Origin of the sequence: Dactylosporangium darangshiense (assembly GCF_039537565.1) — a bacterium.
In the GTDB taxonomy this organism is placed as follows: Bacteria; Actinomycetota; Actinomycetes; order Mycobacteriales; family Micromonosporaceae; genus Dactylosporangium; species Dactylosporangium darangshiense.
In genome coordinates, this window is the sequence record NZ_BAABAT010000001.1 from 682,158 (window position 1) to 736,406 (window position 54,249).

Sequence of the window (54,249 nt, forward strand, 5' to 3'; positions counted from 1 at the left end):
GAGCACACCCTCGAGGCCTACCTGCTCGCCATCGAGGAGGGCGCCGACGGGCTCGAGTGCGACGTGCGGCTCACCCGCGACGGCCACCTGGTGTGCCTGCACGACTCGCGCATCGACCGCACCAGCGACGGGCGCGGGCGGGTCAGCACGCAGACGCTGGCCGAGCTCGACCGCTTCGACTTCGCCTCCTGGCGCGCCGACCTGCCCGACGAGCTCATCGTGGACCGCTACCAGGCCGACGGCCACTGGCGGGGCCGGCTGCTGACGCTGGACCGCCTGCTCGGCGTGGCCACCGACGCCGGTCGCCCGATGCGCCTGCTCATCGAGACCAAGCATCCGGTGCGCTACGGCAGCGCCGTGGAGTCCGCGCTGCTGGGGCTGCTGCGGCGGTACAACCTGGACCAGCCCGACCCGGACCGCCCCCTGCAGGTCACCGTCATGTCGTTCTCGTCGACGGCGGTCCGCCGGGTGCGCCAGCAGGCGCCGCACCTGCCAACGGTGATGCTGATCGATGTGTGGTCGGTGCCGAGCCGCATCGGGTGGCTGCCGCCGGGCAGCACGATCGGCGGTCCCGGTGTACAACTGCTGCGGGCTGCTCCGGAGCTCGTGGAGCGCCTGCACCGGCGTGGGCATCCGGTGTACGTATGGACGGTGAACGATCCGGACGAGGTCGACCTCGTCGTCAAGCTGCGCGTCGACGGCATCATCTCCGACCGCCCGGCCTACGTGATGGACCGCCTCCGCGAGATGGGCCTGCGCGACTAGCAGTGCGGGAATCCGTCGCCGCGGACCCGTTGTGCGACTGAATCAAATGCTCAACAAGTTTCGTCGACGACCTTTCAAAGCGCCGCGCGGCGAGGCAGACTCGCACCATGGTCGATGCTGGTCCGCTGGTCTTCGGCGGCCTCGCCGAGGTCGCGGAGGAGCTCAACTCGGGCGGCGGCGGCCTGACCGGTCTGCAGCGCTCCGTCGAGGTGGCCGCGGCGGCCACCGGGGCGACGGGCGCGGCCTTCGTCGAGTACGCGCAGGAGAACGGCCGGGTCGTCGCGGTCGCCGGGGACCTGGGCTGGTCGCTGGGGCGGCCGATCGACCTCATCCATCCCGCCATTCGCGGGCTGCTGCAGCACTCCCGGGTCCGCGAGTTTCCCAGCAGCCTCATCGGCACGTCGGGCGGGCAGCAGTTGGACAGCCGCGGCCTGCACCGCATCATGGCCGCGGAGGTCACCGCCAACGGCACCGGCGTCGGCGTGCTCGCGGTCAGCTACGAGGACGCCGACGGCGCGGCCTCCGAGGACCAGCGGGCGGCGCTGGGGTTCCTGGCGTCGTTCGTGGCGCTGCAGTACGGCCTGGGGCGGGGCCTGCCCGTGTACAGCGACGCCGCCGCGGTCGAGCCCGCGTCCGAGCCGTTCGCACTGCTGGACGCCGAGCACCGGGTGCGCTCGTGGAACCCGGCGGCCGCGCTGCTCACCGCCCGCCCCGCCGACGCCGCGATCGGCGAGCCGTGGCCCTTCCCGCTGCCGGCCGGTGACGAGACGATCGAGCACCAGATGGCCTGCGGCACGTGGATCGAGATCCGCGCGACGCGGGTGCCGGGCTCGACCGATCTCGCCGTGTCCTTCCGCGCGCAGCCGGAGCAGCCGCCGGACGGCCGCGACCTGTTCATCGCGCTCACCGGCCACGAGCTGCGCACGCCGATCACGGTCATCCGGGGGTACGTCGACACGCTGGTCGACCACTGGGAGTCCCTGGCCGAGGAGGCCCGCCGCGAGGCGATCAACGTCGTCGGCCAGCGCGCCCGCGAGCTCAGCCGGCTCGTCGACCGCCTGCTCAACGCGGTCGGCGACGACGGGCCGGCGGTCGAGTCCAACACCCTGCTGCCGTTCGACCTGGTCGATTCCCTGCACGCCGCCGTCGACGAGCTCAACGGCGAGCAGCGCCGCTCGCTGAGCGTCGCCCTGCCCGACAGCCTGCCGAAGACGCGGGGTGACCGGGCCAGCCTCGCGACGGTACTGGCGGAATTAGTGACCAATGCGGGTAAATACTCCCCGAACTGGGTACAGATCGAGCTGACGGCCGGCGCCGACCCGCAGACCGTCTGGTTCCGCGTCTCGGACCGCGGCATCGGCATCCGCCCGGAACACGTCGAGCGCGCGTTCGACCGGTTCTGGCAGCTCGAGACGGGCGACCAGCGCACGAGCGGCGGCGTGGGCCTTGGCCTGTACCTCGTACGCAGAATCGTCGAGCGTCAACATGGATGGGTATCATTGCGACCACGTCGAGGGGGAGGGACCGTCGCCGAAGTGCGACTGCCCCGAGCTGACGCCGATGGCCCCGGGGAGGCTTGAGAGCGTGTCCACAACCGTCGCGGAACCGCGCGCCTGGTGCGTCGTGGTCCCCCACCACGCCCGGGGTGCCCACGTGGCCCGCCACCGTCTGGCCGGCGAGCTCGACTCCCTGGTCGCTCCCGACCGCCTGGACGACGCCGTCGCCATCGCCGCGGAGCTGGTCGGCAACGCGGTCCGCCATGCCGCGCCGCTGCCGGGAGGCGTCATCCGGGTGGCCTGGCGCCTCCTGTCGGACGACACGCTGGAGATCCGCGTGACGGACGGCGGCTCCCCGGCCGGACCGCAACTGCGCGTGGCCGCGCCCGACGCCGTCGACGGCCGCGGCCTGACGATCGTCGCGGCGCTGTCGAAGGGCTGGGGCGTCGAGCGCGACGGCCTGGGCCAGTGCGTCTGGGCGACGCTTTAGTCCGGAAATGTCCGGTACGTCCGACCACTGCGGGTGACTGACGCGCCGGTGGGGCCGGTGTCCGCGCATCACGCACCGTGAACGCCTAGGCTGGATCGCCGTGAGCAAGCGTGCGAAGACCCCCCGTGGCCGCGCCAGCAGCGGCGAGAAGCGCGAGAAGATCCGGGACGTGTACGTCGGCCGGCCGTTCCAGGGCCTTGCCGACGAGCCCGAGTGGGTCGCCCTGCGGGAGTTGGTGCCGGCCGCCTCGGCACCCCTGAAGCTGGCGCCGGCATTCGCCGAGAAGTACGGCGACCGGCCCGTCACCCTCGCGACCGTGCTGCCGATGGCCTGGCCCGCCATGACCAAGCCCGACGGCCGGGCGTTCATCGGACTGCAGCGCCACGTCCAGTCCGGCGACGTGTCGCGGGACCTCGCCGTCGCGCTGCAGTGCGCGCTGGAGACCCCGGCCGGCAAGACCGTCGACATCCCGGCGCTGCCGGGCCTCGGCGACCGCCTCCAGGATGTCATCGAGAACGAGCCCCTCGACATCACGGTGCACACCGGGTTCGAGTTCTGGCTCGACGAGGACGCCACCGACGACCCCAACGTGCGGGCCTCGCTGGAGCGCGCCAACGCCAGCATCTTCCCGACCGTGAAGCTGGCCGCCGCGCCGGCCACGTACTGGTGCCGGGTGACCGACCGCTCCCACGTCCGCCTCGTGCTCGGCGACGACGAGGACATGGCGCTCAACGCGCTGTCGCGGCTGTCGGCCGGCGGCGGGCTGCTGCTGGGCGAGCACACCAAGTTTGCCGGGATGTTCCGCGCGCACGGGCTGCTGGCGCCGGTCTGGGACCTGCCGCTGGAGATCGAGGCCGAGCACTGGGAGGCGCCGGTGGCGGAGTTCGCCAAGCGCTACCACGAGGCCCTCGCCGTGACCGAGCCGCTCGACGCGGCCGAGCGGCGCAGCAAGCAGGGCCTCATCGGCCGCCTGCAGCCGCTGCGCTAGTTCACGGCCCGCGCGATCGGGGCGGACATGCACCGCGGTCCGCCCCGGCCCGATCCCAGCTCCGAGCCGGGGATCCGGATGACCTCGATGCCGTTGCGCTCGAGCTGGGCGTTGGTATGGACGTTGCGCTCGTAGGCCACGCACAGCCGCGGCGCGATCGCGAGCGTGTTGTTGCCGTCGTCCCACTGCTCGCGCTCGGCGGTCACCGGGTCGAGGCCGGTGTCGATGACGCGCAAGGTGTCGATGCCCATCGCCGCCGCGGCCGCGGTGAGGAACGGCGCCGGGCCGGTGCACGACTCGGCCGTCAGCGTCCAGGCCATGAGCGAGCTGGCCAGGTTGGGGTACATCACGACGGCATCGACGTCCACCATCGTGCACACGGTGTCGAGGTGCATCGTGGCCCGCTCCTGCGCGATCGGCACGACGAGCACGGTGTGTGCCAGCCCGGCCGCGAAGCAGCGCAGCGCGAGCCGCTCGGCGCCCGAGGGGCGGGTCCGCTCGCCGACGCCGACCGCGATCACGCCCGGCGCGAGCAGGAGCACGTCGCCGCCCTCGAGGTGCTCCAGCGACGGGTCGTACAGCAGTGCAGTACCGCTGAATCCTGGATGGTGCCGGTAGATCGCGTGCGTCAGCGTCGTCTCCCGCCGGCGCGCGTGCATCGCCAGGCTCGTCACCGCCACGCGCGGGCCGATCCACACCGATGAGTCGCGCGTGAACAGCAGGTTGGGCAGCGGGTCGATCACGAAGTCGCCCGGTGCCATGAGCGCGTGCACCAGGCCGCCGCCGTGGCGCAGCTCGGCCCGGGACAGCCCGGCGACGAGGGTCGTGGCCAGCTCCGCCGGGGTCAGCGCGGCCAGGTGCTCGGCGACGTGGTCGCGCAGGGTGTCGCCGAGGCGGACGTCGGCGAGCGCGGCCGCGGTGACCTCCGCCCGGGCAGCCTCGATCGTGAGCGTCTCGGCGAGCAGCGAGGCGACGTAGAGCACCTCCACGCCGTGCGAGCGCAGCGCCGCCGCGAACGTGTCATGCTCTTCCTGGGCGCGGCCGACCCACGGGATGCCGTCGAACAGCAGCGAGTCGTTGTTGCGCGGCGTGAGCCGCGCCAGCTCCGCTCCGGGGCGGTGCAACAGCACCGTGACCAGGCGTCCGACCTCGGTGTCGACACTCATCGGACCAGCCTATGGCCGGGTGGTCCCGCCCGCTTGGCACCATGTGAAATTCATGGGGCGTCGTGAATGCGGCATTCATCCCAGTCATTCCATGTCATTCCGGCTTCTGGGTCATGTGCAGTGCGCACCCGCTCACGTAGGGTGTTGGGACACACACGCAACCGAAGCGGCGACATCGGAGGTGTGCGACATGACCGACGTCCTGTACCGCGGTCAAGATTCGCAGCCCGAAGGGTTCGAGGAGCGCGTCATCGTCGACGCGGGCCGGCCGACACCCATCGACTGGGTTCGCACCCGCAGGGCCGAGCGCGAGACGCGCCGGGAGGAAGCGGCGCACAGCCGCCTCTACCGCCGTATCGGCACCCTGATCGGGCACCTGGGCGACGAGTGGCACGTGCTGGACCTGCGCGAGCTCGCCGGCGCCGAGCGCACCGGCTTCCTCGCCGTCGGGCCGGGCGGAGTCTTCGCCGTGACGGTCAAGGACCACGGCCGCAGCCGTGTCTCCTTCGCCGGCGACGTCGTCCAGATCGACGGCAAGCGCCCGCGGTACGTCGAGGAGGCCCGCCGCGAGGCCAAGGCCGCCGCGGAGGCGCTGTCGCGCAGCGCGGGCGTGTCGATCCCGGTGATGCCCGTCCTGGCGTTCGCCGGCAGCGGCAAAATCAGCTTCTACGGCGTGCCCAAGGGCTGCCTGGTCACCGCGTACCACGAGCTGCCGAGGATCCTCAACGCCCGCGGCCACCGGCTCGCGGCGGAGACGGTCGACAAGGTGTTTGCCCTGGCCGCGCTGCCCGGCACCTGGTTTCGTCCGGACTACGGCGACCTCGCCGAGGACTACCGCTGGTATCGCGACGGCGAGCAGGTGGGAACTGACAAGCGGGGTCACTCGGAGTAGCCTCTTCGAGGTGGCCGGAAGCGATGCGACGATGATTCACGATCGGGCTGACTCGCCGGGTGTTCGCATTCGCACGACCGGTGCCTGAGGAGGCGCTGTGCCGCAGCACGTCGAGTTCTCCATCTCCGACCCGCACCAACCCCCCATGCACACCCGGACCGTGGATCCGGCCGAGTCCTCGCTGGAGCGCTGGGGCGCGACCGTCGACGGCGCCGCCGAGCCGTGCCTGGTGATCGACTCGGACGTGGTCGTGGTCGCGATGTCCGCGTCGTTCGAGCAGATGCTCGGCCTGGCCGAGTCGCCGGTCAACCGGCCGCTGCTGGACGGCGACGGTGTGCTGCGGCTGCTCGACTTCGGCGACGGCAACGCCCTCGAGCAGATCGAGGTCGCCCGGATGCCATCGCTGCTGGCGCTCTCCTCGGGGCGGCTGGCCCGCGGCCTGATCCGCATCCGCTGCGCCAACGGGCCCGGCACGTTCGACGCCATCGCCGCGCCGCTGACCGACGACGGCAAGGTCGTGGGCTCGCTGACGTTCTTCTCTGCGATCCAATAGTCACCGGGTGATTTTTGTAGTCACACCAAAGACCTAAAGGTTCGTCAATACGGAGTTACCGTTGTCACGCACGCCGCCACCGTGTGCGTTCGCACCGTACGCTCCTTGTCATGTTGGACCTCGCGCTGCTACCGGGCGACTACGCGATCTGCCGGCTGCCGGCCGGGTCGCCGATGCCCGCCGGGTTCACCGAGGCCGCCGCGACGGGCGCGGAGGTCATCTCGGTGACCTGGACGCCGGACGAGGTCTCGATCCTGTGCCCGGCCGCCCGCGCGCCCCAGGGCGCCACGGTCGAGACCCCGTGGCGATGCCTGCGGGTCGTCGGCCCGGTCCAGCTCGTATTGACGGGCATCCTTGCCTCGATCGTCTCGCCGCTCGCCGATGCGCGCGTGAACATCTTCGCCTTCTCCACGTTCGACACCGACTATCTGCTCGTGCCGGCCGTGCGGCTGAACGAGGCGCTGGCCGCCCTGGCCGCGGCGGGACATCGGGTCGCCGCCGCCTGACCTTTCGGTACGAACCCGGCCCTCCTACGATGGCCGCATGCGAACCGCGGCGACCGTGCTGGCGATCGTCGGACTTGGATGTCTGCTGAGCGCCTGCCGGCATCCGGGCGACTCGGCGGCGCCGGTGCCGGCGCCCAGCCGGCTGAGCCAGGAGCCGCTGTTCCCGGCGGCGACGCCGACGTTCGACACGCAGCCGACGCGGGAACCGTCACGGAGCGCCAGCGCCTCGCCGAGCCCGCCCGGGTTCTCCGACCAGTACGTGACCTACTGCAACGGCCGGCCCAGCGGCGAGCAGGTCATCGCGGCGGTCCGGCTCACCCGTAGCAACCTGCCGGCCGGCAGCGGGGTGAGCGTGCTGAAGGCGCCGGTGTGCGCGGGCGTGTGGCAGTACACCGTGCTCAGCGTGACCGGCAGCGAACCGCTGCGCGTGATCACGAAGGGCAGCCCCACCTCGCTGACCGTCGTCACCGCCGGCACCGACCCCTGCACGGCCGAGGTGCGCGTCACCGCACCCCCCGCGTTCCTGGCCACCGTCGACTGCTGACTACGCTGGGTGTCATGCCTGGTGTGCCGCCGACGCGGTTCGTGTACCTGGGTCCGGAGGGCACCTTCTCCGAGCAGGCGCTCAAGACCATCCCGGCCGCCGACCGCGGCGAGCTGACCCCTGCGCGCAGCGTGCCCGAGGCGCTCGACGCGCTGCGCAACGGCGAGGCCGACGCGGCGCTCGTGCCGCTGGAGAACTCGATCGGCGGCCAGGTCGGCGTGACGCTGGACGAGTTGGCGGGCGGCGAACCGCTGGTGATCACCCGCGAGGTGGTGCTCCCGGTGCAGTTCGTCCTCGCCGCCCGCGAGGACCGGCCCCTGGACTCGGTGCGCTCGGTCGCCGCGCACCCGCAGGCCGGCGCCCAGTGCCGCAAGTGGCTGCGCGAGCACGTGCCCGGCTCGACCGTGACCGACGTGCTGTCCAACGCGACGGCGGCGATCGGCGCCGCCGAGGGCGAGTTCGACGCGGCCGTGTGCGCGGAGACCAGCGCGGCGCGGTATCGCCTGCACGTGCTGGCCAAGGACATCGCCGACAACCCGGGCGCGATGACCCGCTTCGCGCTGGTGTCCCGCCCGGGCCCGCCGCCCCCGCCCACCGGCGACGACCTCACCACACTCGCCGTCTACATCTCGCACGACCGCGTCGGCGCGCTGCTGGCCGTGCTCACCGAGCTGTCGGTCCGCGGCGTCAACCTGACCCGTATCGAGTCGCGCCCGACCGGCGAGCGCCTGGGGCGGTACGTCTTCTTCCTGGACTGCGGCGGGCACGTGGCCGACCGGCAGATGGGCGAGGCGCTGCAGGGCCTGCGCCGGATCTGCGCGGATGTGCGGTTCCTCGGCTCCTACCCGCGGGCCGCGCAGGGTGACCCGCCGCCGCGGCCGGCTCCCGGCCTGGCGGACGCGGACTTCGCCGACGCGGCAGCCTGGCTGGCCAGGCTCCGCGCCGGAGAAACGTCGTAGCTTTCGGGGGTTTTCGGAGTGCGTCAGCTTTTCGGGGACGTCAGCCGCTCAGGACGCTGCCGAGCAGCCCGCCGCCGCTGCTCTGCTGTGCCGGTGCCGGCTTGCCCTCGCTCGGCTGGACGATGACGAAGCCCTGACCCTGCAGCGCCAGCTGGAACAGCTCGCCCGAGCCGCCGCGCAGCATCGACTTGAGGCTCTGGTTCTTCTGGATGGTGGTCTGCAGGCTGCTCGACCAGCCCACGACGGCGTCGGTGTCGACGCAGACCGGGGCCTGCGGGCTCACCGGGATCACGATGGGCGCGCCCTCGGAGACGATGGCGAGCCGGCCCTGGCCGGTGAAGACGCAGTTGAAGAGGCCGCCGCCGAACATGCCGGCGCCGCGGACCATCTGGATGTCGTACCGCAGCGACGGATCGAAGCAGAGCACGTTGCGCCCGTTGATGGACAGCGCGTCGTTCGGCTCGATGTCCAGGATGAAGCAGTCGGCCGCGCCGGAGGCGAACCACACCTCGCCCTGGCCGCGCACGCTCATGAGCGAGACACCCTCGCCGGTCACCGCGCGCTTGAGGAAGTTGCCGACACCCTGGCTCTTCACCTCGAAGCCGAGGTTGCCGCGAAACGCGATCATGGCGCCCTGGCGGGCCAGGACCTCGCCGTTGACGGCGTACTTGACGCACTTGGAGTGTTGCAGGCTCATGCCCGCCTGGGTCGGAGCCTGGGCCATATTCTCGGCCTTGAAAATGTCACCTCGCACGACCAGGAGCGTAGCGAACGGCAACGGGCCCTCCACCAGTGCGTGGAGGGCTCGTTACCTTGTCGCTATCAGCCGGTCGTGTCGGCCCATCCGCTTTCGCTCGTGGGCCTCTTCCGCTCGAAGGCCGTCTTCGCTCGAGGGCCTCTTTCGCTCGAAGTCGCTTTCGTTCGAAGGCCACCTTTGCTCGAGGCCGCTCTCGCTCGTCAGCCGCCGAGCAGGCCGCCGAGGACGCCGCCCTGCTGCTGCTGGCCACCGCCGCCGCCCGCGAGGCCGTGCGGGATCTCCTCCGAGGGCTGCACGACGACGAAGCCCTGCCCGGCGAAGCTCATCGTGAAAGCCTCACCGGTGGAGCGGCCCAGCAGCGTGCCGAGGCCGAGCTGGTCCGCGCGGTGGTACCCGGTCTGCAGGCTGGCCGACCAGCAGATCGCCGCCTGCGGGTCGACGTAGGTCGGCTGGTCGACGGTCAGCACCACCGGGGTGCCCTTCGTCGTGATCGCCAGCCGGCCGTGGCCGGTGAAGACGCAGTTGAACATGCCGGCCGAGGACAGCATGCCCATGCCCTGGACCATCTTGATGTCGTACTGCAGCGTCGAGTCGAAGGCGAGCACGTTCGACCCGTTGATCGAGATCGCGTCGCCCTGCTCGAGGTCGATGAGGTGTACGTCGGCGGCGCGATCGGCGAAGAAGACGTCGCCGCGGCCGGCCACCTTCATCAGCGGCACGCCCTCGCCGGTCAGCTTCGACTTGAGCCATTTGCCGACGCCGCCCGAGCCGAGCGCCTGGAACTGAACCTGGCCCTGGTAGGCGACCATCGTCCCGGTGCGGGCCATGATCTCGCCGTTCAGTTCGGCCTTGAGCATCTTGGAGTTCTGCAGGCGCAGCCCGGGCTGCTGCGACTCCTTCTCCATGTTTTCGGCGGCGAAGAGCGCACTGCGCATCGTGGTCGTCCCTTCAAAAGACGTACTGAAACCGCACAGTGAAGGTAGATGGTTGGCGCAAGCCTGGCGAGACCCGCCAGCTCAGAGCCGGTCAGTCCCACCCCAGCGCGTGCAACCGCTCGTCCGAGATGCCGAAATGATGGGCAATTTCGTGTACCACCGTGATCGCCACCTCCTCGACGACGTCGTCCTCGTCGTCACAGATAGCGAGGATCGGTTTACGGAAAATGGAGATCCGGTCCGGCAACACGCCCGCGTAGTCCCAGCCGCGCTCGGTCAGCGCGTGCCCCTCGTACAGCCCCAGCAGATCCGGGTCCCCCGGTGGCGCGTCGTCGACGACCAGGATGACCACGTTGTCCATGAGGTCGAGCAGCTCCTCGGGCACCTCGTCGAGGGCCTCGCCGACGAGTTCCTCGAAGCGCTCCTTGCTCATGCGAACCGGCATGCGAAAGAGGGTCCCCGAAAACGGGAACCCTCTCAACAAAGAATGCGCGAAGATCAGACGAGCTGAGCGTCGAGCGTGATCTCGACCGCGGCCAGCGCCTTCGAGATGGGGCAGCCGGCCTTGGCCTCCTGCGCGAACTTCTCGAACTCCGCCTGGTCGATGCCCGGCACCTCGCCGCGCGTGGTCAGGTCGATACGTGTGATGGCGAAGCCGCCCTCGACCTGGCCGAACTGCACGGCCGCGGACGTCTCGACCGACGTCGGCACGTGCCCGGCCTTCGCGAGGCCGTTGGACAGCGCCATCGAGTAGCAGGCGGCGTGCGCGGCCGCCACGAGCTCCTCGGGGTTGGTGCCTTCGCCGCTCTCGAAGCGGGACGGGAACGAGTAGTTGCCCTGGAACGTGCCCGAGCCGGTGGCGACCGTGCCGGAACCAGACCGGAGGTCACCCTCCCAGCGGGCGGATGAAACGCGAGTTGGCATGAACCAGACGCTAGTCCATTCCGTGTCTCGGTGGGACGAGCTCGGCATTCGGACGGGAGTATCGGCGATGCAGCGCAATCTGGTGCGAATCGGTGGGTGGTTGGCCCTGTTCGGCCTGCTCACCGGCTCTGCCTCGATCTTCGTGCCCTGGATGCGCCGGCAGGTCGCCACCGGCACCGGGCGGCGCGCGGAACGGCACCTCGAGGGCGTCGCCGTGCTCAATATCCCGCTGGGCCTGTGGTACGTGATGCTGCTGCTCACCCTGTTCGCCGTGCTCGGCGCCGCGGCGATGGGCGTGGGCCGCGGCCGTCGCCTGGCCGGGGTGGCCGGGCCGATCCTGTCGTTGGTGACCGCGTGCATTGCAGTGGCACTCATCACCACTTTCGAGAGCCGCTCCGGTGGCGCCAGGACCGCGGTCGCCTCGGGCAGTTGGCTCGGGTTGGCATCGTTGCCGCTCCTGGGCTTCGCGTGTGGGCTGATCGCCATCGGAAGGGCACGTCGCGGGACATCCCCCTGAGCAAATTCGGCTCTACCATGCGCCCTATGCCTGAGCTGCCCCCCGCCATGCCGGAGATCCTTGCGCCCATCCCGTTTGAGGGGCCGAAAGCCCAAACGCCGGATTTGGTACCACACCCGGATTCGGTACTACAGGACAAGGCCCGCCCGAAAATCATCGCGACCACGCTGGCGGTGATCGGGTTCGGCCTGGCGCTGGTGGCGCAGTACATGCCCTGGGCGTCGCTGGACCTTGTCGCGGCGCGCCGGCTGTACGGCGAGGACGGGGACACCGGCGGCCAGTCCGTCGACGTGCCGGTCGCCTACCTCAACGTCTCCCACATGACCATCTACCTGCTCACGCTGGGCTTCGCGCTGGCCGCGGTCGCCACCGTGCTCGCCACGACCGGCGCCGTGCGCCGGGTCGCCACCGGAATGTCGATCGGCCTGCTGGCCGGCAACCTGGTGGTGCTCGTCGGCCTCAAGGGCGTCATCGACCACCTTGGCAGCAGCAGCCTCGGCGCCCTGCAGATCGACTCGAACGTCGTCACGCACGGGCCGGGGTACTACCTGGCCTACGCGGCCGTCCTCGTGCTCGCCGCGGCCCTCGTGCTCGCCGCCTGGACGCCGGCGGCGGTTCCTGGCCTGCGGATTCGCCGCCGGGGCGAGGAGCCTGAGGGCGGCGAGCCCCTCGAGCTCACCGTGACGCCTGTACCGCCGACGTTCCAGTAAACGTTCGGTCGAGTTTTACTCGCAGCCTGTCACCGGTGCGGATCCGGGAGGTACGGTTGCTGCCCCGCTCATGCGGAAGGAGCAGCATATGCGCGGTTCAGGCCTACCGAAGCTGATCGCGACGGACCTCGACGGCACGCTCGTGCGCAGCGACGAGACCGTGTCCGACTACACCCGCGAGGTCCTCGAGCGCGTGCGATCGGCCGGCATTCACGTGGTCGGCGCGACCGGCCGCGGCCCTCGCCTCACCGAGCTCGTCCGCCGCGACATCCCGGCCGCCGACTTCCTGGTCATGGGCGGCGGCAGCCGGGTCCTCGACGTGCGCGACCCCGAGCACCCGCTCGTCCTGCGCGACGAGCGCCTCGACGGCGCCGTCCTGGCCGAGGTGCTGTCCCGCCTGGAGCGCGAGCTCGGCACCCTGTCGGTCCTCATCGAGGCGGGCGACCACCACGACGCCCCGCTGTGGGGCGACGCCGACCCGGCCTGGCGCTACGACGCCGTCGAGGCCCGCGTGCGCACCGAGTGCCTGACCGGCCCGGTCATCAAGGGCTTCGCCCGCCACCCCGAGCACGACGTCGACGCCCTGCTGGCCACCGCCCAGCGCCTGATCCCGCCCGACCTGGCCGCCGTGACGCAGGCCGGCCTCGGGTACATCGAGATCTGCCCGCCCGGCGTCGACAAGGCCACCGGCCTGATGGTCGTGGCGACCGCCCTCGGCATCGACCCCGGCGACGTGCTCGTCTTCGGCGACATGCCCAACGACGTCCCGATGTTCCGCTGGGCCGGCTTCTCGCGCGTGGCGGTGGCGAACGCACACCCGCAGCTGCGAGCCTTGGCCGACGAGACGACGCTCACCAACGACGAGGACGGCGTCGCCACATACCTGGAAGCTATGTTGAGGCTGTGAAACTGGTCGCGACGGATCTGGACGGCACCCTGGTCCGCAAGGACCGGACCTTGAGCCCCCGAACGATCTCCGTCTTCCGCCGCCTGGAGCACGCCGGCGTCTTCATCGTGCTGGTGACGGGCCGCCCGATCCGCTGGATCTCCCCCGTGTACGACCAGCTGGGCGTCCGCGCCCTGACCATCTGCGTCAACGGCGCCGCGACCTACGACCCGTCGACCGACACGATCGTGCACAGCGCCCCACTGGAGACGGATGTCCTGTCCGAGGCCGTCTCCCGCCTGCGCTCCGAGGTCCCCGGCGTGGTCTTCGCCGTCGAGCGCGACGGCGGCCGCCAGATGCGCCACGAGCCCGACTTCCCGGTCGGCCCGTGGGAGGTCGACCATCATTCGGTGGGCCCGGCGTCCTTGGCGGAGATCCTGACCCGCCCGGCGGCGAAACTCCTGATCCGCGCCGGCGCCCAGCCTCCGGACGAGTTCACGGCCCGCGTGGCCGCCTGCCTCTCCGGTCTCGCAGAGGCAACGAACTCGTCGTCGAGCGGCATGGTCGAGGTCTCGGCAGCGGGCGTGACGAAGGCGACCGCCTTGGCTCGCGTGGCTCGCACGCACGCGGTCGCCCAGGACGACGTGATCGCCTTCGGCGACATGCCGAACGACCTGGCGATGCTGACCTGGGCGGGCCGGGGCGTGGCAATGGCGAACGCACACCCGGCGGTCCTGGCAGCGGCGAAGGACATCACGGACTCAACAAACGAGGACGACGGCGTCGCCGCGTACCTGGAGCGCGTCTACAACTACTGACAGGTTGCTTTTGCCCGGATAAATCCAGACGCTGACGCGTCCGGATTTATCCGACTTATACCTTATTTCGTGTTCGGCGCCACTTTCGCGCTCTTCCACAGCGCACCTGCGGAGTTCGTCTGCGCCCACGGAGTGCGCTCCAGGCCGTCAACGACGTTTTGTTTCCACGATCATGCGTTTTCGCCCCTGCCACGGGCCGGTTCTTCATGATCGTGGAGAGAAAATGTAACCCTGTGTACGTTATGTCTCCACGTTGATGCAAAACCGGCCTCCAGTAGCCGGAAAAACGCATGATCGTGGAAGGAAGACGCCGGTCGCAGAGCCGTGCCCGCACGAAGCGCAGCCGACGACGCCGGTTGCAGGCGCCGCTTCGAGCGCATTTATCCGTCGCCAGGGTATAAATCCGACAAGTCGTGGCACGGAGTGCCCGACTTGTCGGAATCGCAACCCAGAACCTACAAGCGAGCACGCCCGCGCGGGCAGTTGACTGTGTGACGGATCTTGACCGTGTGGCGGGCAACCGACGGCGTGAGTGCTGGGCGGCGACGGCGTGGACGAAAGCGGGCCGCCGGGCTCGAAGATCCGAAGCGCGGCGGCCCGCGAAAAAGTGCGGCCGGGAACTACAAGTACTGGCCCGTCCCCGACGGTGAGTGGGCCGGCTGGCCCGGCAGGCCGCCCGGGCCGCCGGTCAGGGCCGGCCGCCCGCGCATCTGCTCAAGTTGCACCCGCGCCGCCATCTGCTGGGCCACGAGCGCGGCCTGGATGCCGTGGAACAGGCCCTCCAGCCAGCCGACGAGCTGGGCCTGCGCGATGCGCAGCTCCGCCTCGCTCGGGGTCGTGTCGTCGTCGAACGGCAGCGACAGCCGCTCCAGCTCCTCGCGCAGCTCCGGGGCCAGGCCGTCCTCGAGCTCGGTGATCGAGCGGCGGTGGATCTCCTTGAGCCGCTGCCGGCCGGCCTCGTCCAGCGGGGCGGCGCGGACCTCCTCGAGGAGCTGCTTGATCATGCTGCCGATGCGCATGACCTTCGCGGGCTGCTCGATCAGCTTGCTCGGATCTTCCGCGTTGTCGTCCTCGCCCGTGGACATCGTGCCCAGCGGCCGGCCGTCCGGGCCGACGACCAGCACGGTGCGCGACTCGTCCTGCGCCTCTTCTGCCATGGTTCCTAGTCTGGCGTACCCCGCTCCCGACCGACCACCAAGGGGTGCCGAACCGGCCCCTGTTGCCACCCTTCGTGACGCGATAACGTCTCCCGGTGACGATCGATCCCCGGGACGTGCTGACCCGCCCGGCGCCACCGCCGGACTTCACGCTGCGCTACGGCGAGCACGCGGACCATGTGGCCGATGTGCGGCTTCCCGGGGTACCGGATGCGCCCCTCGTGCTGTTCGTGCACGGTGGGTTCTGGCGGCACGAGTGGGATCGCGCCCACGCCGGTCCGCTCTCCGCCGATCTCGCGGCTCGCGGCTACGCCGTCGCGACGGTCGAGTTCCGGCGCACGGGGCAGGCCGGCGGCGGGTGGCCCGGGACGTTCTCGGACGTGGCCGCGGCGGCTGTGGCGGTACCAGATCTGCTGGAAAAGGAAGTTGCGCACCGGGGACTCCTGCCCGTGTCGGTCGACCGGCCGATCCTGTCCGGCCACTCGGCCGGCGGGCACCTCGCGCTCTGGTACGCCGCCGTCGCGCCCGACGCCGTCGGCGGGGTCGTGGCGCTGGCGCCGGTGGCCGACCTTGCCAAGGCGTACGAGCTCAACCTGGACGAAGGTGCCGTCGGCGACCTGCTCGGCGGTGCGCCCGATGCGGTGCCCGACGCGTACTCCGCGGCGGACCCAATGGCCAAGCTGCCGTCAGGGGTGCGCACCGTGATCCTGCACGGCACCGAGGACGACATTGTCCCCATTGCGTTGTCGCGCAACTACTGCCGGTTGGCCCGCCGGGCCGGCGACGACACCACGCTGGTCGAACTGGCCGGGGTGGACCACTTCGCCGTGATCGATCCGCTGTCGGGCGCATGGCCGGCCGTGCTCGCCGCGTTCGGCACGGTGACCAGGGGAGAGGGCGCCGACGGCGATTGACTCTCCGCCGCGATGGCGGTAGAACGCACCGTGGGTTGTAGGCTCGTGGCTCGCGAGAGCCAAGCCAACCGCGCCGAGCCATAATCACGCTGTGTGTCGACTCCCGCGCTATTCGGGGTCCCGGGGAGGAAAAGCACGTGTCCCACCTCAACCGCCGCCAGGCGCTCCGGCTGTTCGCGGCCGCGGGCGTGGCGGGCATGACCGCGCCGATCCTGTCCGCCTGCAGCAGCACCGACTCCACGACCGGCGCGCCGACGGCGCCGAGCGGGCCGCCCATCAAGATTGGCATGATCGTGCCGCAGACCGGCGCGTTCAAGGATCTCGGCAACGAGCTCGACAACGGTTTTTCGCTCTATCTGCAGCAGCACGCTAACAAGCTCGGCGGCCGCCAGGTGACGCTGGTGAAGGTCGACGAGGGTGAGACCGGCGACACGGGCAAGGCCGCCGCCGAGAAGCTCATCAAGGAGGAAAAGGTCCTCGCGCTGACCGGCGTGGTCAACCCGCAGTCGATGCTCGCGATGAAGGACACCGTCGAGACCGGGCAGATCCCGCTCGTCGGCTCCAACGCCTCGCCGAGCACGCTGCAGGGCGCGAAGTACATCTGGCGTACCTCGTTCGTCTCGACCGAGCCGGGCCAGGCGATCGCCCAGTGGATCGCGGCCAACTCCGGCGGCCCCGTGGCCGTGATGGGGCAGGCGGGCTCCGGCGGCGACGACGAGGACGTGCGGAGCTTCGTCGACTTCCTCAAGAGCGCCGGCGGCAACATCGCCGGCACGCCGCGCACCACGCCGTTCGGCAGCAAGGACTTCAGCTCGATCCTGGGCCAGATCAAGAACTCGGGCGCCACGTCGTTGTACGCGAGCTACGGCGGCGCCTCTGCGGTCGAGTTCGTCAAGCAGTTCCGCAACCAGAAGTTCCCGAGCGGCTTCAAGCTCTTCGCGCCGGGCAGCCTCACCGAGGGCTACGTGCTCAAGCAGCTCGGCGACTCCGCCTCGGGCATCTTCACGGCGCTGAACTACTCGCCCGACCTCGACAACGCCGCCAACCGCCGCTTCATCGCCGACTACCAGAAGGCGTTCGGCACGGTCCCGTCGACGTACGCGATGGCCTCCTACGACGCAGGAGCCGTGCTCGACAAGGCGATCACCGACGCGACGAAGAGCCTGGACTCGTTCTCGCTCAACGCCGCGATCGGTCGCCTCGGCCAGATCGACAGCCCGCGCGGCGGCTGGCAGTTCTCGCAGAACCGGGCGCCCCTGCAGCGGTGGTACCTGCGCCAGGTCCGCAACGACGGCGCCGTGCTCTCCAACGTGCTGACCGCGGAGCTGACGACGCTCGGCTAGGCCCTAGGCGGCGCCGCGCCGCTTCAGCGTCGCGACCGCCGAGCCGGCGAGTGTCAGCAGGCACTCCTCCAGCTTGCCGTCGACCAGCGCCACGGTGAACAACGCCGTGGCGCTCGGCTCGTCCTCGTTGGCGTAGGCGCTCACGAAGCGTGCCACCCATCGCTGGTCGTAGTTGGCGTCGTCGATGTCGGGAAACTCCAGGCGCCACGGGCCGCGTACCAGGTTGTCACCGACCATCTCGCCGGCGAGGCGCCACGCGACGTCGTACGCGGCGCTCATGCCGCGCCGGTCCACCACCGAGTCGAACGTGTTCGCCACGGCGTCCTCATCGCCCGCGAGTGCCGACTCCAGGACCTGGGCGGCGTCCTGATATGTCTCGTCTCCCGGGTCATCCACGACGCAACCGTATGTCGCGCGGTCAAGGCCCGCCCGTGTCTCGCGGCTTTTTATTCGGTACCGCGGGTGGGCACCCGACTACGACCGGCGCAGCGCACAGGTGAGTCGCGCGGTGCAGATGCGCTCGCCGCTCTCGTCGGTGATGGCGATCTCGTAGGTGGCGATCATGCCCCCGAGCCGCAGCGGCGTCGCCACGCCCGTCACCAGGCCGGCGCGCGCCGCCTTGTGGTGCGTCGCGTTCACCTCGATACCGACCGCGATCCCGTTGAACAGCCGGGCCGCGTGCATGGCCGAGCCGATCGAGCCGAGGGTCTCGGCGAGGACGACCGATGCGCCACCGTGCAGCAGCCCGTATGGCTGGGTGTTGCCCTCCACCGGCATCGTCGCGACGACCCGCTCGGGCGAGGCTTCGAGCAGCACGATGCCCATGCGCTCCGGCAGGGTGCCCTCGAAAGTCATGCCGCCCGGCACTTCCTCACCGACAGTGATCTCCGACCCGGTACCTGCATCTGCCATGCGCGAAGCGTACCCGCGCCCCGGCTTAAGTCCGGGAGCCGTCCGCGCTAAGGTGCGCTCGGCACCTTTGGGGAGGAGAACACCCATGCGCGCACGTTCGGCCCGCACCATCGTGGGAGCGATCACGGCGATCGGATTACTGCTTGCCGCATCCGGCTGCGCGTCCGACACGAAGAGTAACGCCGACACCGCTCCCACAGCGGAGATCCGTCTCTACGGCACGGACGGCAACATGGCCAACTCGTTCGGCGAGGCCCTCAAGGACTCCCCGGCGGTGCTGAACGGCATGAAGGGCACGACGCCGCTGACCCCGCTCAGCGAGGACTTCAAGCGGCGTGTGAAGGCGATCGACCCCTCGCTGACCGACTTCAACTACTCCGGCGAGTCCTACGACGCCGTCGTCATCGCCGCCCTGGCCGCCGAGGCCGGCAAGTCCTCCGACCCCGGCGTGATCGCCAAGCAGTTGATCGGCGTCACGACGGGTGACAACGTCTGCGACTCGATCGCCGCCTGCCTCACCGCCGCCAAGTCGGGCAAGGACTTCAAGTACCGCGGCATCTCCCTGCGCAGCAGCGGCTTCACGAACGTCGGCGAGCCGTCCTCGGCCATGTACGGCGTGCTCAACTTCGGCACCAGCAACACCATCGACGACGCCAAGACCGAGTTCGTCGGCGCCGGCGACGAGAAGACCGAGGACAAGGCCGCACCGCCGGCCGCCACCGGCGGCAAGGGCGGCCAGAAGCCCCCGCTGAAGTTCGGCCTGCTGCTGCCGAAGACCGGCGCGCTGGCCTTCCAGGGCCCGCCGATGTTCGCCGCCGCCAAGCTCGCGATCAAGGAGATCAACGAGGCCGGCGGCGTGCTCGGCCAGCCGGTACAGGTCGTGGAGGGCGACGACGGCACCAACCCCGACGTCGCCAAGGCGACCACGTCGCAGTTCATCTCCCAGGGCATCCAGGTGATCATCGGCGCCGGCGCGTCCGGCGTGAGCAAGGCCGTCATCCCGCAGGTCGCGCAGGCCGGCCGAGTGATGATCTCGCCCTCGGCGACCTCGGACGAGCTCACGAAGTTCGAGGACAAGGGCTTCTTCTTCCGCACCTCGCCGCCGGACGTACTGCAGGCCAAGGCCGTCGCCGACATCATGATGCGCGACGGGCACACGAAGGTCGCGATCATCGCGCGCGGCGACAGCTACGGCAACGGCCTCGCCGCAGGCGTCAAGAACGACCTGGTCGCCGCCGGCATCAAGCCCGAGAACATCCTGATCAAGACCTACGAGGCCAAGGACAAGTACGAGAAGGACGACGGGCCGAAGATGTTCAACTCCATCGGTACGGCGATCAAGGGCTTCGGCGCCACCGGCATCCTCGTCATCGGCTTCGACGAGTCCGCGCTCGCCATCAAGGCGCTCGTCGCCGAGGGCGTCAAGTCCTAGCCTTCCTTTGGTGGCACAGGCTCTGACCGAACGGCCTCGATCGTCTGTCTTGAAGTAGGCCTGGACTCGCGTACCGCGGGTCCAGGGCCTACGGTGAAGCCGATTGCCCCTGAGTCAGGTGAGAGGACCACCGGATGAGCGAGAACGAGACCGTCGAGACCCGCGGCGAAGAGCGCGTGGAGCTGCTCGTCGGCGACACCAACAACGACGGCAAGCCCGACCTCTGGGCGGTCGACACCGACGGGGACGGCAAGGCGGACCTGTTCCAGTTCGACACCAACGGCGACGGCCAGGTCGACATCACGATGAGCGACCTCGACCAGGACGGCACCCCCGAGGCGGTCGTCGACGGCGACGGCGGCCTGCCCCCGGCCTGAGCCATTTGGCACGAACCGATTTCGCAAGACCGGTTTCGCACGTACCGAGGCAGCGTAGATCCGGTATCTACGCTGCCTCGCTTGTGTCTGCCCCCTACTTGCCGGCTTGCGCCACGAAGTCGCGCCACTGCTGCTCGAGCTGCGTCTGCCCCACCCCGAGCACCTCGCGGGACACCGACTCGACCTCGGACATCCGCATGAACGCCTCGTAGAACGCGATCAGCTTGTCCTGCCCGTACGTCTCGGCGATCATCCGGCACGCGAGCCACCCGCTGATGTAGTTGCGCGGCTCCTCGTAGAACTGCTTGTCGTCCGGGAACGTCCCGATGGTCATCCCGCCGAGCGCCGCTCGGATACCGGCCGCGTTGTACTTCCCGTCCTTGTAGGCGACGTACTCGGCGAACCCTTCGACGACCCAGCGCGGCGTGTAGGGCCCGGTGACCGGCCCCATGGCCGCGTGCGTGAACTCGTGCGTGAGGTCATGCTGGAGCTCGGCGGTCGGCGCACTGAGCTCCGTGGGGTTGAACACGACGCGCGTGGTCGCGTACGAGGGCCGGGCCGACCACTCGGCCACCGCCCCGTAGTAGGGCACCGCGATCGCCGCCACTTCGGCCACCCGGTCCGGCGACTCCGCGAAGTACGTGTCGAAGATCTGCTTGTCGTTGACGGCCGTCAGCAGCACCTTGCCGTCCCACCCGGTCGGCCGCACTTCGGCCACCTGCCGCAGCCCGGCCTCGGCGAGCTGCAGCAGCTTCTGCCCGCCATCGGCGTCCTCGGCCGACAACACGGCGACCACCCGGTCGTCGCGCACCACGGTGATCGCCCCGTCGGCGTCCCACGGCTGCCCTTCGGCCCCGGTAGGCATGTCCTTGCCGGCCCCGTCGCCGGCGATGACCCACCGCCCACCGACGTACCCGAACACCGCCAGCCACGGCGTCGCCACAACTTTGGTGTCGACCCCTTCGACCCGATGCCGCACGGTGACCGCGATGACTCGAACGGCCGCGTGGTACCGATCGAACAACTGCGACGGCAGAAAGGCAGCCATCTTCGGCGCCGAGATGTTCGTCCGCTCGAACTGCAGCTCGGCAAACGGCACCTTGGTGAGATTCTCGAACTCCTGCCGCTGCCGCTTCACGAAGCCGGGATCGACCTGATCGACGTCCGCCATCCAGGCGTCGACGCTCTTGCGCTTCACGGCATCCGCGTGCCGCGCAAGCACTTCGTCGATCGCCTTGAGCCCCACTTCGGGCCGCACGTCAACCCAGGTAACGGCCGTCGGCGAGTCCCCACCGCTACGCAACACCCACGCCGTGCCCGCCACACCCGCGAGCGCGAGCAGCATGCTGACCACGAGCAGCGTGGTGAGCACCGCCCAGAAGTAGCTCCTCCGCGGCTGCGGCGGCAGCTGCTGCACTCCCCACGGATAGGGCTGCGGCACCCACCCGCCACCTCCCGGCCGAGCCCCGCCCGGCCAAGGCGCACCCGGCCCCCAGCCACCGGGCGGCATGGTCGCAGTCGGCGCCGCGAACTGCACCGGCACAGCCACCGCCCCGTACGGCGCCGGCGCGACGCCCGGGCCCGGCCCCATCGGATTCACGGACGGCATGACCATCGGCGGCGCGGCCGGTCCGGCCATGGCGGGCGATCCTGGCGCAACTACCGGAGCAGGCGCAGCGACGACCGCAGCAGGCACATGCTCACCCGACGATCGCTGCCGCGGGATCTGCGAGATGTGCGGTGGGACTTGGGGCGATGCGGGAACCGGCGCGGTCTGCTCGGAACTCGGCGATGCGTCGGCACCGGGCGAAGCTTCCGCTGCACCGGGCGAGATGGATGCCGCGCCGGGTGCGGTGGATACCGCGGCGGTGGTGCTTTCCTCCGGGTCGGTGACCTGTGGAGCCGACGGAACGACAGGTGCGGTCGCGGGGGTGTCCGAGTCGACAGCTGAGGTCGCAGCGGCGGTCGGTTCGGGGTTGGTCACGTTGCCTGCCGACGTCGAGGAGCGGAAGCACATCCTCTGTCAGCATGCGCGGGCTTGTCGAGTCGGCCGCCGAAGCCGCCCGGTGTAGGCACGCCACTTGCCATCGGCCGCCTGAGAGCCTGCTCGAAGCTCCGCGCCACCTGTCGACTGCGGGCCTGATGACCGCGCAGAGACGTGGGCCGGCTGTGTGACCGCGGGCCTGGTGTCCGCTCGCGGCCTGGAGCCGGCTGCCATTCGCGGGCGTGGTGCCCGCTCGTGACCTCAGTGGTCGACCGCGGCGTGCCAGGCAATACGTGAAGGCACAAGCGGAGGTGAGGAGTAGTGGTGATCTTCGCGGCGTGAGATCGAACGGGCGTGTGGCCCCTCGTATCACCCGAACGAGTGGATCGGGCGAAGTTTGGGTGAGTAGTGGCCCTAGCTCATTGCATCGTGCATGTGCATGTTTGAGGATTTGTGTGTTCGTCGTTACCGAGCGTCGCAACGCCCGAGCCCCCCGACCGTGTGTTGACAGAGGGGTCCGCGCGGTCGGGTGAACGGGCGGGCGCTGCGACGCGGTCAACTGGCCTTGGCCGTGTCGGGGCGCCCGCCCTCAATGCCAGGTCCGAGCTCGTACGAGAGGGCGATGAGCCAGAATGCACTACTCCCAGCTTGCCGCCGACCGCATCGCGGCGGCCCAACAGGTCATCTCGCTCCACCTTCCCTCGCTGTCCGGTGAGGCCTGCTCGGCCTGCGGGCACGTCTTCCCGTGTGCGTTTCGCCGAGCCGCCGACGGCACGCTCGACGCCTACGGGCGGCTGCCCCAGCGCCTGCCGGGTGCGACGCTGCGAGCCGCCGGCATATGGCTCGGTGCGCCCAGGCACAGACCCGGCGACGGCGCCGGGTGGCCGGTGGGCGACGTCGCGTGGGCGTGGGCCGACGCGAACAACGCCGAGGCGTGGCCGAGAAACCTGCAGCACCAAACCAGCCCGGCCAACCGAGCCAACCGAGCCAACCATGCCAACCGGGCCAACCCGGGCAACCAGGACGGCCGCGACAACCAGGGGCGCCGCCGCGGATGGTTCGACGCCGTCGTCAATCCGGCGGTCGGGGTGGCCCAGGTGCCGAACGCGGCGCCGTCCGACGAGCGGGATCAGGCCGAGCGAGATCGGGAGGCCGCCCGCCGGCCCCGCTTCGTGCCGATCCAGCGGCGTCCGAAGTCCTGACGGCGTCGTAGCCGACGAGGGCCGTCGCGAGCAGGCTGCCCACCTCGGCGGCGTCCGCCTCGGGTATCCGGCCGCCGATCTCGGTCACCAGGGCGCCCGCGTCCCAGCCGACGAGGCGCAGGCCGATCAGGCCCGTGTCGCCGCAGCGGTAGGTGGTCACCGCGTAGCCGCGGCGGCCGTCGTGCAGGTCGAGCGTCAGCGTTCTGTCCATGCCGGCAACGTACGGGCCACCTACGACACTTTTTCGAGAGGCACTACCGAGCGTCCAGGGTGAGTGGCTCAGGGTAGTTGGAAGGTGGTTTGCGCAGCGTCCATGGGGCGTGCACCGCCTTGCCGGGAACGGACGCGAGCTCCGGCACGTAGCGGCGCACATAGTCGCCGGACGGGTCGAAGCGCGAAGCCTGACGCAGGGGGTTGAAGCGCCGGTACGGCTTCGTGTCGTTGCCCGTGCCGGCCACCCACTGCCAGTTGCCGTAGTTGTTAGCCACGTCGCCGTCGAGCAGGAGGTCGTAGAAGTGGTCCGCGCCGGCGCGCCAGTCCAGGCCGAGGTGCTTCGTCAGGTAGGAGGCGGTGATGAGCCGGGCGCGGTTGTGCATCCAGCCCTCGGCCAGCAGCTGCCGCATGCCGGCGTCGACGATCGGCACGCCGGTGTGGGCGCTCTTCCACGCCTCCAGCGCGTCCGGCTCGTCGCGCCAGCGGTCCTCGGCGCCGGGGCGGTACGCGCGGCGGCGCAACTCGGGGAAGGCGAACAGCACCTGGTGGTAGAAGTCGCGCCAGCACAGCTGCCGCAGGAACGGCTCGGCGCCGGGGCGGTCGTGCACCCGCGCCGCGAGCTCGCGCGGCGACAGGCAGCCGAAGTGCAGGTACGGGCTCAACCGGGACGTGCGGTCCGCGGCGAGGTCGTCGTGCGTCTCGGAGTACCCCTGGAGATGCGAAAGCCAGGCCGTGAGCCGCTTGCGCGCCGCGGACTCGCCGGCCACCTCGGCCGAAGCGCCCGATTCGAACCAGGATTTCGGCATATTTCCGGGTAAGGCGATCCGCCGCGGCGCGCCGAGCACGTCCCGCCACGACGCGGCCTGCCAGGCGCGGTAGTAGGGCGTGAACACCTTGTAGTGCGAGCCGCCGCCTGGGCGCAGCGAACCGGGCGCCACGACGGTCACGCCGGGGAACGTGCGAAACGCGAGGCGCTCCGAGGCGCAGGCGGCGGCCAGCCGGGCCTCGCGACCGCGCGCGTAGTCGCTCACGTCCGCCGCCATCGCGATCCCCTCCGCGCCGACGGCCCTGGCGACCCGCACGGCCTCGCGGACCGGGTCGCCGCGCAGCACCGCCAGGTCGCCGCCGAGGGAGCGCAGCGAGGACGCCAGGTCGGCGAGACACCCCCGCAGGAACTGCCGCCGGTTGTCGGCGGCCGGCAGGGCCGGGTCGTGCACGAACAGCGGCACCACGTGCTCCGCCGCGCGCACCGACGCCGACAGCGCCGGGTTGTCGTGCACGCGCAGGTCGCGCGTGAAGAGCACGACGGCGACGTTCATGCCGCGGTACTGCGCAGATCGACGAACGCGGAGCCGTCCCGCTGCGCCGGGACGGCCGCTGCAGCCGGAGCCGAGGGCTTCGAAAGGACGCACGACAACGCCACCGCGAGCCGGCGGCCCTTGGGCACCGTGGCGCGGCGGACGAACACGTCGAAGTCCTGCGCGGCGACCTCGTCGAGGATCATGCTGTAGAGCCGGTAGGCCGCGCGCATGCACGCCTGCGAGCCGGGCGCGAGCATCGGGATTCCCGGCGCGGCGAGCGCATAGTGCTGTTGGGCACGGCTCACGAAGTACCGAATGAGGCGCTTGATGTTTTTGGAACTGGCCCGCGTCGCGAGCGCCCGCTCCAGGTCGTCCCGCGTGACCCCGAACGCCTCGAGGTCGCGTTGCGGCAGGTAGACCCGCCCGCGCTCGAGGTCCTCGGCCACGTCGCGGATGAAGTTCGTGAGCTGGAAGGCCAGGCCCAGCTGCCGGGCGGGCTCCCGCGCGGCCGCGCGGTCGGCCGACTCGAGGATCGGCAGCATCATGGTGCCGATGACCGCCGCCGAGCCCTCCATGTATCCGAGCAGGTCGTCATACGTCTCGTACGACGTCACGGTCAGGTCCATCGCCATGCTGTCGAGGAACTTGCGGAAGTCCTCGAGGTCGATGTCGAACACCCGGATCGTGTGCAGCACCGCCGGCAGCAGGGGGTCTTCGGTGTGCCCGCCGCGCAGCCCGTGGAGGAACGCCGCCGACCACGCGGCGAGCTCGGCGGCCCGCTCCTGCGGCGTGGCGCCGCCCATGCGGTCGACGATCTCGTCGGCATACCGCGTGAATCCGTACAACGCATGAACATGACGGCGCTTCCAGCGAGGTAGCAGGCGCGTCGCCAGGTAGTAGGTGCGACCGTAGTGGCGGTGCAGCGCGCGGCACCGCTCGTAGGCGGCGGCTAGGGGCGCATCCATCTGACCTCCAGGTTCGCACGCAAATCGACGCAGCAATCGACGCATGCTCCAGCCTACGCTAACCTCGTGGACATGCGAACGGTTACGGGCCCCACGGATCGCGTGGTCGTCGTGGGGGCCGGCCTCGGCGGGCTCGCCGCGGCCATCCGGCTCGCCGCCGCCGGGCGGACCGTCACGCTGCTCGAGCGCCTCGACCAGCCGGGCGGGCGCGCCGGGCGGCTCGTCCTGGACGGATACGAGTTCGACACCGGCCCGACCGTGCTCACCATGCCATCCTTGCTGGCCGACCTGTTCGGCACCGTCGGCGAGGACCTGGCGGCGTGGCTGCCGATGACGCGGCTCGACCCGGCGTACCGCGCACACTTCCCCGACGGCTCCACGCTGGACGTCATCGCCGACACCGCCCGCATGGCCGGCGAGGTCGCGCGGGTCTGCGGCTCGCGGGAGGCGGACGGCTACCTGCGCTTCGTCGACCACGCACGCGAGCTGTGGGCGCTGGAGCGCGACGACTTCATCGACCGCAACCTCGACCGCCCGCAGGACCTCGTGACGGCCAACCTGTGGCGGCTGATCCGGCGGGGCGGCTTCGGGCGGCTGCAGTCCAAGGTGAACTCGTACTTCAAGGACCCGCGCACCCGCCGGATCTTCTCCTTCCAGGCGATGTACGCCGGCGTCGCGCCACACCAGGCCCTCGCGCTCTACGCCGTCATCGCCTACCTCGACTCCGTCGCCGGGGTCTACTTCCCGCAGGGCGGCATCCACGCCGTCTCCCGCGCCCTCGCCGGCGTCGCCGAGAAGCACGGCGTCGAGATCGTCTACGGCGCCGACGTCGCCCGCGTCGAGGTCGCCGCCGGCCGCGCGACCGCGGTGCGGACCGTCGACGGGCGCCGGTTCCCGGCCGACGTGGTCGTGCTCAACCCCGATCTTCCCGTGGCGTACCGCGACCTGCTCCCACCGGCCCGCTGGCGCAGCCCGCTGCTGGGCCCGCTGCGGTACTCCCCGTCCTGTGTGGTGCTGCACGCCGGATCGACGCAGGCGTACGGCGCGATCGCGCACCACAACATCCACTTCGGCCGCGCGTGGCGCGAGACCTTCGACGAGGTCATCGAGCAGGGCCGGCTCATGAGCGACCCCTCGCTGCTGGTCACCAACCCGACTCGCAGCGACCCGTCGCTCGCCCCCGAGGGCCGCCAGACCTACTACGTGCTCGCCCCGACGCCCAACCTGACCGCCCCGCTGCTCGACTGGCGTGGCCCGCTCGCCGGCATCTATCGCAGCGAGCTCATCGCGACGCTGGAGCAGCGGGGGTACGTCGGGTTCGGCGACGCCATCGAGACGTCCCACTTCATCACCCCCGCCGACTGGGCCGAACAGGGCATGGCCGCCGGCACCCCCTTCGCCGCGGCGCACACCCTGCGCCAGACCGGCCCCTTCCGGCCCGGCAACCTCCACCCCACACTGTCCAATGTGGTCTTCGTCGGCTCGGGCACCCAGCCCGGCGTCGGCGTGCCGATGGTGCTCATATCCGGTCGCCTCGCGGCGTCGCGCGTCACAGGGGAATAGCCTTGCAGTCTCGAGAACAGCAGCTCGTCGAGCTCGTCGACACCGCGGGCAGCGCGGCCGGCACCGCCACCGTCGAGGAGGCGCACCGGGCACCCGGGCGGTTGCACCGCGCGTTCTCCGTCCTGCTCGTCGACCCCGACGGCCGGCTGCTGCTGCAGCAGCGCGCCGCGGTGAAGACCCGCTTCGCCCTGCGCTGGGCCAACAGCTGCTGCGGCCACCCCGGCCCCGGAGAGCCGGTCGTCGCCGCGGCCGCGCGCCGGCTGGACGAGGAGCTCGGCGTGTCTACGCCGCTTCAGGAGGTCGGGGTGTACCTCTACCAGGCGATCGACCCGGACAGCGGACGAGTCGAGTTCGAGTACGACCACGTGCTCGCCGGCGAGTACGACGGCCCGGTGCGCGCCGACCCCGGCGAGGTCGCCCGCACGGACTGGGTGCGCCCCGCCGAGCTCGCCGAGCGGCTCGTGCGGTTCCCCGAGTTCTACGCACCGTGGCTCGGCGGCGTGCTCGACGCCTGGCGGTCCGCGGCGCGATGAACACCGCCGCCGCGTACTCGGCCGGCGCCGTCGCCCGCCGGCTCGGGGTCGCCGTCACGACCCTGCGCACGTGGCACCAGCGGTACGGGATGGGCCCGTCGCTGCACGAGCCGGGGCATCATCGGCGGTACACCGAGCAGGACATCCAGCGGCTCGAGGTCATGCAGCGCCTCATCGTCGAGGGCGTGACCCCCGGCGAGGCGGCGCGCTGGGTCCGCGCCCGCCGCCCGTTCTCGGAAAATGCCGGTTCGGTCGAAGATACCGGCGCCGCCGTGCGCGGTTTGAGCCGTGCGGCGCTGCGCCTCGACGCGCCGGCCGTGCGCCAGCGGGTCGCCGACGCGGTGCGCGAGCTGGGCGTCGTCGCGGCCTGGGACGGCGTGTTGCGCCCCGTCCTTTCGAGCATCGGCGATCGGTACTCCGCGACCGGCGCCTTCGTCGAGGTCGAGCACCTCGTCTCGGGCTGCGTCTCGGCCGTCCTCGGCGCGGTGCAGCGCCCGCCCGCAGGCACACCCGTGCGCATCCTGCTCGCCTGCGCCGACGAGGAGCAGCACAGCCTGCCGATCGAGGCCCTGGCCGCCGCGCTCGCCGCCGACGGCGTCCCGTCCCGTTCCCTCGGCGCCCGCGTCCCGCCCGGGGCGCTGCAGGCCGCCGTGCGCCGCACCGGCCCGGCCGCGGTCCTGCTGTGGTCGCACCTGCGCGAGACCGCATCCCCGGAACAGCTCGCCGCCATCCTCGCCGAACGCGCCCGCCCTCTGGTGCTCGCCGCGGGCGGCCCGGGATGGCATCGACCGTCCGTCCCATCGGGGGTCGTCTTTCCGGACAGTCTCACCGAGGCGCTGATGGTCCTCACATCGGCACTCACTTAGTTAACTGTGTAAAAGTGCCTTGCAGCGGTACTCCCGGGTTCGTGCCATGGGCTGAATGCCGGAGGTTGGGCGCGCCCCGGAATCACTAACGTGTGGCTTCGTCGGAAGTACCTCAACGCCCCCTCGGAGCCAGCTATGTCACGCACACGACTTGCGGTGGGAGCAGTGATCAGCGCCGCCGCCCTGGCACTCGCCGGCTGCGCCTCGCACGCCTCCGCCTCCTCGTGGCACGCAGGCGGCTCCGCGACCGCCGTCGCGGCCTCGGGCCAAGCCGGCGGCGAGCCCATCAGTCATCCGATCGCCGGCACGTCGGACTCGTCCTCCAGCCAGGGCAAGCCCGCGGCCTCCGCATCGGCGTCGGCGTCCGCCTCGCCGTCGGCCTCCGCCTCGGCGTCCGCGTCGGCACCCGCCAGCTCGCCGCCGCCGGCCGACGGCATCTGGCGCACCACCGGATCGGCCGCGGTCGCCCTGACCTTCGACGACGGCCCCGGCCCCGACACCCCGAAGATCCTCGGCATGCTGAAGGCGCAGGGCATCAAGGCCACGTTCTGCCTCATCGGCGTCAACGTGCAGGAGTACCCGCAGTACGTGCAACAGATCGTCGCGGACGGCCACACGCTGTGCAACCACACGTGGAAGCACGACGAGAGCCTCGGCAAGAAGTCCGCCGACACGATCCGCAACGACCTGCAGCGCACGAACGACGAGATCCACAAGGCCGTGCCGAACGCCCCGATCAAGTACTTCCGCCACCCCGGCGGCAACTTCACCCCACTCGCGGTGCAGATCGCTTCCCAGCTGGGCATGACCTCCATCGGATGGAACGTCGACCCGTCAGACTGGAACACGAAGAAGTGGTCCGGCCAGTCCATGACCAACCACATCATCTCGAACGTGAGGAACAACACGAGGCCCGGCTCGATCGTCCTCTCCCACGACGGCGGCGGCGACCGCAGCGCCACGATGGCCGCCTACAAGACCCTCCTGCCCGAGCTCAAAGCCAAGTTCACGCTGATAGCGCTGCCTGTGTGACCCACTGACGGATACTCATTTGGAGAACGCTGGAGGGGTCACGTATGCTCTGAAAGCCTCCGGCGGGGCCGGATGGGAGCAACACCGCAAGGGTCGCAGGGTATGCGATGATTGCGGGGCCGCCCTCATCGTCTAGCGGCCCAGGACGCCGCCCTTTCAAGGCGGTAGCACGGGTTCGAATCCCGTTGGGGGCACGCGGTTGGTTTAGCTAGGTCCTGTGGAGCAGTTGGAGTGCTCGCCGCCCTGTCAAGGCGGAGGTCGCGGGTTCAAGTCCCGTCAGGACCGCAAGGCCCACTTGTGGGTCACTCTGGGCAGGTAGCTCAGTCGGTACGAGCGTCCGCCTGAAAAGCGGAAGGTCGGCGGTTCGACCCCGCCCCTGCCCACAAAGCTCTTCGCCGGGCTTTACAGACCCCGACCTGCGGAAACGCGGTCGGGGTCTTTGTTGTTCGTCACCTGCCACGAAGATCGTTATGTAGCAACGCCGGACCTTTGGACAGCGGACGGTCACCGAGGCGTACCGCAGCCTGACCCGCAGCAAGTCGCCGGACGCATGGACGACACCAAAGCCAGTGTGACCAGTTCGAGCAGGGCGTAGTCTCCGGCCAGGGCGCCCTGGCTATCCACTTCGACGACGACGGCATCACCGCCGTCGCCTGACCACCAGCGTCGTCGCAGGAGCGGCGCTCGCTCGGCCTGACGCTTTTGATTCAGGACGGCTTCCGCTCGTAGCCGCACTCATCGTGAACCCAGCGATCGAGGTAGGCGGCTCTGTCGTGCTGCGTCTCGATGGCCGCCAGCCACTCGGCGGCTGCCTGCTTCATATGGCGGACCGCGACGGCGTCCTGCTCCGGCGAACCGCCGCCCGGAGCGTCCATCTCATCTGTCAGAGCTCCCCAGATGAGATAGAGAGCCGCCGGGTATTTCTGCGACGTACTCGCCTTCGGGCGTCTCGGACATCGCGCTCATGGCCAAGCCTAAGAACCCGATACCCGCCTCGTAGGTTGGCTGGCCCTCTTCCGCCTCCCGCACGAGGCACGCCTCGTTCACGGTCGCTGCAAGGAAGTCCTCTGGCCCGGTCTCCGGGTGCCATCCGCCTGCCACGACGCACAGTATGCAGTCAAGTCTGACAGCGGACGGTCGTCGACGCGGTTGGTCAGGCTCGTCATCGTGAGACACTGGTATGCGGCAGCCGCACAGTGTCCCGGGAGGTGGTCCAGACCGTGAGCGTGGCAACGATGGAGCACGCCGGACCCTGGAACGAGGATGACTACCTCGCGCTGGGCGAAACGCCGAACCGGATCGAACTGATCGATGGGAGCCTGCTGGTGAGTCCCGCGCCAAGTTCGCGCCACCAGCGCCTCTCTCGCCGCATCGCCAATCAGCTGGACACACCCGCTTCCGTCGCGGGCCTGCTCGTCTACGAAGCGGTGAATGTCCGGCTGCACACCGACCGCCTCGTCATCCCCGACCTCGCCGTCGTGGACACGAGCGACGACTTCGTCGTCGTTGACGCGGCGCAGGTCGCCCTCGTCGGCGAGATCGTCTCACCCGGCAACGCCGCAGCGGACCGCGTCATGAAGATGCACTTCTACGCCGCCGCGCGCATCGAGTGGTACCTCCTCGCCGAGCAGGACTCGCCCGACTCGCTCACCCTCCGGCTCAACCGGCTCGATGGCACCCACTACGTCGAGGAATCGGTCGCCAAGTCCGGCGAAAGCCTGCGCGCTCTTCAGCCGTTCCCGTTCCAGCTCGACACTCGCACGTTGCTCGCCCCGTAGCCAGCCATCCGAGCCTCAGCCGTGTAGCAGCGCGTGTAGCAACGGGTCCGCACACCGCCGACCACCAGCGACCGGATCCGCACGTCTGCCGGGGTCATGGACTCCCTCCAAGCGGGGCTGCGTTGATCTGAAAAGCGGAAGGTCGGCGGTTCGACCCCGCCCCTGCCCACAAAGCTCTTCGCCGGGCTTTACAGACCCCGATCAGCGGAAACGCCGGTCGGGGTCTTTGTCTGCCACCGCCCGGCTATGAAGATCGTTATGTAGCAACGGTGAACGCATGAGCAGCGGACGGTCACGTCCGTATAGCTTTCGCTATACTCCACTCCGTGACCACACCGGAGTGGGGCATCTACGTCGTCAACGAAGTCCGCGCCTGGATCTACTCACTGGATCCGGCGGCCAAGGCGCGGGTCGTGCAAGCAATCGATGCACTCGCCGAAAGTGGGCCCAGCCTCGGACGTCCTCTCGTCGATACCATCACCCACTCATCGCTCGCCAACCTCAAAGAGCTACGACCGGGAACGATGCGGATCCTCTTCGTCTTCGATCCTTGGCGGTCCAGCATTCTGCTCGTCGCCGGCGACAAGGCGGGGCAATGGGATGCCTGGTATCGGGAAGCGATACCGCTTGCTGAGCAGCGTTACGAGATCTACTTGAAAGAACGGGCACAGGAAGAGGGGGACCAGCGATGAGCAGCTACGTGCGCTGGAGCGACATCCGCGGCGAGCTTGTCGAACAGGCCGGTGGCGAGGAAGCCGTAGCGGCTGGCAAGCAGGAACTGCTGGCCCAGGTCACCGGCCACCGCCTCGCCGATGCGCGCCGCAGTCGCGGCCTGACGCAGCAGCAGGTCGCCGACCGTATGGGCGTCACCAAAGGCCGGGTCTCGCAGATCGAGCAGGGCAAGGTCTCGGGTCAGGACGTCCTGGCCCGCTACGCCGCCGCACTGGGCGGCCGCCTTCACCAGGCCATCTACTTCGACGACGGCGACATCACCGCCATCGCCTGATCTCCGACGTCGTGTAGCAACCCGTGTAGCAACGGCGGCGTACCGACCTGGATCGCTGGACGCAATGCGGCACACGTGGCCTCAGTATCCAAGTCCACGACGCCGAGCCACCGAGATCTGAAAAGCGGAAGGTCGGCGGTTCGACCCTGCCCCTGCCCGACGCCGAGAGGCAAGTGGGTCGGTCCCGCGCCGAAGTCGAGCGTCAGCGCCACGGGCCGTTACTTCGTGAGGGCTCGGACGTCCCAGAGCCAGACGTCGTCGACGCGCTGGCCTGGGCCGAAGAGGGCCTCCAGAGTGTCGAACAAGGCGTCGTGGTTCGGGGTCTTCGGCAAAACCAGGATCGCGGCGTGCCAGTAGCGCAGGTCCCTCAAAGCGTCGGCCTTGTTCTTGTCCGTGATCTGCGGGACCTGGCCCGTCGCGGCCACCGTGTCCAGCAGGGTCGTCGTCGGCCTTGCCGGCACGCCCAGGCGGCCCTTGCCGTTCTCGTCCGGGCCCAGGAAATAGCCGGCCGGGATGGCGAACTCGTGCAGGGTTGCGCCGCTCCACTGCAGGCCCGCGATGCCCTGGCGGTTGTTCGGGACCGGGACGGGGACCAGGGTGCCGCCGGCCGACGTGTACGGGCGCCACTTCTCGCTCGTGATGAAGTGTGGGATCGGGTCGGCCGACTGGACGGGGACCGGGGTCGGGATCAGCGGGATCAGAGCGATGGCGATGGCGATCCGCGCGTCGAAGCGGAACCAGTCCCTGGCCGAACCGTCGGGGCGGGCGACCTTGTCCCAGGCCAGGGCGAGTAGCACGCCGATCGCCAGGGTGCTCACGTAGACGAGGCGGGTCGGGAGGAGCAGGCCGACCAGGGGTGCGTCCGCAGGGATCAAAGACCACGGGGCCTTGTGGCTGGTCAGGTGGCCGTTCCAGCGGATGTTGGCGCCCAGGGAGCAGACGGCGAAGACTGCGCCCGTGATGGCGGCGATCCTGGCGTGGAGAGAGCGCCACAGGACGATGACCAGAATGGGGACCAGGGCGAACAGCGTGATGCCGTACCAGCTGTTCTGCTCGGTGATGCCGATCGTGCGTTCGGTGCTGGCGTCGCCGGCCAGGCTGTCGCGCGGGTAGGTGAAGAAAGCGCGGACGTCCTCGCCCCAGCCCGAGAACGGGAGGCCCTGGAACGTCTGGGGGCCCTTGAACTGGTACCACAGCGGGTACGCCAGCAGCGTCACCGCGATCAGGGCCGCCACCCCGGCGGCCGCGAAGAACGGCTTCAGCATTGCCTTGGCCTCTTCTTGGCGCATCGCGGCGTACGCGAGCAGCGCCACGACGCAGCCCAGCGCCGTGACCAGGAGTTGCTCCTCGTTGAGGAACGCCTGGTAGGTGACCAGCAAGCCGAGGTAGATGCCGTTGCGGAGCCAGCGGCCGTCCTCGGCCAGCTTCATCGCGCGCAGGACGATGAATGGCAGCAGGAAGTTGGTCAGGAAGTTGGCCTGGCCGTTGGCGTGGTGGACGATGCCGGGGGCGAAGCCGACGAACGCGCCCGCGACCGCCGCCGCCGGGCGGGACTTCACCAGGTGGCGTGAGAGCACCCAGTAGGAGCTGAAAGCGGTGGCCGCGGGGGCGCCGCCCAGCCACAGCAGGTACACGATCTGCGGGCCCAGCAGCATGGTCAAGGGCGCCAGCGGGATCGTGAGGCCGAGGACCGAGGTGTTGGCCATCATGTTGACGCCGACGGGGACGTTCTGGCGCATGGACACCAGCGGGTTGCTCAGGTGGCGCACCGTGTAGGCGCCGTGGCCGAGCAGCCACTCGAACCACAGGTGGTCGTCGGGCAGGTGGCCGGAGATGCGGTGGCGCACGTCGGGCCAGTAGTGGCCCAGGACGATGGCCGCGATCATGAGGTACGCCGCGGCGGCGATCAGGTCCGGCAGGCGACGACGCAGCCTGGGGGAGACGCGGTCACGGAGCGACGGTTCGGGTTCAACCGCCCGGGGCGCGTCGCTTTCGAGCTGGGTCGGCGTCACTGCCGACATCGTAGGCCAAAAAGGCCCGGGTCTTAGTCCCGCTCGGCCGCGGCGACCAGGTAGGCCGTGACGGGTCAGGCGACCTTGCGCAGGGTGGTCAGGGCGCGCAGGGCCTCGGCCAGGGAGATCGGGTGGTCGTCGGCCTCGGTGACCAGGCACTGCTCGATCATCTGGCGCATCAGCGTCGACGGCTTCACGCCGCGGCGCCGGGCGATCGTGGCCAGCTGCTCGGCGGTGCTGGTGGGCAGCCGCACCGAGTACACCGCCATCGTCTCGCCGTCGGGGCGGGGCGGGAGCTCGGCGGGGGCGTCCGTATATGTGATGTTGCCGGCCGCCACGGCCAGGGCCAGGGCGTCCAGCTGCTCGTCCGTCGCGAACGTGTCGCTCATGACTTCGCCTCCCATGCCTCGAACTCGGCCTGCTGGGCGGGTGACATGTCCAGCGCGCCGATGATGAGCCATTCCAAGCCGCCCTCGTGCCGCAGCACGACGATCAGCGGGCGTCCCGACCGCGTGCGAGCCCAGACGCTGAGGACCGGCAGTCCCAGGGAGACTCCCGCCCTCGGCAGCCGCCGGTCCGCGTTGAGCGCCTCGAGGGCCTCGATCGGGTCGATGCCGTTGAGGGCCGCCAGCGTCGCCGGCCACCAGCGGTAGGGCATACCTCAATGTACGACGTCCGTCATACGCGCGTCCATCGGGCGCATACTGTCGGCATGATCCTGGTTACCGGCGCGACCGGGCAGGTCGGCGGGCGCGTGGCTGCTCGGCTGGCGCTGCCGCACGCGCTGCTGGTCCGCGACGCGGCCAAGGCGCCCGAAACCGACAAACCCGTAAAAGTCGCGGAATATGCCGACAAAAGCCGGATGCACGCCGCGCTCCAGGGCATCGAGACGCTCTTCCTGGTGTCGGGGCGCGAGGACCGGCACAGGCTCGCCGCGCACAAAACCGCTGTAGACGCGGCCGTCGAGGCCGGCGTGGAACGGATCGTGTACCTCTCGTTCGAGAGCGCCGCCCCGGACTGCACGTTCACGTTCGGCCGCGACCACTGGCACACCGAGCAGCACATCCGCGCCACCGGCCTGCGGTACACGTTCCTGCGCGACAACATGTACCAGGAGATGATCCCCCGCCTCGCCGGCGCCGACGGCGTTATCCGCGGCCCGGCCGGCGACGGGCGGCTGGCGGCGATCAGCTATGAGGATGTAGCGGATGCCGCTATAGCCGTACTAACCGAAAAATCGGACAAATCCGAAACCTACCGGCTCAGCGGTCCCGAAGCGCTCACGCTGGCCGAAGCCGCCGAAAGGCTGGGCCTGCGGTACGAGCCGGAGACCGTGGAAGAGGCGTACGCCGCACGAGCGCACTACGGCGCGCCGGAGTTCGAGGTGGCGGGATGGGTCACGTCGTACCAGGCCATCGCCAACGGCGACCTCGCCGAGGTCACCGGCGACGTCGAACGGCTCACCGGGCATAGGCCGCGATCGCTGAGCGCGAATTGAGAGGTGGCACCGGCACATCGCCCATAGCATGAAGTGCATGCCTGAAGCCGATCGCATCCCGCAGCGCCCCAGTCTCGACGGTCTCGAGGAGAAGTGGGCGGGCGTATGGGAGGTAGAGGGCACGTATCGCTTCGACCGAACCGCCGCGCGCGAGACCGTGTTCGCCATCGACACCCCGCCGCCGACGGTGAGCGGAGCCCTGCACATCGGGCACGTGTTCTCCTACACGCAGACCGACATCGTCGCGCGGTACCAGCGCATGCGCGGCAAGGCCGTGTTCTACCCGATGGGCTGGGACGACAACGGCCTGCCGACCGAGCGCCGCGTGCAGCTGACGTTCGGCGTGCAGTGCGACCCGACCCTGCCGTACGACCCCGGCTTCGAACCGCCGGAAAAGCCCGGCAAGGACCGTGTGCTCATCGGCCGGCGCAACTTCGTGGAGCTCTGCCAGCGCCAGACCGACCTCGACGAGCAGTCCTACGAGCGCCTCTGGAAGCACGTGGGCCTCAGCGTGGACTGGACGCACCTGTACACCACGATCGGCGACCGCGCCCGCGCGACCGCGCAGCGCGCGTTCCTCAACAGCCTGGAGCGCGGCGAGGCGTACCCGCTGGACGGCCCGACCCTGTGGGACGTGTCGTTCGGCACCGCCGTGGCGCAGGCCGAGCTGGAGGACCGCGAGCGGCCCGGCGCCTACCACCGCATCCGCTTCGGCGAGCACCACGTGGAGACGACCCGGCCCGAGCTGCTGCCCGCCTGCGTGGCGCTGGTGGCGCACCCGGGCGACGAGCGGTACAAGCCGTATTTCGGCACGACGGTGCGCACGCCGCTGTTCCACGTGGAGGTGCCGCTGCTCGCGCACCATCTCGCCGACCCGGAGAAGGGCAGCGGGCTGGTGATGGTGTGCACGTTCGGCGACCTCACCGACGTGACCTGGTGGCGCGAGCTGGACCTGCCGACCCGCACCGTGATGCAGCGCAACGGCCGGCTCGGCCTGCAGCCGCCCGACGGCGTGGACGAGGACGCCTACGCGCCGGTGGCCGGGCTGACGATCAACCAGGCGCGCGAGAAGGTCGTGGCGATGCTGCGCGCCTCCGGCGAGCTCGACGGTGAGCCCCGGCCGATCACGCACGCGGTCAAGTTCTACGAGAAGGGCGATCGGCCGGTCGAGATCGTGGCGACGCGGCAGTGGTACATCAGAAACGGCGCCCGCTCGCCCGAGCTGCGCGAGACGCTGCTGGCCCGCGGGCGCGAGCTGCAGTGGACGCCGGCGCACATGCGGGTCCGCTACGAGCACTGGGTGGAGGGGCTCACCGGCGACTGGGTGATCAGCCGGCAGCGGTTCTTCGGCGTGCCGATTCCGCTGTGGTACCGCCTTGACGCCGACGCCAACCCGATCCACGACGACCCGATCGTGCCGAAGGCCCTGCCCATGGACCCGAGCAGCGACACGCCGCCGGGGTTCGAGGAGGCGGACCGCGGGCGGCCCGGCGGCTTCATCGGCGACCCGGACGTGATGGACACCTGGGCGACGTCCTCGCTGACGCCGCAGATCGCCGGGCGCTGGCTCGACGACCCGGAGCTCTTCGGCCTGGTGTTCCCGATGGACATGAGGCCGCAGGCACACGAGATCATCCGCACCTGGCTGTTCACCACCGTGCTGCGCTCGCAGTTCGAGCACGGCGTGCTGCCGTGGGGCAACGCGGCGATCGCCGGCTGGATCCTCGACCCGGACCGCAAGAAGATCTCGAAGTCGAAGGACAACGCGCGGCCCGACGACAGCCCGGAGGTGCTGCTCGAGCGCTTCGGCGCCGACGCGATCCGGTACTGGGCCGGCAGCGCCCGCCGCGGCGTGGACACGGCGCTGGACACCAACCAGATGAAGGTGGGCCGGCGCCTGGCGGTGAAGCTGCTCAACGCGAGCCGGTTCGTGCTCGGCTTCGGCGGCGCGGCCGACCCGGCCCGCGTGAGCGAGCCGGTGGACCTGGCGCTGCTGGCGGCGCTGTCCACGGTGGTGAGCGAGGCGACGGCGGCGTTCGAGGAGTTCGACTACGCCCGGGCCCTGGAGGTCACCGAGCAGTTCTTCTGGACCTTCTGCGACGACTACGTGGAGCTGGTGAAGGCCCGCGCCTACGGCGAGGCCGAGCCGGCCGGGGTGGAGTCGGCCCGCGCGGCGCTGGCCGTGGCGCTGTCCACGGTGCAGCGGCTGTTCGCGCCCTTCCTGCCGTACGTGGCCGAGGAGGTCTGGTCCTGGTGGCAGGAGGGCTCGGTGCACCGCGCGCCGTGGCCGCACGAGCTGCCCGAGCCGCTGCCCGGCGGCGACGTGGCGCCGCTGCGCCTGGCCGCGGAGGTGCTCGGTGCGATCCGGCGGGCCAAGTCGGCCGCGCAGCAGTCGATGCGCGCCGAGGTGGCCCGGCTGGAGGTGGCCGGCCCGGTGGCGACGCTGGAGCGGGTCCGGGCCGACCTCACCGCCGCCGGCAACGTGCGCGACTGGTCCATCGTCGAGGCGGAGGAGCTGTCGGCTACCGTCACGCTGTGATGGAACTCCAGGCCATTCCCGCTATCGGGGTGCAGCACCCGGCGGTGCGGCAGGTGCAGCACATCCAGAACAACACCGCGCCGAACCGCTACAAGCTCTTCGTCGCCGAGGGGCTGTGGGCGCACAACATGCTCCTGGAGTCCGGCGCGCCGATCGACACGTTCTTCTGGTGCCCGGAGGCGATCTACGCCGACGAGGCGCACAAGCGGGCCGAGGAGATCGCGGAGCGGGCCGAGCGCTCGTTCCGCATCTCCCTGCGCACGCTGGAGAAGATCTCCGAGCGGGACAAGCCCGACGGGCTGCTGTCGCTGGCCGCGCTGCCCCGGTGGGAGCCGCGGGACGTGCGCTTCGAGCGCACCGCGCTGGTGCTGGTCGCCGACGGCGTGGAGATCCCGGGCAACCTCGGCACGCTGATCCGCTCGCTGGACGCCTGCGCCGCCGACTGCCTCGTGCTGACCAACCGCAAGACCCGGCTCACCCACCCGAAGGTGATCCGAGCGAGCCAGGGCACGATCCTCACGGTACCGACGCTGGAGTTCGAAACCGTCGCGGAGGCCGCGGCGTGGCTCGATTCGCTGCGCTTCACCGTGCTGCTGGCCGACACCGACGAGGCGATCAACTACCGCAAGGCCGACTACGGCGGGCGCACGGCGCTGGTGGTGGGCAGCGAGCGGTACGGCATCGGCAAGGACTGGTACGGGCGCGGATACCAGCGAGTCGCCGTACCCATGCTCGGGTCCGGCGACTCGCTGAACGTTTCCGTCTCGGCCTCGGTGCTGCTCTACGAGGCCCGGGCGCGGAAGTCCCGCTGGTAGTTACTTCGGCTGCGCCACCTGGCCGCGCAGCGAGATCGCCTGCAGGAAGATGTCGCCGATCTTCGCCGGGTCGGGCGCGACGAACGTGCCGCCGCCGACCGCGTCGGTGACCTGCCGCATGTGCGCCTCGTCGACCTTGTCGCCGATGCCGATCAGGATCACCTGGATCGGCTTGGCCGGGTCGGCCGCCTTCTTGAGCTCGGCGATCAGCTGCTCCAGCGACAGGCCGCCGGCGGGGTCGTCGTTCGCGCCGTCGGTCATGACGATGACCGAGTTGACGCGCCCGCTCTCGTACCCCTGCTGCACCGTCTTGTAGGCGGCGAGGATCGTGTCGTAGAGCGCGGTGTCGCCGTTCTTCTTCGCCTGGATCTGCGAGAGCGCCTGCAGGCACTGGGTGCGCTGGCTGACCAGCGGCCCGATCGGCACCAGCTGCTTGTAGTCCTTGGTGCCGTCCATGAGCGTGGAGAACTCCCACACGCCCAGCGCCCACGAGTCGTCGAAGAGGCTCATGCCCTTGCGTGCGGCCTCCAGCGTCACCTGCATGCGCGTCGCGTTGCCGGCGGTCGGCACCGTCTCCAGCATCGAGCCGGAGACGTCGATGACGGCGAGCATGCGGGCCGGCAGCGTGATCGCCTGCCACTTGGACAGCAGGCCCTCGACGGTGGCCGCGTCGGGCGCCGCGCCGGAGGGGGCCGGCAGGGTCGCCGGCGCGTTGCTCGGCGTCGCGAAGCCCTTGCCGGGCGCGCCGTCGGCGCCGCGCAGCCCGATCGCGCCGAGCTGGTCGCGGAAGTCCTGCGAGTCGAACGACTTGAGCAGCTCGGTGGCGATGCTGGCCTTGTCGCTGCTGAGCACGACGGCCGGGTAGTCCAGCGCGGGCGCGGCCGGCTCGGCGTAGATCGCGGCGAGGCGGACCGGCGGCTGCACCCCGTTGTACTGGATGACCGCCTGCTCGGACAGCGGCGCCACGGTCAGGCCGCTGCTCAGCGCGGTGGGGTCGCTGCCGCGCGGGAACTTCTGGATCAGGTCGGCGCGCAGCGAGGAGCGGCCGGCGGCCAGCGCCCGCAGTGCGGCGGTGGCCACCTGGGTGGCCTGGGTGGCGTTGCCGCCGCCGGCGGCCTGCGCGGCCGCGGCGAGGGTGAGCAGGCCGCCGAGGCCGGTGGAGTCGCGGCTGGGCTCGACGATGCCGACCTTGACCTTCTGGTCGGTCGCCACCTTGCTGATCAGGTCGGTGTACGTAATTTTCTTCTGCGGCCAGCCGAACGTGGTCGCGATCGGCTCCGGCATCGCCAGCACCACCGGGCTGCGGGCGATCGACTTCGCGTTGTTCGGCACGCCCTGCGGGTTGACCGCGCGCAGGCGGGCCAGCCAGAGCGAGGAGTCGGCGACCCAGACGTCCGGGATGCGCGTCTTGCCGTTGGCCTGTCCGACGCCGGTCAGCGTCTTGTTGACCTTGCCGGCGAGGGCGGCCGCGACGTCGGCCGGGTCCTCCTCGAAGACCTCGATGTCGACGCAGTTGTCGTTAGCCTTGGCCTGGTCGGACCAGGCGGTGGCCTGTGCCTTCAGCGCGGGCACGATGTCCGCCGGCGCGCCGATGGACAGCTGCGCGGCGCTGCCGCACGACGGCTGCGAGTACTTGCGGAATGCATACCAGCTACCGGCGAGGACGACGAGCACGGCGACCGCGGCGGCACCCAGCTTCAGCGCTCCGCCCGACGACCCCGCTGAGCGGTGGCGACCTTTCACGGCTCATATCCTCCGGACCGGCGGCCTCTGCGGCCTTGTACCTTCGGTTGAAAATCACTGACGGTACGCATCCCAACAAACGAACGCCTAATCTACAAGGCGCCGAAGAATCGTAGTTACACGAACACGGTTCGCAATCGTGACCGGACAAACGGCCACAAGCAGGCATTCCACGCCGACTTAAATCTGCCCTAATCGATCTTCAGCGTGCTGGAGTGATCACTCATGGTGACGACGAGCGGGCGATGGTCGGAGAACGGCAGGCGGGGGCTCTCGACCCCGACGACCCGCGGCAGGCGCTCGAAGCCGTGCCGATCGGCCAGGACGTGGTCGAACTGCACGCGTGGCGCGTGCGAGGGATAAGTAGGAATGCCGGCCAGCCGGCGCCAGCCGGAGACCAGCCGCGGCAGCCCGCCGGGCAGGTTGAGGTCGGCGAGCAGCACCCGCGGCGCCGGCAGGCCGCGCAGCGCGCGGCGAACCAGGCGGAGCTGCCGGACGTTCCAGCCGGGCACGAACGACAGGTGGGTAGTGGCAATTGTCACGCGCCCGGCCGGCGTCTCGATCACCGCGGCGACGAGCACCCGCGGCTCGTCGTCCAGCATCAGCAGCCGCATCCGGTGCGGCCCCGGGATCATGATCGGGGCGCGCAGCGGGCTGGCCGGCAGTCGGGTGACCCGCCACTGCGTCACGGGATAGCGGCTGACCAGCGCCACGCCGTAATGCGGGTCGAGGCCCTCGCCGTCGGCGTCGGTCGCCGTCCGGAACGCCTCGCCGGGCGTGCCGACGACCGCGGGGACGAACATCGCGTGCTCGGCGCCGAGCGCGTCGGCGGCGATGCGTGTGAGGTCGGCGTGGCCGCTGCGCGGCTGGGCGCGGTCGACCTCCTGCAGGCCGAGCACGTCGGTGTCCAGGCCGGCGATCGCGCGGCCGATCCGGCCTTCGTCCACTAGGCCGTCGGCGAGCGAGCGCCCGTGCATCAGGTTGAACGTGCCGAGCCGCATACCTTCATTCTCGCCGCTTGATCTTGGCGACCGCCGCCCGTGCGGTGTGCGGCGCGGTTGCGAGTCCGGACAAGGTCCATTCAAGATTTTCCGCCGATCGGACATCGCCGGACTTTGCGGCGCAAAAGCCATTCGCGCATATGCGAAATGTCGGCAATGTCGATCGCGGAACTACCGACATTGCCGGGTTGACCGGCGCCGGAACAAGATGCACTCTTAGTGCACACTTCTCGGGACCGTGTCTCACGCGCGAGGATCGGAGCCGTGACGAACACTGACTTGGACCGCGTGGCCATCGTGACCGGCGCCGCACGCGGCATCGGGGCGGCCACCGCCGTGCGCCTCGCCGCCGACGGGCACGCCGTCGCCGTACTGGACCTGGACGAGAACGCCTGCAAGGGCACCGTGGAGCAGATCAACGCCGCCGGCGGGCGTGCGCTCGCCGTGGGCGCCGACGTCGCCGACGCCGAGCAGGTCACCGCCGCCGTCGACCGGGTCGCCGCGGAGCTCGGCCCGCCGGTCGTGCTGGTCAACAACGCCGGCGTGATCCGCGACAACCTGCTGTTCAAGATGACCGACGGCGACTGGGACACGGTCATCGGCGTGCACCTGCGCGGCGCGTTCCTCATGAGCCGGGCCGCGCAGGCGCACATGACCGCCGCGAAGTTCGGCCGGATCGTGAACCTGTCCTCGTCCTCGGCGCTGGGCAACCGCGGCCAGGCGAACTACTCCGCGGCGAAGGCCGGCCTGCAGGGCTTCACCAAGACGCTCGCGATCGAGCTGGGGCCGTTCGGCGTGACGGCCAACGCGGTGGCGCCCGGGTTCATCGCCACCGAGATGACGGCGGCGACCGCGGCCCGCATGAAGGTCGACTTCGAGACGTTCCAGAAGGGTGCCGCCGAGCAGATCCCGGTGCGCCGGGTGGGCCGCCCCGACGACGTCGCGCACACGATCTCGTTCCTGGTCAGCGACGGCGCCGGGTTCGTGTCCGGCCAGGTCATCTACGTGGCCGGCGGGCCACTCGACTAAAGAGGAGAACGTTTCGGTGAGCACAGCCGACCTCGCCCGCGAGTTCCTGGCCGGGCATGACCCGGCCGACATGGAGCCGCTGGACTTCCTGCGGGCGCGCTTCGACGCCGGGCTGGCCTGGGTGCAGTACCCGCCCGGGCTCGGTGGCCTCGGCCGGCCGCGGGCCGAGCAGCCCCCGGTGGACCAGGTCTTCGCCGAGGCCGGCGCGTCCGACAACAACCCGCGCCGCATCGGCATCGGCCTGGGCATGGCCGCGCCCACGATCCTGCGGCACGGCACCGACGAGCAGCGCGACCGCTGGCTGCGCCCCCTGTGGACCGGCGAGGAGGTGTGGTGCCAGCTCTTCAGCGAGCCCGGCGCCGGCTCCGACCTCGCCGGTCTGGCCACCCGCGCGGTGCGCGACGGCGACGACTGGGTGGTCGACGGGCAGAAGGTCTGGACGTCGATGGCGCACGAGGCCCGCTGGGCGATCCTCATCGCGCGCACCGACCCGGCCGTGCCCAAGCACCAGGGGATGACCTACTTCGTGCTGGACATGACGGCGCCCGGGGTGGAGGTACGCCCGCTGCGCCAGATCACCGGCGAGGCGGAGTTCAACGAGGTCTTCCTCACCGGCGTGCGCATCCCGGACGCCGACCGGCTGGGCGCGGTCGGCGAGGGATGGGCCGTCGCACAGACCACGCTCATGAACGAGCGGGTCTCCATCGGCGGCCAGGCCGTGCCGCGCGAGGGCGGCACGATCGGCATCGTCACCGACCTGTGGCGCGAGCGCCCGGAGCTGCGCTCGCCGGGCCTGCACGACGCGCTGCTGCGGCTGTGGGTCGACGCCGAGGCGGCCCGCCTGACCGGGGTGCGGCTGCGCCAGCAGCTCGCCGCCGGCCAGCCCGGGCCGGAGGGCTCGGCCTCGAAGCTGCTCTTCGCCCGGCTCAACCAGGAGATCTCCGCGCTCGAGCTGGACCTGCTCGGCGAGGAGGGGCTGCGCCACGACGAGTGGACGATGCGCCGCCCGAGCATGGTCGACTTCGCCGGCCGGACCGCCGGGTACCGCTACCTGCGGGCCAAGGGCAACTCGATCGAGGGCGGCACCTCGGAGATCCTGCGCAACATCGTGGCCGAGCGGGTGCTGGGCCTGCCGCAGGAGCAGCGGGCCGACAAGGACGTGGCGTGGAAGGACGTGCCGAAGTGACCGATCTTCTGTACTCGGAGGTCGAGGAGGAGCTGCGCTCGTCGGTGCGCTCGCTCCTGCAGGATCGCGTCGACCTGAGCCGCCTCGAGGGGCCCGAGCCCGTCGACATGAAGCTGTGGCGCACCCTCGCCGCGGACCTGGGCTTCGCCGGCCTGCCCGTGCCCGAGTCCGCCGGCGGCGCGGGCGCCTCCTGGCGCGAGGCCGCCGTGGTGATGGAGGAGCTCGGCCGGACGGTCGCGCCGGTGCCCTTCCTCGGCAGCGCCGTCCTCGCCACGGCCGCACTGCCGCTCGGCGACCCGCTGCTCGCGGAGCTCGCCTCCGGCGCCCGCACGGCGACCCTCGCGATCCCACTGTCCACATCGGATGCTCCCCGGTGGACCGTCGAGGCGCGCGACGGTGTGCTCGACGGTGAGGTGACCACGGTGGCCGACGCGCTGACGGCTGACGTGTTCCTGGTGCCGACCGCGGCCGGCCTCTTCGCGGTGGAGCAGAACGACGTGCGGCGCACGGCCGTGGTCTCGCTCGACCTCACCCGGCCCGTCGCCGACCTCGCGCTGCGGCAGGCGCCGGGGCGGCTCGTCGCCGAGAACGCGGGGGAGCGGGTCGCCAAGGCCCTGCTGTCGGGGGCCGCGATGCTCGCCTCCGAGCAGCTCGGCATCGCCGAGTGGTGCCTCGCCACCACCGTCGACTACGCGAAGACGCGGCGGCAGTTCGCCCGGCCGATCGGGTCGTACCAGGCGATCAAGCACCGGCTCGCCGACCTGTGGGTGCAGGTCACGCAGGCGCGGGCGGTCGCGCGCTACGCGGCGGACTGCCTCGCGGGCGACGACGAGGACCTGGCCGTGGCCGCTTCGCTGGCGCAGGCGTTCTGCTCGCCGGTGGCGGTCAAGGCGGCCGAGGAGTGCGTGCAGCTGCACGGCGGCATCGGCTTCACCTGGGAGCATCCGGCGCACTGGTACCTCAAGCGCGCCCGGGCCAACGCCGCCGCCCTCGGGTCGGCGACCCGGCACCGGGCGCTGCTGGCGAATCTGGTGAACCTGCCCGGATAGGCCGCTGGAACCGGGCGCAGTCGCAGCGAGCTGGTGAAACAGCTCAGACGAGCAGGCGGGTCAGGGTCTCGGCAACGCACACCGGCTTGTCGTGGCCCTCCCGCTGGATCGTCGCGCGGTTCTTCAGCTGCAGCCAGCCGTCGCCCAGGTCGTCGGCGACGAGCAGCTCCACGCCCACGCGCACCTTCGAGCCGGTCGGCAGCGGTGCGGGGAAGCGGACCTTGTCCAGGCCGTAGTTGATGCCCATGCGGACGCCGTCCACGCGGTACACCTGCGAAACCAGCGTCGGCAGGAGCGACAGCGTGAGGAAGCCGTGCGCGATCGTCGTGCCGAACGGCCCGGCCTTCGCGCGCTCGGGGTCCACGTGGATCCACTGGTGGTCGCCGGTCGCGTCGGCGAAGAGGTCGACGCGCTCCTGCGCGATCTCCTGCCAGTCGCTGTAGCCGAGGTGCTCACCGACCGCGGCCAGCACTTCGCCGGCACTCGCAAACGTCCGCATGACCTCGATCCTCGGGCGACCGGCCCCCCGGTGCAAGGGGCCGGTCGCGTTTGTGAGGAAGTGGCGAACGGGTGCCGTTTTCAGCGACCGCGGTCGTCTTCGGGCGGCGGATTGATCACGACGGTGTCGTCGCTGCCGGCCTGCCGCGGCGGCGGCACGACCATCGTCGGGGCCTCCATCATCCCCGGGATCGGGCTCGGCGGCGGGGGCACCGACCGCACCGCGGCCGCCCGGCGCGCCTCCTCGGCCCGGCGGGCCTCCTCCGCAGCGCGCGCCTCCTCGACCCGGCGCGCCTCCTCGGCCGCCTGGGCCGCCTCCTCGGCCCGGCGCCGCTCGGCCTCCGCGCGGCGCGCCTCGGCCGCCTCGCGCACCCGGGCCGAGACCTCCGGCGCCTCCTGCTCGAGGCGGCCCAGCCAGCCCTCCCAGCGCTGCTGCATCGGGCGGACCAGGCCACCGCCGACGCCCACGATGAGGATGCCGGCGACGGTGGCGAGCACGGCGATGAGCACCGGCGTGGTGACGGTGGTGGCGATGCCGATCTGGTTGAGCGCGGCGACGATGCCCAGGCCGAGGATGAACCAGTACCCCAGCGCCGCGACCGCCCGGCCGTAGGACAGCCCGTCGAGCGCGCCGGCGGCCAAGTCGCGCACCCCGGCGGCGATGGCCGCGGCGACCACCACGATGACGACCGCGACGGCGGCCCGCGGCAGCCAGCCGACGATCCCGTCGATGAGGGCGGAGACCGGGTTGGGGCCCCAGACGCCGAAGGCGATCTGCAGCGTGAACAGCAGGATCGCGTAGTAGACCAGCTTGGCCAGCAGGTCGCTCGCGTCGAACCGGCCGTGCGCGAGCGCCCGCCCGACCCCGCCGCGCTCGGCGAGGCGATGGAACCCGACCCGGCCGAGCAGCTTGTGCACGGCGGTGCGGACCAGGACGGCGACGAGCCAGCCGGCCAGCAGGATCACGAGGAACAGCAGGAACGACGGCACGAAGCGGACGATGTCGCCGAGCGCGTCGCGGACAGCACCCATCGGGGCCTCCTCCCAGGTTTGGTACCCCGGGAATTGCCCCTTTCGGGTCGTAACTACTCGTCCATGCCGGCCAGGCCGTGCGGGCTCTCCGGCTCGCGCGCGTGCTCCGGGCCGCCGGCCAGCTGTCCGGCGAGCGTCACGCTGCAGTGCTCGTAGGCGAAGTCCCCGAGGTCATCGGGGTCGAAACCGGGGAACGGCTCGGCGCCGCCGATGGTGCCGCCGCGCACGCCGGCCGGCTCAGACTCGGTCATGGTTTGGTGATACCCCCGCGCGGGTGGTTATCACCCCTGACCTGACCAAACCTGTGACCGGTGGCGTTCCATGCGGCCCTGAGCGTTTGAAGCAGGCCGCCCGCGGAGACCACGATGTTTGATCCGCGAGTCAGGAGGAAAGCGCCGTGGCCGACGACGAGCCGACCTGGCGGCTGCAGACCAGCCGGTGCGGCGCCCGGGCGCAGTTCTCGCTGAGCGGGGAGCTGGACCTCGACACGGCCCCGGCCCTGCTCGCGGCGGTGGTCGAGCAGCTCGGGACGGGCGCCCGGGAGATCGTCGTGGACCTCGGCGAGCTGCTGTTCATCGACTCGAGCGGCCTCGGCACGCTGGTCGGCTGCTGGCGGCGGGCGAAGAACGCGGGCGCGACCCTGAGCGTGGCGCACCCCAACGAGGACGTGCGGGTGACGCTGGAGATCACCGGCCTGGACCAGATCCTGCCGATCACCAACGAGCCCGCGATCAGCTAGAACGCGATCTCGGCCCAGACGGTCTTGCCGCCCTGGTGCGGGCGCACGCCCCAGGCGCGGGCGAGCTTGCTGACGATGTACATGCCCCGGCCCGACGTGCTCGTCGAGTTGTCGATCACGGCGATGTGCGGCACCTGCTCGCTGGCGTCGTCGATCTCGATGACGACCGCGTCGCCGCGGCGCAGCAGCCGCATGACGGCCGGCGGCAGCCCGTGTCGCAGCGCGTTGGCGACCAGCTCGTGCCCGACCATGACCGCGCCGCGGGTGAGGTGTGGCAGCCCCCAGGCCTCGACCGTCTGGGTGATCACTCGACGCGCCTGACGGGCGTGGCCTTCCACCACGTCGACCTCGATCGAGTCCCCCTCCACGACATTCATGGTGCCCTGTGCGGTCGGCAAATAACAGTCGGATCCGTTACCCGCGCCGGGCGGCAAATTCACAGGTTTGTGCCGGCATTGCGCTGGGCACAACGGGAGCCAATATTTTCCGTTACCGGGGGGCCTAACACATGCTCGTCCACCCAGAGACCCGTACCGAGGACATCCGTGCCGCGCTGCACGTGCGGCTGAAGGAGCTCGAGGCGGAGTACTCCACCGCGGTCGCCGAGATGACCCTCGCCGGCGTCGCGGACTCGGGCGACGACGTCGCCGACCTCGGTACCAAGGCATTCAACCGTGAGCAGGAGTTCGCGCTCGCGGTGTCGATCCGCACCCGGGTCGAGCAGGTCGAGCGCGCGCTGGAGCGGCTCGAGGCCGGGCACTACGGCACCTGCGAGAACTGCGGCGACGAGATCCCGGTCGCGCGCCTGGCGGCGTTCCCGTCAGTCACGCTCTGCGTCGGGTGCAAGAGCCGCAGCGAGTCGCGCTACTAGGTCGAGGGCGTGCTGGGCGGCGCTGAGCGATGCGCCGCAGCGCCCGACCGCGATCGTCCTGCCGCACGAGTTGACCGTGATGGTTTGATCCCGACCCTTTTCGGGGTAGGTGCCTGGGGCTCCGCTCGTTCCGGGGCCTCCGTACCGGCGAAGGGGGAGGACGGGTGCAGACTCTCGCCGATGGGCTGCGCCTGCAGATGGACGCATTGGACTACGTCCTGCTGGCGCTCTACTTCATCACCGTTCTTGGGGTGGGCCTCGCCGCTCGCCGATCGATCCGCAACAGCGTGGACTTCTTCCTGTCCGGCCGCTCGCTGCCGGCCTGGGTGACCGGCCTCGCGTTCATCTCGGCCAATCTGGGCGCCCTCGAGATCCTGGGCATGGCGGCCAACGGCGCCAAGTACGGGATCATGACGGTCCACTACTACTGGATCGGCGCCGTGCCGGCCATGGTCTTCCTCGGCATCGTGATGATGCCGTTCTACTACGGCTCGAAGGTCCGCAGCGTCCCCGAGTACATGCGCAGGCGCTTCAACCGCCCCGCGCACCTGCTCAACGCGCTGTCCTTCGCGCTGGCCCAGGTGCTCATCGCGGGCGTCAACCTCTATGCCCTCGCCCTGATCATGCAGGCCCTGCTCGGCTGGCCGCTGTGGACCGCGATCGTGCTCGGCGCCGCGATCGTGCTGGCGTACATCACCCTCGGTGGCCTGTCCAGCGCGATCTACAACGAGGTCCTGCAGTTCTTCGTGATCATCGCCGGCCTACTGCCGATCGCGATCATCGGCCTGGTCAAGGTCGGCGGCTTCAGCGGCCTGTTCGACGCCGTGCGCCAGACCAAGCTCGGCGACGCCGGCCTGCACGCGTGGCAGGGCACCGCCGGCAGCGACAACCCGCTCGGCGCGTCCTGGTGGGGCATCGTCTTCGGCCTCGGGTTCGTGCTCTCCTTCGGCTACTGGACCACGAACTTCGCCGAGGTCCAGCGCGGCCTGTCGGCCCGCAACATGAGCGCGGCCCGCCGCACGCCGATCATCGCCGCCTACCCGAAGCTCGTGATCCCCTTCGTCACCGTGATCCCCGGCCTGGTCGCCCTGGTGACCGTGAAGGGGCTCGGCGCCAACTCGGGCGACCTGCAGTACAACAACGCCATCCCGCTGCTCATGCGCGAGTTCCTGCCCAACGGCGTGCTCGGCATCGCCGTCACCGGGCTCCTCGCGTCGTTCATGGCCGGCATGGCGGCCAACGTGTCCGGGTTCAACACCGTGTTCACGTACGACATCTGGCAGGAGTACGTCGCCAAGGACCATCCCGACGGCTATTACCTCAAGGTCGGGCGGCTCATCACCGTCGTCGGTGTCGTCGTCGGCATCGGCACCGCGTTCATCGCGGCCGGCTACAGCAACATCATGGACTACATCCAGGCGCTGTTCTCGCTGTTCAACGCCCCGCTCTTCGCCGCGTTCATCATCGGCATGTTCTGGAAGCGGATGAGCGCCTGGGCCGGCTTCTGGGGACTGCTCTGCGGCACCGTGGCCGCACTCATCGTCTACGTCGGCTACAAGTGGTTCGGCTGGTTCACCTTTGGCTCCGACCTGGACGAGTCGTTCTGGGGCGCGGGCATCGCGTTCGTGGTGGTCGCCATCGTCACCGTCATCGTCACGCCGCTCACGCGGCCGAAGCCCGACGCCGAGCTCGACGGCCTCGTGTACGGCGTGGGCCGCCACGACCTGCGCGCCGACGCCATCGCGGGCGATACGGCCTGGTACCGCTCGCCGGTGCTGCTCGGCTCAGTGGCGCTGCTGCTGGCCGTCCTGTTCTACCTGCCGGTCCTGTGAGAGGGGTGTTTGAGCGATGAGCGACGAGGGCAAGATCGACACCGCCCGCGCGGCGCGGCTCTTCGACGTCCGGCGGGTCATCGGCGGGCTGTTCACGGTGTACGGCGTGGTGGTCACGATCGTCGGCATCTTCGACTCCCCGGCCGAGATCGCCAAGGCCGCCGGCGTGCGGATCAACCTCTGGATCGGGCTCGGCATGCTCGCGCTCGGGCTGCTGTTCCTGCTCTGGCAGTGGGTGCGTCCGGCCGAGCCGCCCGAGCCATCGGACATTCCGCCAGCGAATCGAGTCCACGAGTAGATATGCAAACCGGCCAGGGCGCCGCACACTCTCCGGCATGGAATTCGTGCTGGCGGATGCGGCGCCTTCGCCGTCGTTCATGGCGGGTACGGCCGTCGTCCTGGCGCTGGGCTGCCTCGTCTTCGTGGCCGCGCTCGTCGTGCTGATCGTCTGGCTGGTGCGCCGGACGAAGAACAGCCGCTACTGAGCCGCGAGCAGTCCGATGGCCAGCGAGCTCGCATTCGCGCCCACGGCGATGACCGCTAGCACGGTTTTGTCCCGATTTATCGCCTTTATCAGGATAGCCGCCTCGATGGCCGTTGCGACCGCCTCGGCCGACCACAGGCGGGCGGCGCTCGGGTGCGGCGCGAGGAACAGCCACAGCGCCGGGTGGGTCACCAGGTTGACCAGCACCGCGAGCGCGGCGGCCCGCCACGCGCCCGCCAGCCGCAGCAGGGTCAGGGCCGCCGTGTACAGCGGGACCTCGACCGCCAGCGTCAGCAGCAGCGCGCGGAGCACGCGATGAAGATAAGCCTGCTCTTCGCCCTGGCGGCGGTCGCCGCGCTCTCGGTGGCGCTGCGCGTGCCGCTGGCCACCACCGTGCTGGGGCTGATCGCGTTCGGGGTGCTGCACAACGTGCTCGAGCTGCGCTACGTGGCCGGACGCTTCGGTGCCGTCCTGCGCGGCCGGTTCCTCTTGGTGCTGTTCGGGCTGATCAGCGCGATCGTGCTCTGCCGCCTCGCGGCCATGTTCGTCGGCGAGCCGGCCCGCTACGCGGAGATCCTCGTCGGCTATGCGGTCCTCGCGGCCGGTTGCGCCTACGCATTGCGAGGCTGGCCGTTGGGCTTGGCGGCGAGTGTGCTCGTGTTGGCGGCGGCGGTGTCGTTGGCCTTCCCGGGGTACCATTTCGTGGTTTTGGCGCATTTGCACAATGTCGTGCCGTTGTTCTTCTTGTGGGAGTTTGCGGGGCGGCTGCCGCGGCCGGCCGTGTTCCGCTGGACGCAGGTCGCATGGGTGCTGATCGTGCCGGCGCTGGTGCTGCTGGGCGCGGCCGACTTCGCGCTCGGCGGCGTGCCGGCGTCGACGGTTGCCGCCTTCGCGGGCGACCCCGGCCGGATCGTCGCGGCGAGCGCCCCGCCCGGCTCGTCCACCATCATCGGCGCCCGTTTCCTGGTCGTTTTCGCCTTCTTGCAGACGATGCACTATTTCGTCTGGGTGTACTTCCTACCGCGCCACGCCCCCGACGCCGCACGTGCCTTCGAGCGCCGCGCGCCCTGGCTGACCGGCCGGCGCGCCTGGGCCCTGGGCGGCGGCCTCGGCGCCGCGCTGGCCGTGCTGTTCGTGATCGACTACGCCTCCGGCCGCGCGCTGTACGGCGCGTTCGCCTCCTACCACGCCTATCTCGAGTTCCCCGTGCTGCTGGCGCTGTTGCTGCCATCCGGCGCAGCCAGTTCACAGCTGGTTTTCAGGCAAACCGCATCCGAGCGTCAGGAACCGGCGGCAGTCTCTACATGACGAGGGAATTCTGACGTTATTTGGAGCGAATCATGACGCGGCTGCTTGTGGTCGACGACGAGCCGGACATCGTCGAACTGCTGTCCGCGAGCCTGAAGTACCACGGCTACGACGTCGCGAGCGCCACCAGCGGGCGCCAGGCGATGGAGGAGGCGCGGCGCTTCCGCCCCGACATGATCCTGCTCGACGTCATGATGCCCGAGCTCGACGGCTTCGAGGTCCTGCGCAAGCTGCGCGGCGAGGGCACCCGCGTGCCCGTGCTGTTCCTGACCGCGCGCGACGCCACCGAGGACAAGATCAAGGGCCTCACCCTGGGCGGCGACGACTACGTCACCAAGCCCTTCAGCCTGTCCGAGATCCTGGCCCGCATCCAGGCCGTCCTGCGCCGCGTCGCGGACCCGGCCGGCGGCGCCTCCGCGCAGACGTCGCGCCTGAACTTCGCCGACATCGAGCTGGACGAGGACACCCACGAGGTGTTCAAGGCCGGCCACGAGGTCCAGCTGTCCCCGACGGAGTTCAAGCTTCTGCGGTACTTCATGACGAACCCCGGCCGCGTCCTGTCCAAGGCCCAGATCCTGGACCACGTCTGGCAGTACGACTTCGGCGGCGACGCGGGCGTCGTGGAGTCCTACGTCTCCTACCTGCGCAAGAAGATCGACACCTCCGATCCGCGTCTGCTGCAGACCCTGCGCGGCGTGGGCTACTCGCTGCGGCTGCCACGCACATGAAGTCCTGGCCGCTCCGCGTCAAGCTCGTGGTGCTCATGCTCGTCCTGCTCGCGGCGGCCTTGGTCACGACCGGCACAGCGGGCGTCTACAGCACCCGCGACTACTTGCTGACACGCGTGGACGCCCAGCTCCTGGGCTCGGTGGGCGACGCGGCCATGAACTGCTCGTCGGCGAGCAACGACTTGCAGCACGGCCTCCAGCCGATGCCCCGCAACGGCTTCTACGTCGCCTGCATCAACGCCGACACCGGCGCCATGACGACCCTGTACTTCGGCCGCAACGCCACCGACCAGGAGCCACCCACCCTGCCGTCCACGGTCGACGGCCTGGACAGCCTCGCCCAGCTGGACAACAGGGTCTACGGCACGTACGACACCGTTTCGCCGACCGGCGGCGACGGCCACCAGTGGCGGGTGCTGTACGCCGTCACGAAGGTCATGACGCCCCCCGGCCCCGGCCGCAATCGCGGCGAGCAGCCCGTGGCGTTGGTGGTCGGCATCAGCCTCGACGAGGTGGACGCCACCGTCACACGCCAGGTCTGGACGAGCGTCACGATCGGCGGCTTCGTGCTCCTGGTCCTGGCCGTGGTCGCGTACCTCCTGGTTCGCTCCAGCCTGCGCCCCCTGATCGAGGTGGAACAGACGGCAGAGGCGATCGCGGCCGGCGACCTGAGCCGCCGCGTCCCCGAGGCCGACTCCCGCACCGAGGTCGGCGGCCTGTCCCAGGCCCTGAACACGATGCTGGGCCAGATCGAGACCGCATTCGACGAACGCCGCACTTCGGAGGAGGCCGCGCGAGCGTCGGAGGAGCGCATGCGCCGCTTCATCGCCGACGCCTCCCACGAACTCCGCACCCCTCTCACCACGATCCGCGGCTTCGCCGAGCTCCACCGCCAGTCCGGCCAGGGCGACGAGAACATCGGCCGGATCGAACGCCACGCCACACGCATGGGCGTACTGGTCGACGACCTCCTGCTCCTGGCCCGCATGGACCAGCAGCGCCCTCTGGAGAAGTCCCCGGTGGACCTCCTCTCCTTGGCAACGGACGCTTTGGTCGACGCCAGGGTGACCGCCACCGACCACCGCCTACGCCTGCGCACCGTCATCCACGACGACGACGAGGACGTGGAGCCCGCGGTGGTACTCGGCGACGAGACCCGCCTACGCCAGGTCCTGCAGAACCTCCTCTCGAACGCCCTGAGCCACACCCCACCCGGCACGGAAATCACGGTGTACGTCGGCACCGAGAACACAAACGCCATCCTCGAGGTCTCCGACAACGGCCCCGGCATGACGGCCGAGGACGCCAAGCGAGTCTTCGAGCGCTTCTACCGCACGGACCCCAGCCGCACGCGCGCTCTGGGCGGTTCGGGCCTGGGCTTGTCGATCGTGGCCGCTTTGG

At 70.4% G+C, this 54,249-nt stretch carries 61 protein-coding genes and 3 tRNA genes (2 of these 64 running past the window's edge); 42 read left to right on the forward strand and 22 right to left on the reverse strand.

Translation table 11 applies throughout. The annotated features are described in order from the left end of the window. The 4 genes from ABD901_RS02995 to ABD901_RS03010 all read left to right on the forward strand — a co-directional run. Nucleotides 1-765, forward strand: the 3' portion of a protein-coding gene (locus tag ABD901_RS02995) for a glycerophosphodiester phosphodiesterase (RefSeq protein WP_345120840.1). Its footprint begins 84 nt before the window's first position; the window shows 765 of its 849 coding nt (coding positions 85-849); its start codon lies beyond the left edge, outside the window; it ends in the stop codon at nt 763-765. 107 nt (nt 766-872) lie between these two features. Next, a complete protein-coding gene (locus tag ABD901_RS03000; RefSeq protein ID WP_345120842.1) occupies nt 873-2,345 on the forward strand; it encodes a sensor histidine kinase in 1,473 nt (490 codons plus the stop codon). Beyond that, entirely contained in the window at nt 2,326-2,751 is a 426-nt protein-coding gene (locus ABD901_RS03005; RefSeq protein WP_345120845.1) for an ATP-binding protein, read from the forward strand. The genes ABD901_RS03000 and ABD901_RS03005 overlap by 20 nt, the downstream gene beginning before the upstream one ends. Nucleotides 2,752-2,851: 100 nt before the next feature. Further along, nucleotides 2,852-3,739 carry a DUF5926 family protein gene (locus tag ABD901_RS03010; protein ID WP_345120847.1) on the forward strand — a complete coding sequence of 296 codons (888 nt, stop codon included), beginning with the start codon at nt 2,852-2,854 and terminating at the stop codon, nt 3,737-3,739. Here the strand turns inward: ABD901_RS03010 and ABD901_RS03015 are convergent. Continuing rightward, on the reverse strand, nt 3,736-4,905 hold the full coding sequence (locus ABD901_RS03015; protein WP_345120848.1) for an arginine deiminase: 1,170 nt from the start codon (nt 4,903-4,905) through the stop codon (nt 3,736-3,738). The two genes, ABD901_RS03010 and ABD901_RS03015, sit on opposite strands and share 4 nt — an antisense overlap. 190 nt (nt 4,906-5,095) lie before the next feature. Between ABD901_RS03015 and ABD901_RS03020 the strand changes: the two genes are divergently transcribed. The 5 genes from ABD901_RS03020 (at nt 5,096) to pheA (ending at nt 8,359) form a co-directional block, all read left to right on the forward strand. Then, entirely contained in the window at nt 5,096-5,797 is a 702-nt protein-coding gene (locus ABD901_RS03020; protein ID WP_345120849.1) for a hypothetical protein, read from the forward strand. Nucleotides 5,798-5,894: 97 nt separating this feature from the next. Then, nucleotides 5,895-6,350 carry a transcriptional regulator gene (locus ABD901_RS03025; RefSeq protein WP_345120851.1) on the forward strand — a complete coding sequence of 152 codons (456 nt, stop codon included), beginning with the start codon at nt 5,895-5,897 and terminating at the stop codon, nt 6,348-6,350. Between the two features lie 110 nt (nt 6,351-6,460). Then, a complete protein-coding gene (locus ABD901_RS03030; RefSeq protein WP_345120853.1) occupies nt 6,461-6,856 on the forward strand; it encodes an ACT domain-containing protein in 396 nt (131 codons plus the stop codon). A gap of 37 nt (nt 6,857-6,893) precedes the next feature. Beyond that, complete coding sequence (locus ABD901_RS03035; RefSeq protein WP_345120855.1) at nt 6,894-7,400, forward strand: hypothetical protein; 507 nt, start codon at nt 6,894-6,896, stop codon at nt 7,398-7,400. Nucleotides 7,401-7,414: 14 nt separating this feature from the next. Continuing rightward, nucleotides 7,415-8,359: a prephenate dehydratase gene (gene pheA / locus ABD901_RS03040; RefSeq protein WP_345120857.1), complete on the forward strand. Its 945-nt coding sequence runs from the start codon at nt 7,415-7,417 to the stop codon at nt 8,357-8,359. Between the two features lie 40 nt (nt 8,360-8,399). Here the strand turns inward: pheA and ABD901_RS03045 are convergent, their stop codons facing one another. The 4 genes from ABD901_RS03045 to ABD901_RS03060 all read right to left on the reverse strand — a co-directional run bounded on the left by ABD901_RS03045 (nt 8,400) and on the right by ABD901_RS03060 (nt 10,975). Continuing rightward, nucleotides 8,400-9,113: an AIM24 family protein gene (locus tag ABD901_RS03045; protein WP_345120859.1), complete on the reverse strand. Its 714-nt coding sequence runs from the start codon at nt 9,111-9,113 to the stop codon at nt 8,400-8,402. A gap of 203 nt (nt 9,114-9,316) precedes the next feature. Beyond that, complete coding sequence (locus tag ABD901_RS03050; RefSeq protein ID WP_345120861.1) at nt 9,317-10,051, reverse strand: AIM24 family protein; 735 nt, start codon at nt 10,049-10,051, stop codon at nt 9,317-9,319. Nucleotides 10,052-10,142: 91 nt separating this feature from the next. Continuing rightward, entirely contained in the window at nt 10,143-10,496 is a 354-nt protein-coding gene (locus ABD901_RS03055) for a metallopeptidase family protein (protein WP_345120863.1), read from the reverse strand. Between the two features lie 53 nt (nt 10,497-10,549). Then, entirely contained in the window at nt 10,550-10,975 is a 426-nt protein-coding gene (locus tag ABD901_RS03060) for an OsmC family protein (RefSeq protein ID WP_345120866.1), read from the reverse strand. A gap of 67 nt (nt 10,976-11,042) precedes the next feature. Here ABD901_RS03060 and ABD901_RS03065 point away from each other — a divergent pair, with 67 nt between their 5' ends. The 4 genes from ABD901_RS03065 to ABD901_RS03080 all read left to right on the forward strand — a co-directional run bounded on the left by ABD901_RS03065 (nt 11,043) and on the right by ABD901_RS03080 (nt 13,906). After that, nucleotides 11,043-11,492: a hypothetical protein gene (locus ABD901_RS03065; protein ID WP_345120868.1), complete on the forward strand. Its 450-nt coding sequence runs from the start codon at nt 11,043-11,045 to the stop codon at nt 11,490-11,492. Nucleotides 11,493-11,518: 26 nt separating this feature from the next. Next, entirely contained in the window at nt 11,519-12,202 is a 684-nt protein-coding gene (locus ABD901_RS03070; RefSeq protein ID WP_345120871.1) for a hypothetical protein, read from the forward strand. A gap of 88 nt (nt 12,203-12,290) precedes the next feature. Continuing rightward, complete coding sequence (locus ABD901_RS03075) at nt 12,291-13,109, forward strand: HAD family hydrolase (protein WP_345120873.1); 819 nt, start codon at nt 12,291-12,293, stop codon at nt 13,107-13,109. Next, nucleotides 13,106-13,906, forward strand: coding sequence for an HAD family hydrolase (locus ABD901_RS03080; RefSeq protein ID WP_345120875.1), 801 nt, complete (start codon nt 13,106-13,108; stop codon nt 13,904-13,906). The genes ABD901_RS03075 and ABD901_RS03080 overlap by 4 nt, the downstream gene beginning before the upstream one ends. 620 nt (nt 13,907-14,526) lie before the next feature. On the opposite strand, the gene ABD901_RS03085 is transcribed toward ABD901_RS03080, so the two are convergent. Then, nucleotides 14,527-15,063: a bacterial proteasome activator family protein gene (locus ABD901_RS03085; RefSeq protein WP_345120877.1), complete on the reverse strand. Its 537-nt coding sequence runs from the start codon at nt 15,061-15,063 to the stop codon at nt 14,527-14,529. Nucleotides 15,064-15,158: 95 nt separating this feature from the next. Here ABD901_RS03085 and ABD901_RS03090 point away from each other — a divergent pair, with 95 nt between their 5' ends. Then, a complete protein-coding gene (locus ABD901_RS03090; RefSeq protein ID WP_345120879.1) occupies nt 15,159-15,977 on the forward strand; it encodes an alpha/beta hydrolase family protein in 819 nt (272 codons plus the stop codon). Nucleotides 15,978-16,114: 137 nt separating this feature from the next. Then, nucleotides 16,115-17,320, forward strand: coding sequence for an ABC transporter substrate-binding protein (locus ABD901_RS03095; RefSeq protein WP_345120881.1), 1,206 nt, complete (start codon nt 16,115-16,117; stop codon nt 17,318-17,320). A 3-nt stretch (nt 17,321-17,323) separates the two neighbouring features. On the opposite strand, the gene ABD901_RS03100 is transcribed toward ABD901_RS03095, so the two are convergent. Together ABD901_RS03100 and ABD901_RS03105 are read right to left on the reverse strand one after the other, a co-directional pair. Then, the gene (locus tag ABD901_RS03100; protein WP_345120883.1) at nt 17,324-17,716 is read right to left on the reverse strand and encodes a hypothetical protein; all 393 of its coding nucleotides are present in this window, start codon (nt 17,714-17,716) and stop codon (nt 17,324-17,326) included. Between the two features lie 78 nt (nt 17,717-17,794). Continuing rightward, a complete protein-coding gene (locus tag ABD901_RS03105; protein WP_345120885.1) occupies nt 17,795-18,232 on the reverse strand; it encodes a hotdog fold thioesterase in 438 nt (145 codons plus the stop codon). Between the two features lie 85 nt (nt 18,233-18,317). Here ABD901_RS03105 and ABD901_RS03110 point away from each other — a divergent pair, with 85 nt between their 5' ends. Together ABD901_RS03110 and ABD901_RS03115 are read left to right on the forward strand one after the other, a co-directional pair. Then, complete coding sequence (locus tag ABD901_RS03110; RefSeq protein WP_345120887.1) at nt 18,318-19,664, forward strand: ABC transporter substrate-binding protein; 1,347 nt, start codon at nt 18,318-18,320, stop codon at nt 19,662-19,664. A 134-nt stretch (nt 19,665-19,798) separates the two neighbouring features. Next, nucleotides 19,799-20,041: a hypothetical protein gene (locus ABD901_RS03115; RefSeq protein WP_345120889.1), complete on the forward strand. Its 243-nt coding sequence runs from the start codon at nt 19,799-19,801 to the stop codon at nt 20,039-20,041. A gap of 94 nt (nt 20,042-20,135) precedes the next feature. On the opposite strand, the gene ABD901_RS03120 is transcribed toward ABD901_RS03115, so the two are convergent. Then, on the reverse strand, nt 20,136-21,482 hold the full coding sequence (locus ABD901_RS03120; RefSeq protein WP_345120891.1) for a hypothetical protein: 1,347 nt from the start codon (nt 21,480-21,482) through the stop codon (nt 20,136-20,138). Between the two features lie 1,175 nt (nt 21,483-22,657). On the opposite strand from ABD901_RS03120, the gene ABD901_RS03125 reads away from it, so the two are divergent. Then, nucleotides 22,658-23,227, forward strand: coding sequence for a hypothetical protein (locus ABD901_RS03125; RefSeq protein WP_345120893.1), 570 nt, complete (start codon nt 22,658-22,660; stop codon nt 23,225-23,227). Between the two features lie 254 nt (nt 23,228-23,481). Here the strand turns inward: ABD901_RS03125 and ABD901_RS03130 are convergent, their stop codons facing one another. Both ABD901_RS03130 and ABD901_RS03135 read right to left on the reverse strand, forming a co-directional pair. Next, complete coding sequence (locus ABD901_RS03130; protein WP_345120895.1) at nt 23,482-24,759, reverse strand: cryptochrome/photolyase family protein; 1,278 nt, start codon at nt 24,757-24,759, stop codon at nt 23,482-23,484. Beyond that, nucleotides 24,756-25,706 (reverse strand): phytoene/squalene synthase family protein, encoded by a 951-nt coding sequence (locus tag ABD901_RS03135; RefSeq protein ID WP_345120897.1) that lies wholly within the window; start codon nt 25,704-25,706, stop codon nt 24,756-24,758. Before ABD901_RS03135 ends, ABD901_RS03130 begins: the two co-directional genes overlap by 4 nt. 72 nt (nt 25,707-25,778) lie before the next feature. On the opposite strand from ABD901_RS03135, the gene crtI reads away from it, so the two are divergent. The 7 genes from crtI to ABD901_RS03170 all read left to right on the forward strand — a co-directional run bounded on the left by crtI (nt 25,779) and on the right by ABD901_RS03170 (nt 30,083). Next, nucleotides 25,779-27,269 (forward strand): phytoene desaturase family protein, encoded by a 1,491-nt coding sequence (crtI, locus tag ABD901_RS03140; protein ID WP_345120899.1) that lies wholly within the window; start codon nt 25,779-25,781, stop codon nt 27,267-27,269. A 2-nt stretch (nt 27,270-27,271) separates the two neighbouring features. Next, entirely contained in the window at nt 27,272-27,802 is a 531-nt protein-coding gene (gene idi, locus ABD901_RS03145) for an isopentenyl-diphosphate Delta-isomerase (protein ID WP_345120901.1), read from the forward strand. Beyond that, a complete protein-coding gene (locus tag ABD901_RS03150; protein WP_345120903.1) occupies nt 27,799-28,668 on the forward strand; it encodes a MerR family transcriptional regulator in 870 nt (289 codons plus the stop codon). Before idi ends, ABD901_RS03150 begins: the two co-directional genes overlap by 4 nt. Before the next feature lie 135 nt (nt 28,669-28,803). Beyond that, entirely contained in the window at nt 28,804-29,700 is an 897-nt protein-coding gene (locus ABD901_RS03155) for a polysaccharide deacetylase family protein (protein WP_345120905.1), read from the forward strand. A gap of 121 nt (nt 29,701-29,821) precedes the next feature. Next, nucleotides 29,822-29,894, forward strand: a tRNA-Glu gene (locus ABD901_RS03160). 17 nt (nt 29,895-29,911) lie between these two features. Further along, nucleotides 29,912-29,985 (forward strand) — tRNA-Asp (locus tag ABD901_RS03165). A gap of 24 nt (nt 29,986-30,009) precedes the next feature. Next, a tRNA-Phe gene (locus tag ABD901_RS03170) sits at nt 30,010-30,083 on the forward strand. A gap of 324 nt (nt 30,084-30,407) precedes the next feature. On the opposite strand, the gene ABD901_RS03175 is transcribed toward ABD901_RS03170, so the two are convergent. Next, entirely contained in the window at nt 30,408-30,575 is a 168-nt protein-coding gene (locus ABD901_RS03175) for a hypothetical protein (RefSeq protein WP_345120907.1), read from the reverse strand. A 345-nt stretch (nt 30,576-30,920) separates the two neighbouring features. On the opposite strand from ABD901_RS03175, the gene ABD901_RS03180 reads away from it, so the two are divergent. The 3 genes from ABD901_RS03180 (at nt 30,921) to ABD901_RS03190 (ending at nt 32,484) form a co-directional block, all read left to right on the forward strand. Next, complete coding sequence (locus tag ABD901_RS03180) at nt 30,921-31,478, forward strand: Uma2 family endonuclease (protein WP_345120909.1); 558 nt, start codon at nt 30,921-30,923, stop codon at nt 31,476-31,478. Nucleotides 31,479-31,804: 326 nt separating this feature from the next. Then, entirely contained in the window at nt 31,805-32,170 is a 366-nt protein-coding gene (locus ABD901_RS03185) for a type II toxin-antitoxin system RelE/ParE family toxin (RefSeq protein WP_345120911.1), read from the forward strand. After that, entirely contained in the window at nt 32,167-32,484 is a 318-nt protein-coding gene (locus ABD901_RS03190) for a helix-turn-helix domain-containing protein (protein ID WP_345120913.1), read from the forward strand. The genes ABD901_RS03185 and ABD901_RS03190 overlap by 4 nt, the downstream gene beginning before the upstream one ends. 218 nt (nt 32,485-32,702) lie before the next feature. Here ABD901_RS03190 and ABD901_RS03195 read toward each other — a convergent pair whose 3' ends face one another. The 3 genes from ABD901_RS03195 to ABD901_RS03205 all read right to left on the reverse strand — a co-directional run bounded on the left by ABD901_RS03195 (nt 32,703) and on the right by ABD901_RS03205 (nt 35,154). Beyond that, complete coding sequence (locus tag ABD901_RS03195; protein ID WP_380137550.1) at nt 32,703-34,505, reverse strand: hypothetical protein; 1,803 nt, start codon at nt 34,503-34,505, stop codon at nt 32,703-32,705. Between the two features lie 65 nt (nt 34,506-34,570). Further along, nucleotides 34,571-34,885 carry a ribbon-helix-helix domain-containing protein gene (locus ABD901_RS03200; RefSeq protein WP_345120917.1) on the reverse strand — a complete coding sequence of 105 codons (315 nt, stop codon included), beginning with the start codon at nt 34,883-34,885 and terminating at the stop codon, nt 34,571-34,573. After that, nucleotides 34,882-35,154 (reverse strand): hypothetical protein, encoded by a 273-nt coding sequence (locus ABD901_RS03205; protein WP_345120919.1) that lies wholly within the window; start codon nt 35,152-35,154, stop codon nt 34,882-34,884. Before ABD901_RS03205 ends, ABD901_RS03200 begins: the two co-directional genes overlap by 4 nt. A gap of 6 nt (nt 35,155-35,160) precedes the next feature. Between ABD901_RS03205 and ABD901_RS03210 the strand changes: the two genes are divergently transcribed. Genes ABD901_RS03210 through ABD901_RS03220 form a run of 3 tightly spaced genes read left to right on the forward strand, consistent with a single transcriptional unit; the run spans nt 35,161 to nt 39,348 of the window. After that, nucleotides 35,161-35,994, forward strand: coding sequence for an SDR family oxidoreductase (locus tag ABD901_RS03210; RefSeq protein WP_345120920.1), 834 nt, complete (start codon nt 35,161-35,163; stop codon nt 35,992-35,994). Between the two features lie 37 nt (nt 35,995-36,031). Next, the gene (valS, locus tag ABD901_RS03215; RefSeq protein ID WP_345120922.1) at nt 36,032-38,533 is read left to right on the forward strand and encodes a valine--tRNA ligase; all 2,502 of its coding nucleotides are present in this window, start codon (nt 36,032-36,034) and stop codon (nt 38,531-38,533) included. Then, nucleotides 38,533-39,348 (forward strand): TrmH family RNA methyltransferase, encoded by an 816-nt coding sequence (locus tag ABD901_RS03220; protein ID WP_345121154.1) that lies wholly within the window; start codon nt 38,533-38,535, stop codon nt 39,346-39,348. The genes valS and ABD901_RS03220 overlap by 1 nt, the downstream gene beginning before the upstream one ends. Here the strand turns inward: ABD901_RS03220 and ABD901_RS03225 are convergent, their stop codons facing one another. Both ABD901_RS03225 and ABD901_RS03230 read right to left on the reverse strand, forming a co-directional pair. Beyond that, nucleotides 39,349-41,091 (reverse strand): VWA domain-containing protein, encoded by a 1,743-nt coding sequence (locus ABD901_RS03225; RefSeq protein WP_345120924.1) that lies wholly within the window; start codon nt 41,089-41,091, stop codon nt 39,349-39,351. It lies immediately after the preceding gene. Nucleotides 41,092-41,282: 191 nt separating this feature from the next. Next, nucleotides 41,283-42,092 (reverse strand): endonuclease/exonuclease/phosphatase family protein, encoded by an 810-nt coding sequence (locus ABD901_RS03230; RefSeq protein WP_345120926.1) that lies wholly within the window; start codon nt 42,090-42,092, stop codon nt 41,283-41,285. Nucleotides 42,093-42,371: 279 nt separating this feature from the next. Between ABD901_RS03230 and fabG the strand changes: the two genes are divergently transcribed. From fabG to ABD901_RS03245, 3 genes are read left to right on the forward strand one after another with little or no spacing between them, the layout of a single operon-like run. After that, a complete protein-coding gene (fabG, locus tag ABD901_RS03235) occupies nt 42,372-43,121 on the forward strand; it encodes a 3-oxoacyl-ACP reductase FabG (RefSeq protein ID WP_380139876.1) in 750 nt (249 codons plus the stop codon). 16 nt (nt 43,122-43,137) lie between these two features. Beyond that, entirely contained in the window at nt 43,138-44,307 is a 1,170-nt protein-coding gene (locus ABD901_RS03240; protein ID WP_345120929.1) for an acyl-CoA dehydrogenase family protein, read from the forward strand. Then, nucleotides 44,304-45,356 (forward strand): acyl-CoA dehydrogenase family protein, encoded by a 1,053-nt coding sequence (locus ABD901_RS03245; protein ID WP_345120931.1) that lies wholly within the window; start codon nt 44,304-44,306, stop codon nt 45,354-45,356. The genes ABD901_RS03240 and ABD901_RS03245 overlap by 4 nt, the downstream gene beginning before the upstream one ends. A 43-nt stretch (nt 45,357-45,399) precedes the next feature. Here ABD901_RS03245 and ABD901_RS03250 read toward each other — a convergent pair whose 3' ends face one another. From ABD901_RS03250 to ABD901_RS03260, 3 genes are all read right to left on the reverse strand, one after another. Then, complete coding sequence (locus ABD901_RS03250; protein ID WP_345120933.1) at nt 45,400-45,855, reverse strand: MaoC family dehydratase; 456 nt, start codon at nt 45,853-45,855, stop codon at nt 45,400-45,402. Nucleotides 45,856-45,935: 80 nt separating this feature from the next. Beyond that, nucleotides 45,936-46,886, reverse strand: coding sequence for a mechanosensitive ion channel family protein (locus ABD901_RS03255; protein ID WP_345120935.1), 951 nt, complete (start codon nt 46,884-46,886; stop codon nt 45,936-45,938). Between the two features lie 53 nt (nt 46,887-46,939). Further along, nucleotides 46,940-47,137, reverse strand: coding sequence for a hypothetical protein (locus ABD901_RS03260; RefSeq protein ID WP_345120937.1), 198 nt, complete (start codon nt 47,135-47,137; stop codon nt 46,940-46,942). Between the two features lie 146 nt (nt 47,138-47,283). Here ABD901_RS03260 and ABD901_RS03265 point away from each other — a divergent pair, with 146 nt between their 5' ends. Further along, nucleotides 47,284-47,625 carry an STAS domain-containing protein gene (locus tag ABD901_RS03265; RefSeq protein WP_345120939.1) on the forward strand — a complete coding sequence of 114 codons (342 nt, stop codon included), beginning with the start codon at nt 47,284-47,286 and terminating at the stop codon, nt 47,623-47,625. Here the strand turns inward: ABD901_RS03265 and ABD901_RS03270 are convergent. Then, nucleotides 47,622-47,993 (reverse strand): ATP-binding protein, encoded by a 372-nt coding sequence (locus tag ABD901_RS03270; protein ID WP_345120941.1) that lies wholly within the window; start codon nt 47,991-47,993, stop codon nt 47,622-47,624. The genes ABD901_RS03265 and ABD901_RS03270 overlap by 4 nt on opposite strands. A gap of 140 nt (nt 47,994-48,133) precedes the next feature. On the opposite strand from ABD901_RS03270, the gene ABD901_RS03275 reads away from it, so the two are divergent. The 4 genes from ABD901_RS03275 (at nt 48,134) to ABD901_RS03290 (ending at nt 50,813) form a co-directional block, all read left to right on the forward strand. Next, nucleotides 48,134-48,496: a TraR/DksA family transcriptional regulator gene (locus ABD901_RS03275; RefSeq protein WP_345120944.1), complete on the forward strand. Its 363-nt coding sequence runs from the start codon at nt 48,134-48,136 to the stop codon at nt 48,494-48,496. Between the two features lie 197 nt (nt 48,497-48,693). After that, nucleotides 48,694-50,328: a sodium:solute symporter family protein gene (locus ABD901_RS03280; RefSeq protein ID WP_345121156.1), complete on the forward strand. Its 1,635-nt coding sequence runs from the start codon at nt 48,694-48,696 to the stop codon at nt 50,326-50,328. Between the two features lie 16 nt (nt 50,329-50,344). Then, nucleotides 50,345-50,626, forward strand: coding sequence for a hypothetical protein (locus ABD901_RS03285; RefSeq protein ID WP_345120946.1), 282 nt, complete (start codon nt 50,345-50,347; stop codon nt 50,624-50,626). A gap of 37 nt (nt 50,627-50,663) precedes the next feature. Continuing rightward, complete coding sequence (locus tag ABD901_RS03290; protein WP_345120948.1) at nt 50,664-50,813, forward strand: hypothetical protein; 150 nt, start codon at nt 50,664-50,666, stop codon at nt 50,811-50,813. Here the strand turns inward: ABD901_RS03290 and ABD901_RS03295 are convergent. Beyond that, the gene (locus ABD901_RS03295) at nt 50,807-51,124 is read right to left on the reverse strand and encodes a hypothetical protein (protein ID WP_345120950.1); all 318 of its coding nucleotides are present in this window, start codon (nt 51,122-51,124) and stop codon (nt 50,807-50,809) included. The two genes, ABD901_RS03290 and ABD901_RS03295, sit on opposite strands and share 7 nt — an antisense overlap. A gap of 3 nt (nt 51,125-51,127) precedes the next feature. On the opposite strand from ABD901_RS03295, the gene ABD901_RS03300 reads away from it, so the two are divergent. The 3 genes in view from ABD901_RS03300 to ABD901_RS03310 are tightly spaced (at most 32 nt apart) and all read left to right on the forward strand, a layout consistent with a single transcriptional unit that may run on beyond the window. Continuing rightward, entirely contained in the window at nt 51,128-52,120 is a 993-nt protein-coding gene (locus ABD901_RS03300) for a hypothetical protein (protein ID WP_345120952.1), read from the forward strand. A 32-nt stretch (nt 52,121-52,152) separates the two neighbouring features. Beyond that, nucleotides 52,153-52,848, forward strand: a complete 696-nt coding sequence (locus ABD901_RS03305) for a response regulator transcription factor (RefSeq protein WP_345120954.1) — start codon at nt 52,153-52,155, stop codon at nt 52,846-52,848. Then, on the forward strand, nt 52,845-54,249 hold the 5' portion of the coding sequence (locus ABD901_RS03310; RefSeq protein ID WP_345120956.1) for a sensor histidine kinase. 92 nt of this gene lie beyond the right edge of the window; the window shows 1,405 of its 1,497 coding nt (coding positions 1-1,405); its start codon is at nt 52,845-52,847; its stop codon lies beyond the right edge, outside the window. The genes ABD901_RS03305 and ABD901_RS03310 overlap by 4 nt, the downstream gene beginning before the upstream one ends.

Bases quoted from the DNA above. Each gene is read 5' to 3' on its own strand.
- ABD901_RS03000 (WP_345120842.1), top strand. From the start codon at position 873: ATGGTCGATGCTGGTCCGCTGGTCTTCGGCGGCCTCGCCGAGGTCGCG.
- ABD901_RS03005 (WP_345120845.1), top strand. From the start codon at position 2,326: ATGGCCCCGGGGAGGCTTGAGAGCGTGTCCACAACCGTCGCGGAACCG.
- ABD901_RS03015 (WP_345120848.1), bottom strand. From the start codon at position 4,905: ATGAGTGTCGACACCGAGGTCGGACGCCTGGTCACGGTGCTGTTGCAC.
- ABD901_RS03020 (WP_345120849.1), top strand. From the start codon at position 5,096: ATGACCGACGTCCTGTACCGCGGTCAAGATTCGCAGCCCGAAGGGTTC.
- ABD901_RS03030 (WP_345120853.1), top strand. From the start codon at position 6,461: ATGTTGGACCTCGCGCTGCTACCGGGCGACTACGCGATCTGCCGGCTG.
- ABD901_RS03035 (WP_345120855.1), top strand. From the start codon at position 6,894: ATGCGAACCGCGGCGACCGTGCTGGCGATCGTCGGACTTGGATGTCTG.
- pheA (WP_345120857.1), top strand. From the start codon at position 7,415: ATGCCTGGTGTGCCGCCGACGCGGTTCGTGTACCTGGGTCCGGAGGGC.
- ABD901_RS03050 (WP_345120861.1), bottom strand. From the start codon at position 10,051: ATGCGCAGTGCGCTCTTCGCCGCCGAAAACATGGAGAAGGAGTCGCAG.
- ABD901_RS03055 (WP_345120863.1), bottom strand. From the start codon at position 10,496: ATGCCGGTTCGCATGAGCAAGGAGCGCTTCGAGGAACTCGTCGGCGAG.
- ABD901_RS03060 (WP_345120866.1), bottom strand. From the start codon at position 10,975: ATGCCAACTCGCGTTTCATCCGCCCGCTGGGAGGGTGACCTCCGGTCT.
- ABD901_RS03065 (WP_345120868.1), top strand. From the start codon at position 11,043: ATGCAGCGCAATCTGGTGCGAATCGGTGGGTGGTTGGCCCTGTTCGGC.
- ABD901_RS03070 (WP_345120871.1), top strand. From the start codon at position 11,519: ATGCCTGAGCTGCCCCCCGCCATGCCGGAGATCCTTGCGCCCATCCCG.
- ABD901_RS03075 (WP_345120873.1), top strand. From the start codon at position 12,291: ATGCGCGGTTCAGGCCTACCGAAGCTGATCGCGACGGACCTCGACGGC.
- ABD901_RS03085 (WP_345120877.1), bottom strand. From the start codon at position 15,063: ATGGCAGAAGAGGCGCAGGACGAGTCGCGCACCGTGCTGGTCGTCGGC.
- ABD901_RS03105 (WP_345120885.1), bottom strand. From the start codon at position 18,232: ATGGCAGATGCAGGTACCGGGTCGGAGATCACTGTCGGTGAGGAAGTG.
- ABD901_RS03110 (WP_345120887.1), top strand. From the start codon at position 18,318: ATGCGCGCACGTTCGGCCCGCACCATCGTGGGAGCGATCACGGCGATC.
- ABD901_RS03115 (WP_345120889.1), top strand. From the start codon at position 19,799: ATGAGCGAGAACGAGACCGTCGAGACCCGCGGCGAAGAGCGCGTGGAG.
- ABD901_RS03125 (WP_345120893.1), top strand. From the start codon at position 22,658: ATGCACTACTCCCAGCTTGCCGCCGACCGCATCGCGGCGGCCCAACAG.
- ABD901_RS03130 (WP_345120895.1), bottom strand. From the start codon at position 24,759: ATGAACGTCGCCGTCGTGCTCTTCACGCGCGACCTGCGCGTGCACGAC.
- ABD901_RS03135 (WP_345120897.1), bottom strand. From the start codon at position 25,706: ATGGATGCGCCCCTAGCCGCCGCCTACGAGCGGTGCCGCGCGCTGCAC.
- crtI (WP_345120899.1), top strand. From the start codon at position 25,779: ATGCGAACGGTTACGGGCCCCACGGATCGCGTGGTCGTCGTGGGGGCC.
- ABD901_RS03150 (WP_345120903.1), top strand. From the start codon at position 27,799: ATGAACACCGCCGCCGCGTACTCGGCCGGCGCCGTCGCCCGCCGGCTC.
- ABD901_RS03155 (WP_345120905.1), top strand. From the start codon at position 28,804: ATGTCACGCACACGACTTGCGGTGGGAGCAGTGATCAGCGCCGCCGCC.
- ABD901_RS03175 (WP_345120907.1), bottom strand. From the start codon at position 30,575: ATGGACGCTCCGGGCGGCGGTTCGCCGGAGCAGGACGCCGTCGCGGTC.
- ABD901_RS03190 (WP_345120913.1), top strand. From the start codon at position 32,167: ATGAGCAGCTACGTGCGCTGGAGCGACATCCGCGGCGAGCTTGTCGAA.
- ABD901_RS03195 (WP_380137550.1), bottom strand. From the start codon at position 34,505: ATGTCGGCAGTGACGCCGACCCAGCTCGAAAGCGACGCGCCCCGGGCG.
- ABD901_RS03200 (WP_345120917.1), bottom strand. From the start codon at position 34,885: ATGAGCGACACGTTCGCGACGGACGAGCAGCTGGACGCCCTGGCCCTG.
- ABD901_RS03205 (WP_345120919.1), bottom strand. From the start codon at position 35,154: ATGCCCTACCGCTGGTGGCCGGCGACGCTGGCGGCCCTCAACGGCATC.
- ABD901_RS03210 (WP_345120920.1), top strand. From the start codon at position 35,161: ATGTACGACGTCCGTCATACGCGCGTCCATCGGGCGCATACTGTCGGC.
- valS (WP_345120922.1), top strand. From the start codon at position 36,032: ATGCCTGAAGCCGATCGCATCCCGCAGCGCCCCAGTCTCGACGGTCTC.
- ABD901_RS03220 (WP_345121154.1), top strand. From the start codon at position 38,533: ATGGAACTCCAGGCCATTCCCGCTATCGGGGTGCAGCACCCGGCGGTG.
- ABD901_RS03230 (WP_345120926.1), bottom strand. From the start codon at position 42,092: ATGCGGCTCGGCACGTTCAACCTGATGCACGGGCGCTCGCTCGCCGAC.
- ABD901_RS03250 (WP_345120933.1), bottom strand. From the start codon at position 45,855: ATGCGGACGTTTGCGAGTGCCGGCGAAGTGCTGGCCGCGGTCGGTGAG.
- ABD901_RS03255 (WP_345120935.1), bottom strand. From the start codon at position 46,886: ATGGGTGCTGTCCGCGACGCGCTCGGCGACATCGTCCGCTTCGTGCCG.
- ABD901_RS03260 (WP_345120937.1), bottom strand. From the start codon at position 47,137: ATGACCGAGTCTGAGCCGGCCGGCGTGCGCGGCGGCACCATCGGCGGC.
- ABD901_RS03275 (WP_345120944.1), top strand. From the start codon at position 48,134: ATGCTCGTCCACCCAGAGACCCGTACCGAGGACATCCGTGCCGCGCTG.
- ABD901_RS03280 (WP_345121156.1), top strand. From the start codon at position 48,694: ATGGACGCATTGGACTACGTCCTGCTGGCGCTCTACTTCATCACCGTT.
- ABD901_RS03285 (WP_345120946.1), top strand. From the start codon at position 50,345: ATGAGCGACGAGGGCAAGATCGACACCGCCCGCGCGGCGCGGCTCTTC.
- ABD901_RS03290 (WP_345120948.1), top strand. From the start codon at position 50,664: ATGGAATTCGTGCTGGCGGATGCGGCGCCTTCGCCGTCGTTCATGGCG.
- ABD901_RS03300 (WP_345120952.1), top strand. From the start codon at position 51,128: ATGAAGATAAGCCTGCTCTTCGCCCTGGCGGCGGTCGCCGCGCTCTCG.
- ABD901_RS03305 (WP_345120954.1), top strand. From the start codon at position 52,153: ATGACGCGGCTGCTTGTGGTCGACGACGAGCCGGACATCGTCGAACTG.